Here is a 45,990-nt window from a genome sequence, read left to right as displayed (position 1 = left end):
GGTATTCCGGTCAGGGTGGACCAATCGGGTGCAATCGTTGCATTGTCCACGGCAAAAGTTGTACCTGTCAAGGTTAGCCCAGTTCCGGCGGAGTAGGTGGTATCATCGTCAATATCGTCCGCGAAGCCTGCCGGTATTCCGGTCAGGGTGGACCAATCGGGTGCAATCGTTGCATTGTCCACGGCAAAAGTTGTACCTGTCAAGGTTAGCCCAGTTCCGGCGGAGTAGGTGGTATCATCGTCAATATCGTCCGCGAAGCCTGCTGGTATATTGGTTATTGAAGTCCAATCCGGTGCTATATTTGAATTGTCTACTTGTAAGGAGCCATCGCCGGCTTGTAAGAGTCCAGTTCCGGCAACATCTAAATTTATTTTGTCGGCAGTTATACTATCATCAACCAGTTCTGCGGTACCCACCGAATTGTCCGCCATTTTTGCAATTGTAATGGCATCGTTTGCTACATCAACCTGAACATCCTCAAATAAGGAATTAGTTGGTGTCCCTGAAATTAATATGGTGCCATCATTTGAGGAAAGTGTACCATCCCCTGTAAATTGGGTTACATCCACCTGCAATGATCCGTCCACCGCTTGTATAAGCCCTGTTCCGGCTACGTTGGCATTTATCTTGTCGGCATCAACACTGTCATCAACCAATTCTGCTGTTCCAACCGAATTGTCGGCCATTTTTGCAAGGGTAATGGCATCATTCGCCACATCTTCGGTTAAAATGGTGCCGTTCAATATTTTATCGGTGGTCACGGCATCGGCAGCCAATTCGGTATTGCCAATTCCTCCATCCAATACATCCAAAGTCAATGGGTCGCTGTCCAATCCCGCACCAAAAAGTTCCAAGGAACCTCCGGCTCTTGGCCCTACCACTTCGTTGCCCACAATACTATCTTTTTCGGTGATGGTCAATGCGGTTTCATTGGTAAGGGTCCACTGGCTTCCGTTCCATCTAAAAATTTCACCGATGTTGTTACCGTCCTCAAACTTGGCCGTAGATACCGACTTGGCCGCCAAAAGGCGCCCGGTTACGGAGGCGGTCTGTATTTTCAAATCCCCGTTGATGGATGAATTCACAATATTGGCCCCGGTAATCTGGTTCACCTCAAAATTGTAGTTGGTGCTGCCATCCGGATTCAAGGATTGTAAAATGGCAATGGTATTGTCAATGGCATTAGGGTTGATCTGTCCCAGGGAATCCGCACGGGTACTCACGGTAAAGGAGTTGTCCAATGCTTCACAGATATTGATCCATTCGGTGCCGTTAAAGTAGTTGATACAGCCTTGGTCCGTGTTGTAGACCAAAGCCCCGGGTAGGGGGTTAATGGTGCTCATTTGGGCATTGGTGACCCTGGTGATCACCAGTACGCGATTGTTGCTCTCCAGTTCCAAAACCGATGCGGCATTCAAGTTTTGAGGGTTGTCGCCAATCTTTACCTGCCCGACAAGGGTGTTGATCATGAGTAGGCCGATGACCAAGGTTGCAATATAAGTTCTCACAGTGTTTGTTATTTGAGGATTTCCAAACGTAAACCGCAAATCTAAGGTTATGCTTCCATATTTATATGAATTTCCGTCAAAACACGAAATTCAGGGGTGAACGGAAAAATCCCTTTGGGTATATTTGCAGGTAGAATTAACAAAAGTTTAGAACCCCTTCACTTTTATATATCCGCACCAAGGGTTTTCTTTAACGTGTGCTAAACACTCTCTTATGAAAAAAATTGTCTTGATCTTGTTCTCGTTACTGGTCTCGGGTTGGTCCCTGGCACAGGATAGCCGCCAACTGCTCAGGGGCAAGGTGCTGTACCGTAGCTCCAATGTGCCCAATGAGAACGTGATCAACTCCACCTCTGGCGAGGCTACCATTACCAATGATAATGGGGAATTTGCCATTGAGGTGAAGGCGGGCGATAAAGTGGTGTTCACGGCAGTAAACTACCAATTGGAAGTGGTGACCATTACCCCCGAAATCTTGCAGAACAACCGCTTGGTGGTAGAAGTGAACGAGAAGGTAAGGGAGTTGGACGAGGTAGTGGTAACGCCAGAAAACCAAGCCAAATTTTTGGAGGTGAAGAACGAGGATTTTAAGGAATTCAACTACGAGATAGACAGGAATACCGAGGTGGTGAACGTAGCGGAATCCAGAACGGTACGCGGCATGCAGGATGGACTCAATTTCGTGAATATTTTTAAAGCACTCTTCAAATCCCGACAAGAGGAAAGTGGTGAAGAAAGGGAACCCCTAAAAGTGAGCGAAGTCCTCCGCCATGTGTATGACGACGAGTTCTTTGTGGTGGATCTAAAATTGCCACAGGATAAAATAGATGCCTTTTTACTGTATTGTGATGATAAGATTCCATCGCAGACCCTACTCAAAAAAGAGAACGAATTTCAATTGATCGATTTTCTGGTGACCCAAAGTAAATCCTATTTGGAAACTCTTGAAGAATGAGAAACCTTTGGGTATGCACGGCTTTCTTTATGACGTTTTTGGCCAGCGCCCAAGATGGGGATGGCAAAACATTGTATGGCAAGGTGGTGAGCGAAGATGAGGATGTAGTGGGCGTAGTGGTCCAGAACATTACCTCTAAACAGGCCGTGATCACCGATTTTGAGGGGAAGTTTGCCATAGATGTACAGGTGAACGATACCTTGGTGTTCTCCGCAATCCAGTTTGTGAAAAAAGTCTTGCCGATGACCGATGTGCTCTACCATGCGAGCTATATTGAAGTGCCCATGGAGGCGTTCGTGAACCAACTTAAGGAGGTGGTGGTAAGTCCGTATAACCTTTCTGGGGATTTGACACAAGATTTGGGTAAATTAAAGTTAGAAAAGGACGTAAGTGCAGAAGCTTTGAAACTACCCAATGCGCACCAACGGATTCCTACCCAAAGTGAACGGATGTTAGATCAGGCTACCATGGGGAAATTCAATATGGGAATGATCTTGAGCCCGCCCTTGGATCCCCTGATCAATGCCATTACAGGCCGTACCAAGATGTTAAAAAATCGGGTTAAGGTAGACAAAGCGTACGCCAGGACACAGAGAGTCCAGGAATTTTATGTAGATTCCCTTTTTGTGGCCACATTGAAGATCCCGATGGAAAAAATTGATGATTTTATGTATTTCTGTGAGGTGGATGAGGCTTTTCAGTCCACCGTGGATACCCATGACAAACTCAAGATCTGGGATTTTATGTTGGAGAAGAGTAGGGCCTATAGGAAAAACAACAACCTGGACTGATGTTTTTGGCAAGCAAATTGCTAAATACTGGGTAAAACTGTAACATTGCCCTAGCAAATGGAGTCTAAAAACAATATGATGGGAATGAAAAAAGCACGAATGATTTGGTTGCCTCTGGCAATGGTTCTCTTTCTGTCCTTCACCTCCGTCCATAAATTTTATGTAAGCGTAACCAATATGGTCTATTCTGAAAAGGATAAGGCCTTCCAGATCACGAGCCGTATCTTTATTGACGATCTTGATGATCTGATGGAGGAACGCTATGGCATCCGATCCCAATTGGCCACCCCGAATGAATCCAAGTTGGCAGATGAATATTTGGAGAAATATTTCCGGGCCAAATTTGTGGTAGAGGTCAACGGAAAGCCTATGAACTATAGTTTTTTGGGCAAGCGGTACGATAAGGATGTGGCCATTTGTTACCTCGAGATTCCCAACCTTAACCTAAATGATGTCAAATCCATTTCGGTACAGAATGAGATATTGACCGACCTTTTTGATGAACAGCAAAACGTGGTGCATGTAAAATGGGCCGGCCACAAGAAAAGTTTTGTGCTCATCAAAGGGAATAATAAAGGAATGTTAAACTTATAACGTAACGTTAACAATTGGTTAAAATGCGTTATTTTTCACCGTTTTAAAATCAAATAGAAAATGAACAAAGTCAAGTATTGCATTGCTTCTGTGTTGTTCCTAATGGGAGCCATGGTAATGGCACAGGAAGAAGGCGACGTAAAAACCGAAAGGGAACCTGGACACTATAACCAAAGCAGGTTTAAACAATTGTACGAGGAGTTTTCTACTCCAAACACCTATCGCTCCGCTTCTGGGGCACCGGGGCCTGATTACTATCAACAACAGGCAGACTACGTGATCAATGTACAGTTGGACGATAAAAATGCCAAGATCTATGGTGAGGAAACCATCACCTATCACAATAATTCACCGGACGATCTAGAGTTTCTTTGGGTGCAATTGGACCAGAATGTCCGTGCCAAGGATTCCAAATCCCCATTGCGTGATGGTAACGGAGTGAACATTGCTTACACAGCAGGCAATTTCGCCGAAACATTCATCAGCGAACCTTTTGATGGTGGTTTCAATATTGAATGGGTGAAAGATGTCAGTGGAAAGCCATTGTCCTATACCATTAATCAAACCATGATGCGCGTGAACATTCCACAGCCGTTGAAAAGCGGTGAAAAATTGTCCTTCTCCGTAAAATGGTGGTACAACATTCCCGATCATACCGTGAACAGGGCCCGATCAGGATACGAATATTTTGAAAAAGACGGCAACCGTGCCTATGTGATCGCACAGTTCTTCCCAAGAATGGCCGTGTACAGTGATGTGGAAGGATGGCAAAACCATCAGTTCTGGGGAAGCGGCGAGTTTGCCCTCCCATTCGGTAACTATGACGTGAGCATAACCGTTCCTGCCGACCACGTTTTGGACGGAACAGGTGTTTTGCAGAACAGGGAGGAAGTATTCTCCAAGGATATGATGAAGCGTTACAAGGAAGCACTGAAGTCTTATGACAAACCCGTGATCATAGTAACCCAACAAGAAGCCGAAGCTGCGGAAAAAGGATTTGCTACCAACACCAAAACGTGGAAGTTCAAGGCTACCAACGTAAGGGATTATGCTTTTGCTACTTCCCGTAAGTTTATCTGGGACATGCAGGCCGTTAAAATCGGTGGTAAAGATGTAATGGCAGTGTCCTTGTATCCAAAGGAAGGAAACCCACTTTGGGAAGATTTGTCCACCAAAGCAGTGGCACAGACCTTAAAAACCTATTCTGAGCATACTTTTGATTACCCATACCACAAGGCCATTTCGGTGCATGCCAAAAACCAAGGTATGGAGTATCCCATGATTTGTTGGAACTATGGTCGTCCTAACGAGGATGGTACCTATTCCGATAGGGTTAAATACGGAATGATAAGTGTGATCATCCATGAGGTAGGCCACAACTTCTTCCCGATGATCGTAAACTCTGATGAGCGTCAATGGGGATGGATGGATGAAGGTCTAGATACCTTTATGCAATATTTGGCCGAACAGGCTTTCGGAGCCAACAATCCAAGTGTAATTGCTCCAAATGAGAAATATCCTTCGCAAAGAGGTAATCCTGCAGCTATTGTACCTTACATGGCCGGAGATCAAAAATATATTTCTCCAATCATGTCCAACCCGGAAAACGTGTACCAATTGGGGCCCAATGCCTATGCCAAACCGGCAACTGCACTTAATATCCTTAGGGAAACCGTTATGGGTAAGGAACTATTTGATCATGCTTTCAAAACGTATGCCCAGCGTTGGATGTTTAAACACCCAACCCCTGAGGATTTCTTCCGTACCATGGAAGATGCCTCTGCCGTGGATCTGGACTGGTTCTGGAGAGCTTGGTTCTACACTACGGATTATGTGGATATCGGGGTGAAGGGTGTTAAAAAATACTATGTGTCCAGCAAGCCAACCAAGGAAATGGAAAAATACATGGCCGATAGGAACATTACCGAGGCCGATCTTCCACCATTGGTATATTTAGCGGAAGAAGATAGCGAGGATTTTATGCCAGAGTTGAAAGGAAAATCCCCAACGGAGACTTCCCAAAATTTGAAGGAATTCATGATGGATAACATGACCGAGGCCGAAAGGTCTAAAGTGAAGGAGCCGAAATTCTTCTATGAGATCACTTTTGATAAACCAGGAGGTGTTCCCATGCCATTGATCGTAGAGTATACCTATGCCGATGGTACCAAAGAAAATGTGACCTACCCACCAGAAATCTGGAGAAAGAACGATGCCGAGGTAAAAAGGGTCATTTCTTCCCAAAAGGAATTGGTGGGCATTGTGGTAGATCCAAAATTGGAAACTGCCGATATAGACACCACCAACAACTCTTGGCCTAAAAAAGAGGAGAAATCAGACTTTGATAAGTTCAAGGAGAACATCAAAGGAAAATAATCAAAAAAAGACTGTTAAAGAGCCCCGTGATTTCGCGGGGCTTTTTTTATTTTGCTGATAAGTTCTGATTATATTTGTTGTATGCATTTTCTATTCATTAGCGGAGCGGAGATATTTTTCATCCTATTTATTGTGGTGATGGTGTTCGGGGCGGATAAGATACCTGGTATTGCCAAAGGTTTGGGCAAGGGTATGCGCCAGCTGAAGGATGCCACGGATGATATTAAGCGCGAAATCCAAAAAAGCGCGGATATCGACACGGACTTCACCAAGGAGATTCGTAAGGAACTCAATGAGGTGAAGAAAAATGTGGACGAGGTTACCGGCTCCATCAAAAGGGACATCAAGTAATACATGTGGGAAGATTTGCTCAAATGGGACCGGGATACGTTTGTGTATCTCAACAGTTTGGGCATAGAACGGTATGATGGATTTTGGTCCACAGTTACCAACATAACCACTTGGATTCCCCTCTTTTTGCTTTTCCTTTACCTGTTGTTCCAAAAGTTTGACAGAAAGGAAGCCCTGTATAAGTTTTTCACGATTATGGGATTGGTGGTATTCATCACCCTGATTACCCATTGGACCAAGATTTCCGTGGCCCGACTTCGTCCCAACAATACGGAAGAAATCAATACGATTATAAGAATTTTAAAAAGCCCGACGGATTATAGTTTCTTTTCGGGACATGCCTCCAGTTCGTTTTCCATAACCACCTTGGTGTTCCTATTTTTAAGGAGGAAGATAAAATGGGCTTCCCTTTTCTTTCTTTGGCCCCTTTTGTTTTGTATGAGCCGGATTTATGTAGGGGTACATTTTCCTATTGACATTATAGTGGGATCACTAGTTGGTGTCTTTTCAGGAATATTGTTCCACGGATTGTATAACCGTTTTATAGCACCCGGCTTAACGTCAGCCCATCCCTAATCGGTAGAAGAACCGTTTCCACTCTAGGGTCGGTTTTCAATTTTTCATTGTAGGCCAGTAATGCTTCCGTGGCTTTGTCACCTTTTTGCAGGGGCTCCACCACTTTTCCGGACCATAATACATTGTCCGACAAAATGATGCTTCCCGATTTTGCTTTAGTCATCACAACTTCAAAATAGGCGTCGTAATTCACTTTTTGGGCATCGATAAAAACCAGGTCAAAGGTCTTTTCCAAAGCGGGGACCAGATCCAAAGCATCACCTGTATGTTGGAAAATCTGGTCTCCAAAACCGCTTTTATCAAAATATTTTCGTTGGAGTTGATGCAGTTCCTCGTTCACCTCAATGGTGTGCAGTTCCCCATTTTTTTGTAGCCCTTCTGCCAAACAAAGGGCAGAATAGCCCGTATAGGTCCCAATTTCCAAAATATATTTAGGATTGATGATTTTGGAGAGCATGCTCAAGACCCTTCCCTGAAAATGACCGGTGATCATGCGCGCTTGTACTACCTTTAAATGGGTCTCTCGGGTCAGATCGGTTAACAACTGCGGTTCCGGTTCCGAGTGGTTGGCAATATAATTTTCCAATAAAGGTGATAGGAAATGCATGTACAAGTTTTCGCAAAAATATAGAAAAGAACTACATTGGAATATCAAATCAACCTGGTACATGATGTCCTCCTCTAAAATACAAATACGCCGTGCCACTTTGCAAGACCTACCTGTTCTATTGAACTTTGAACAAGGTATCGTTGAAGCTGAACGACCCTTCGATGTGACCATAAGGCAAGGTAAGGTGAGTTACTACGACCTGGAAAAAATGGTTCAGGATCCAAATTCATGCGTGGTGGTTGCCGAAGCGGATGGCAAAATTGTGTCCTCTGGCTATGCCATTGCCAAACCGGCGAGGCAATACTTGGACCATGAGTTCTATGCTTATTTGGGTTTTATGTTCACAGATGAAGATTATCGGGGGCAAGGTATCAACGCCTTAGTGGTGGATGCCCTCAAAAAATGGTCCCAAGAGCAGGGTTTCAAGGAAATAAGGTTAACGGTGTACAATGACAATGTGGGCGCCATAAAAGCGTATGAAAAAGTAGGATTTAAAAAGCATATCATCGAAATGCGCCTAGAGTAATAAATACCATCACAAATTGTATTTTTGATGCAAACCTTAACATATGACCTTTCAAAATACGCTTGAATTTGCACAACAATTGGATGCTACCGATGCCCTTGCCCAATACCGGAATGAGTTTCATTATCCTCAGGTAAACGCAAAGGATGTCATCTATTTTACGGGTAATTCCCTAGGATTGCAGCCCAAGCGTGCCCAACGGTTTGTGGACGAGGTAATGAAGGATTGGCGGGATTTGGCCGTAGAGGGTCACTTTTATGCCGATAAACCGTGGTGGGACTATCATGAGCGTTTGGCTGCCGGACTCGGTAAGTTGGTAGGTGCAAAACCCAAGGAAATTTCTGTGATGAACACCTTGACGGTAAACCTTCATTTGTTGATGGTTTCCTTTTACAAGCCTACCGCAAAACGGTTTAAGATCCTTTGCGAGGAAAAGGCCTTTCCATCCGATCAATATATGTTGCAGAGCCAAGTAAGGTTTCATGGTTTTGATCCCAAGGATGCCATTGTCGAAGCAAAAAAACGGGAAGGGGAACATGCCTGGCGTACCGAGGATATTCTTCAGAAAATCAATGAAGTGGGCGATGAGTTGGCCTTGGTGTTGATGGGTGGTGTCAACTATTACAATGGGCAGGTTTTGGATATGAAAGCCATTACCAAAGCAGGTAAATCCGTTGGTGCCTTTGTAGGATGGGATTTGGCCCATGCCGTGGGTAATGTGGAATTGTCCCTGCACGATTGGGGTGCCGATTTTGCGGCTTGGTGCAGTTACAAATACATGAACAGCGGTCCTGGGAACGCCTCTGGAATCTTTGTTCACGAAAAACATTTGGGCAAGTCGGATATTCCCCGATTTGAAGGTTGGTGGGGAACCAAAAAAGAAACCCGTTTTTTGATGAAGCCCGAGTTTGACCCTACTGAAACGGCAGATGCCTGGCAATTGAGCAATCCACCTATACTTTCGTTGGCACCTTACTTGGCCTCGTTGGAACTTTTTGATGAGGTGGGTATGGAGGCACTCATCAAAAAACAGAAGCAAATAGTGGCCTATCTGGAGTTTATCCTACAGGATATTGATGCGCAAGTGGATAGCACTTTTGAAATTATCACCCCTCAGGATAGGGGCTGCCAATTATCGGTTCTTTTGCATGGGGAAGGAAGGTCGCTGTTTGATTATTTGATGAAACAGGGAGTCATCACCGATTGGCGCGAACCTAACGTAATTCGTTTGGCCCCGGCACCTTTTTATTGTTCCTATGAGGATATGTACCATTTTGGACAGATTTTGAAAAAAGGAATTCTTCAAAAATAATTGGTCATCAGCCTCGAAATAACGTTCTCATTCCACACACGCCAATGAAATCACTCCGACTTATTTTGTCCAATCCAAGGTATTTTGCCCCGGCATGGGTATTCACCAGTCTTAACATTTGGTTCGGGACCTGGGCGATCTACATCCCTCTGGTAAAGGAAAAGCTAGGCATCAATAAGGCCGATTTGGGTATTGCCTTGTTCTGTTTGTCGTTGGGAGTGTTCACCATATTTCCGGTAGCCTCCAAAGTCGTGAACCGATTGGGGGTGGGCAAAGCAACCTGGATCGGGGTTTGCTGTAATTCTGTGGCCGCACTGCTTCCCTTAATGGCACCTAATTATTACACTTTAATGGCAAGCCTATTTTTGATGGGGGTCTGCAACGGGCTAACTGATATAGCCATGAACACTTTGGTCACCGAAATTGAAAAAGAAGACAAGCAGAACTTTATGTCCGCTGCCCATGGGTTTTTCAGTTTGGGCGGTATTTTGGTGGGGTTCAGTAGTTTTCTGATTCCCATAATTGGTAATCCACCATTGCATATGGCTTTGGTGGTGGTTTTGGTACTGATCGTCAATTTGATGTTGAGGAAACATTATTATCATATTGTTGCTGCTCCGGTAGAAAAGGATTCCTTCAGTTTTAAACTGTTCAAACCCTTACTTCTATTGGGTATTATTGGTTTTGTGTCCATGGGGAGCGAAGGGGCCATCATTGATTGGAGTGGATTGTACTTAAAAGAAGTGGTCTTGGCCCCAGAAGTTTTGATTGGTTCCGGATTTTTGGCTTTTTCTACCACCATGACTTTGGGCCGATTTTTGGGTGATGGGATCAGTGCCAGGATCGGGTCCATCAAAATTGTGGCACTGGGCGCCTTGATTGCAATTTTAGGGTATGCCATGGTGCTTTCACAGCACACCGTATTGGCCATTGCGGGTTTTGCCTTTTGTGGACTAGGCTTTTCTGTCATGGTGCCAGAGCTGTTCCGTATCGGAGGCAATGTGAAAGGAGTGGATTCTTCCCAAGGTGTTGCCTTTATTGCGGGAACGGGGTATTCAGGGTTTTTGTTGGGCCCTGTGATCTTGGGTTTTTTGGCCGAACGGGCCTCTTTGACCTACAGTTTTGTGTTGCTGCTGAGTTGTGCTGCGTTAGTTTTTGGGATTACCTTTTTTTTGGGGAGGAGGGGTAAATGATCAACAGTTGATTTAAGCTTTGGCTACGTTTTGATTTTGGGCCTTTTTAATTAGTTATAATGTTTTCTTGAGACCGTTTTATTTGTTAAGGTTCCGGTATGGGCTCAACAATTAATTTTTGCCCTTTTTTATCCAAATAGGTAACGTTCATTTCAATCATGTGAACGATCCATTTTTCAACACCTGCATCTGCTGCCTGTTTGCAAAATGTCGGATAATCTGTTTGGCCTTTTTGATGAATTGAAATAGCATATTTGAGGCTATCCGATGAACTGGTTTCATTTACTTTCATCTCAGGATATTTTGGGTTTCCTTCAAGCATAAAATCATTTGACCCATAATATTTTGTTCGCCCATCCGAGACAAAATTGTCGTAGTGGGTTACCCCGATCTCTTTCAGATCTTGAACAAATTGTGGAAAGTCAGCACCACTTTTGACTTTGGAAAATGCTTCATGAATCTGATCTGTTGTAAACATAGATTTATTGCTATTTCAATCTTTGATGACTTTGTTTGTTCTGCTTGTGGGTGACCATTCGTGAAGATAGTCTTACGGTTCCTTTAATTGCTCGATCAATTCCAATCTTTTTACAATTGATCCCCTTTCCAAAATAGTTCCAGGGGATAAGACTGCATTGGCCCCAATTTTGGAACCATCCCCAACAAGGGCTCCGAATTTTTCCGTTCCAGTATCTATTATTTCATTTTTGAAAATTACCCGTATTTTTTTATTGAACCGCTCATTATAATGGTTGGCCGCAATGGATCCCCCTTCAAAATTCACATTTCGACCTATGATACTATTTCCGATGTAGTTTAAATGCGCTATTGCGGAACCGGAAAATATCATGCTGCTTTTGATTTCGGAGCTAGGGCCAATTTTTACCGAGCTATCCAAAAATACACCTTCCCTCAGGTAGGCATTTACACTAATACGGCAATTGTCCATAATAATTATGGGGCCTTTCAGGGTTATGCCATGCTCCAAAATTGCAGATTTATGAATGGCTACTCCGTTTTCTATTTTGAAATCCTCCCCAAGGTTTGGTATAATTCCTTCGATGATATCCTTCAGGTTCGATGTTATTTGCCAGGGCAACTTAGAACTGTCTTTTTGAGGAAAAAAGGGGAAGTTTGAAATGAAATGGTCAATATCAATCACCAACTTATTTTTGGGTATATGTTATTCTGTGTTCTTAGAATGTGATAAAATGTAAAATACGCCCATTGCACATCATTTATGGAATACAATGCATAAAGCCTATTCCGTCTTCACACTCAAACCCGTAAAGTAAAGATTTACATTGCTATCTGGCCTGCTACGTTGTGCCGCTAACTGTAAACCTCCCATGGTGGAGTAATCTTCCCAAGTTGACGACAAAGAAGGTTCAGGCTGGTTAGATTTTCTATAGGTCCATTCCCGAATGATGTGGTCATCCTTAAAATAGAAATCGTAGGCATCGCCAGGGGTATAGCCACCTTCATTTTTATAAACAATGGTCAGCTTTTGCATGGTTTCGTTACTAATGGGGGCCGTGGCTTCTGCTGCATGTTCAAATGTATAGTTGTTGGCGTCCCACATCAAGTTAAAAGGGGCCAATAGCCAATACCGATCGTTAATGAACCCTGAGTTGGTCTTAAAGGCCACACTGTCCATATCCGCCTTGTTGTAGGTAAGGGAATCGGTCCCGGATTTAAAAGTAATCTCGTTCAACTTGGGTTTCCAGTCCCAATGTCTTTCAAAATGCATGGAATCACGGTCCACATTAAAGGTAAAGGTTATCTCCTCCACGTTTTTCCAATTTTGGTATCCATGGGCATCTGCGATCATTTCAGGTACAGTTTTTTCGGGTTCGGCTTGCACTTCGGCTGCCTTGGGTTCGGTTTTGCAACTGGCCAAAACGAAAAGGGTGCACATTCCAACGAGGTAAAAGGTCTTCATATCTGGTTTTTAACCAAATATACCACGAAATTGACTTATTTTGCGCCCCATTTTGGAAAAGCCTCCAAATTAATTTGGCATATAAGTGACTTTTTTTAAAAAACTGTTTCTAATCCTGATAAGTAACCCCGACCAAAAGTTTTTGGAAACAGAAGACCTTCATGCCCATCTGTCGGATGAGGAATTAGTGGAACAGATAGTAGCGAGCAACGATCCCCTTTTGTTCGGGAAGTTGTATGATCGGTATGCCAAAATGGTCTATAACAAGTGTTTTGGCTTTGCCAAATCCGAGGATGAGGCCGAGGATTTGACCCAGGATGTCTTTCTTCAACTGTTCATCAAGCTGAGAACGTTCAAAGGACGTTCCAAGTTTTCAACCTGGCTCTATTCTTTTACATATAATTTTTGTGTTAACTATGTTAACAGGAACAAGCAGCTCAAAATACGGGACCAATCCGTTCAAGTTGATGAAAGCGATCAAAAGCTTACCGAAGAGGTGCCCGATGAAAGCCTCTTTGAGATGAAGGCCGATAAACTTAAAAAATCCTTGGAGCTCCTTTCGGCCGAAGACAAGTCCCTTTTATTGTTGAAATACCAGGACGGGGCAAGTATCAAAGAACTGGTGGAGCTTTTGGAACTGGGGGACAGTGCCGTAAAAATGAGACTCAAGAGAGCCAAAGAAAGATTGGTCGAAATCTATAACACCCTACCATAGATGGCAAAGCAACACAAAAACCCGTTCAAAGAATTAGAGGCGTCACTTCTGGAGGCCCCGCCCGGTATGAAGAAAAAGGTGATGAACGACATAGCGGCCGCAAAGTTGATCTTGGATATGGCCTCCCTTTTTTCCATCAATATGGGAAGTGCTTTGCGCAGACTTTTTAGAACCTTGGGAAATCATTAAATAAACAGCAACACTATAAATAAACAACAATGGAAACAATCAACAATTGGAAGGATATCACCATGGATTCCTTTTCGGGTATGGGCAAGGAAATTGCACAGATAATCCCAAAGATCATAGGTGCCTTATTGGTACTGGCCGTAGGCTGGCTTTTCATTAAGATCATCTTGTTCTTGCTTGGAAAGATCTTAAAATTGGCCAAAGTAGATATGCTGAACAATAAAATCAATGGTATGGTCGTCACAAGTAAGGGTGATTTTACGATTGATGTGGTCAAGATAATTCTAGGATTTGTAAAATGGCTCTTGATATTGGCCTTTTTGATCGTGGCCGCGGATATTCTCAATTGGCAGATCATTTCTGTGGAAATAGGGAACTTACTCCATTATCTACCCCGTTTCTTCAGTGCCCTTGCCTTGTTGATAATCGGTTTTTATATCGGTAATTTTGTGAAGAACACGGTAAAACGACTTTTCGAGTCCTTTGAATTTGGAGGCTCAAATTTGGTAAGTAATCTGTTGTTCTATGTAATAGTGGTGTTCATGTCCATTACGGCCTTAAACCAAGCAGGGGTAGACACTACCATCATTACCAATAACATCACCATGATCATGGGTTCCTTTCTTTTGGCTTTTTCCTTGGGCATTGGTTTAGGCTCAAGGGAAATGGTAGCCGATCTGTTACGGTCGTTCTATATACGAAAAAACTATGCCATAGGGGATAAGATCGTCATAGGAGAAGATATTGGGGTGGTAGAGGCTATAGAAAACAATAGTTTGACCCTTACCACCAAAACTGGAAAATTCATCATTCCGATCAAGGATGTGGTGTCCCAAAAAGTGGAAGTAATCTCCCAATCAAGGTAAAGTAGGGAAGTAGTGCAAAAACTTCCTTGGATTTTGATTATTTTTGATGCTCACAACAAATAAAAAATGAGTTCAAAAAAAGGAAAGGTTCAGGATTTGATCCAAGAAAAATTGCTCGAAGAGCGAAAAGTGTTTTTATGGGGCATGGTCGATGACGATTCTGCCAAGCATGTCATAGACCGCTTGTTCTATCTGGATTCCCTGAACCATAAAGAGATTCAATTAATAATCAATAGTCCGGGAGGTTACGTTACCTCTGGTTTTGCGATTTACGATACCATTAAGCAGATCAAGAGCCCGGTTTCTACGGTTTGTTCAGGATTGGCGGCCTCTATGGGATCCATTCTGTTGTCCGTAGGGGAGAAGGGGAGAAGGTTCATCCAGCCCCATGCCAGGGTTATGATCCATCAGCCCAGCGGCGGTGCCAGGGGGCAGGCTTCCAATATCGAGATCCAGGCCAAGGAAATCATCAAGACCAAAGAGTTGGGTGCCCAAATTTTGGCGGACAACTGTGGTCAGTCCTTTGAAAAGGTAATGAAGGATTTTGATAGGGATTATTGGATGGGTGCCGAAGAATCTGTGGAATACGGTATTGTTGACGGTATTATTAAGTAAAAGGAAAACCCCTAGAAAGGGAAAAAGTCCTTCTCAAGATTTTGGGAAGGACTTTTTGCATATATATGGACGCCGAAGCGGAATATTTTATTTATTAGATATACGGCAAGTTCGGTGCCGATAGACCTTAACGGATTGTTAAAATTAAAAGTGGTCTGGATTACCTATGATATCCTGTGCTCTTGCCCTTAAATTTTGAAGTTCCCCATCATCCTTTTTTTCAAGCAATTGGAGCATCATGCCCATTCTGGGATTGTTCTTGAAGTATTCTTTCTTTTCAAATAGAAAATTCCAGTAGAGGGCGTTGAAAGGGCAGGCTTTGTCCCCAACTTTAAGATTAGATGTATAATGGCAACTTGTACAATAGTTGCCCATTTTGTTGATGTAATTGGCACTGCTCACATAAGGTTTGGTGGCCACCAGGCCTCCGTCGGCAAACTGGCTCATGCCACGAGTATTCGTAATTTCAACCCATTCCAAAGCATCAATATAGACTCCTAGGTACCAAGCATCGACTTCGTTGGGATGGATTTGGGAGAGAAGGGCATAATTGCCTATGATCATGAGTCTTTGAATGTGATGTGCATAGGCATAGTCCAAGCTTTGACCTATGGCATGTTTCAAACAATTCATTTTGGTATTGGCTGTCCAGAAAAATTCTGGCAACCGGTTGTGATTATCAAGAACATTACATTCCTTATATTTGGGCATTTCTTTCCAGTAAATGCCCCGCATATATTCCCGCCAACCAATGATCTGACGGATGAAACCTTCTACCTGGGAAATATGGATTTCGTTGGTATTTATCCTGAATTCCTCTAGAATGGCATCCACCACTTCTTTTGGTGATATCATTTTGGAATTCATGGCAAACGATAATCGGGAGTGAAACAGGAATTTTTCTTCAGTATGCAAGGCATCCTGATAATCCCCGAAATGGATCAACAGGTTCTCGCGGAAATAATCCAAAAGGGCTAGGCACTCTTTTCGGGAAGTAGGCCAGGGAAAATGCTGGGGGTCAATATTCCCGAAAGTTTCTACTTCAGCGTCTCTGAGCTCCTTCAGGAGTTCGGAAACATCTTTATCAAAGTTCAACTCATTGAGGACCTTGGGCGTACCATCCCACTTTTTTCGATTGCTGTGGTCATAATTCCATTTTCCTCCTTCAGGGTGACCATTAGCCATCAAAATGTCATGTTTCTTTCGCATCATACGATAAAAACTTTCCATCAATAATTGCTTTTTACCCTTGAAAAAATCCCTTAACTCATAACGCGTGGTATAAAAATGTTCCGTGTCAAACGCCTCAGAGACAATATCCAGTTCAGCGCATATTTTTTTTAATTGCTCATCCAATCGATATTCATCCGGTAGTTGGTATTCAAATTTTTCAATCTGACTTTTACTGACCAGTTCCTTGATGATAGTTTTCAGATCTTGTGGATTTTGGGAATCGCTGATTTCAAGGTAGATCACTTGGTGACCGTTGAATTCCAAATTTTTGGAGAACTGGCGCATTGCCATAAAAAAGCCGACCACCTTTTGAATATGGTGTTTTACATAATCGGTTTCTTGACGCATTTCTGCCATTACATAAATGACATTGTTATCAACTTTATTAAACCAACTATGATTATTGTTGAGCTGATCGCCCAAAATGAGTCGTAGGGTTTTCATGTAATTAAAAAAGGGAGGGTTGCAACCAAAGCTTTTGGAACTTTTTGTCAGGATCGTAAAGTGCTACTTGGCGTTTGGTATTAAAGGTTCGGTTGCGAGGGTCGTTGCCCACGCCACTGTTGTACATCCAATTGCCCCAATTGCTGTGCGCGTCGTAGTCTAGGAGCATGGATTCAAAGTAAGCCGCACCTATCCGCCAATCTTGTTTGAGGTGTTTGGACCAAAAACTGGCCACATTTTGCCGTCCACGATTGCTCATCCAACCGGTATTTTTCAATTCCAGCATGTTAGCGTTCACAAAGGCATCCTTGGTTTCCCCATGTATCCATTGACGAAGTGTATCTGGGTTCCTATCCCAGGAATAGGATCGGTCTTTTATCCCTTTTGAATGAAAAATTTTATTGCCGTGTTTTAAGGAAATATACTTGAAGTAATCCCTCCAGAGCAGTTCAAAAATCAACCAATAGGAGTCTTCCGTGCTTCCAAATCTTGTTTCAAATTGTTTTACTTCCCAAAATATGTTCCGTGCAGAGATACTTCCATTGGCAAGCCAGGGAGAAAGCTTGGAGCTATAATCCGTGCCGATCAGTCCATTACGAGTCCGCTTGTAATATGCCAATTTTTTAGATTGCCAAAAGTACTGTTGTATTCTTTCCTGCGCATTTTTCTCACCACCAGCAAAGGGAAATGCAGATCTTGGATCAGGCTCTATTTCTTCCAAAAACAACTCAGGCAAAGTGGGTAAGGGAGTATTTTCTGAAATCAAATTGCTTATTGGCATTTGTGTAGGAATGTCCGCAATAGGGCGAACCTTTACCAAGTGCTCACATTGTTTCCGAAATTGGGTGAATACCTCGGGAATGTCAATAAAAGATGCATAAGGAATGTCGTCAGGGTGCAATAGAAACTGGTCGAATACTTCAACGAATCGGACAGAGGGTGGCAGGTTCGCTTTTACACATTTGGTGGCATGCACTTCTTCCGAAGTCCATTCCTTTTGCATGAAAATAGCATCGATTTTATAATTTTTCACCAATTCTGGCACCCTGTTTTCCGGCCGATCAATGAAAGTCAATAAAGTAATATTGAGTTCTTCAAGTTCCCTTTTTAATTGGGCCACGCTCTCCAATAAGAATTTGGCACGGAAACTTTCTGTTTTTCGAAAGCCATAGGTACCTATCGCAAATTGCCGGGGATCAAAAAAATACACTGCGATTAGCTTTGTGCTTTTCATGGCACTTTTCAAGGTCTGATTGTCCATCACCCTTAGATTGTTCCCGAACCAAAGTAAATGGTTTTGCATGTTTTATTTGTTTCTCCGGCAGCGTTCGCTACAATATTTCACTTCTTCCCAAGAGGATGACCACTTTTTTCGCCATTGAAATGGCCTATTGCATACAGGACAGATTTTTTCAGGAAGATGCGTTTTTTTGTGAGCCACTTACCGATAAAATGTCTAATAAAAATACAAAAAAATTAAACATAATTACTTTGGACAGTGTATTTGAAAACCCTTCAATGAATTTCAAAATCCGTATTTTAGCCAATTAACAGCAAAAGGCCCATTAGGCATATATGAAACAGACCCCAAAAAATATTGCCATCATCGGTTCTGGATTGGTGGGCTCCCTATTAGCAATTTATCTCAGGAAATTTGGGCACAACGTTACGGTTTTTGATAGAAGACCTGATATCCGTACCATCCAATTCTCAGGCCGGTCCATCAACTTGGCCATGAGCAACAGGGGTTGGCGCTCTTTAGAGAAGGTAGGCTTGGCAGAAAAGATCAGGGAAATTGCGATTCCTTTGGACAAACGGGCCATGCATGTGAACGATACACCGGTCTATTATCAAAAATATGGAAAGGAAGGGGAGGCCATTTGGTCCATTTCCAGGGGGATTCTGAACAAGCGGATGATCGATTTGGCCGAAGCCGAAGGAACTGAATTTCGCTTTGATGAAAAAGTTTGGGACGTAGATCTTCCCGGGGCAAAAATATATACAGGCGAATCAGAGAAAAGTGAGTGGAAGGAATATCAATACGACATTATTTTTGGTTGCGATGGGGCTTTTTCCAGGGTCCGGCACAAAATGCAACGCCGCAGTAGGTTCGATTACTCCCAAGATTTCATAGATGTGGGTTATAAGGAACTTACCATTCCGCCCAATGATGACGGAACGCATAAGCTCGATAAGAATTCATTTCACATTTGGCCCAGGGGTGCGTTCATGCTCATTGCCATGCCCAATATTGATGGTAGTTTTACCTGCACCCTGTTTTTGCCTTTCGAGGGTGAAGTATCTTTTGAAAACATCACAACGGAGAGCCAAGCCAAGGTATTTTTTGAAAAGTATTTTCCCAATGTCCGCAAGGAAATTGAGAACCTGACCAAGGATTTCTTCCAGAACCCGACCAGTGCCATGGTCACCATGAAATGCTACCCGTGGACCTATTGGGATAAGGTAGCCTTGGTGGGCGACTCTGCCCATGCCATCGTTCCGTTTTACGGACAAGGGATGAATGCTGGTTTTGAGGATATTTATGTGCTCCATGAGCTGATGGAGAAGTACGGTGATGATTGGGAATCCATATTCTCTGAGTACCAAAAGGAACGTAAACCGAATGCGGATGCCATTGCGGAGCTGAGCTACCGTAACTTTGTTGAAATGAGCAGCAAAACGGCCGACCCCAATTTCTTGCTGCAAAAGAAGATTGAAAAACATTTTGCAGCCAAACACCCGGATAAGTGGATACCTATTTACAGTAGAGTCACATTTTCGGATAGACCCTATGCCGAAGCACTTGCCATTGGAGATCAACAGGAAGCCATCATGAAGAAGATCATGAAACTTCCCAATATTGCCCATAAGTGGGATTCCAAGGAGGTGGAGGGTCAGATGTTAAAGTTGTTGAAGGCAAGCAAACATTAAAGAAACAAAAAAAGCCACCTTTAAGGCGGCTTTTTTAATTTTATGGGAAGCGAATTAGATTTTGGCAAAAAGCTCTTGCATTTTGTCATGCTCCTCCTCGGCCAATAGTGGATCTACCAAAATACGACCACTATGTTCGTCGGTAATGATTTTTTTGCGGGAAGCAATCTCTACCTGAACCTGTGGAGGAATGGTAAAGAAAGACCCTCCAGAAGCACCACGTTCCACAGCAACAACGGCCAAACCGTTCTTCACGTTGGTACGGATCCTTTTGTAGGCTTGTATCAATCGATCTTCGATTTTCTCTTCAAACTCCTCTGATTTTTTCAAAAGGGCCTTTTCCTCTTTTTCGGTTTCGGCTAGGATGGCATCCAATTCCCCTTTTTTGTGCTTTAGGTGACCTTCACGTTCAGTCAATTTTTCTTTGGTCTGGGTAATGACCTCTTTTTTCTGCTCGATCTGTGCCTTGAACTCCTTAATGTTCTTTTCGGCCAATTGAATCTCTAATTCTTGGAACTCAACTTCCTTGGTCAAGGAGTTGAACTCACGGCTGTTCCTTACGTTTTTCTGCTGCTCCGTATATTTTTTAATGAGCGCCTTGGATTCGTCGATAAGGTTTTTCTTGGCTGCGATTTCAAAATTGACGGTTTCAACATCCGTTTTCAATTTATCCAACCTGGTTTTTAGTCCAAGTACCTCGTCTTCCAAATCCTGTACCTCCAAAGGCAGTTCGCCTCTAACGTTGCGGATTTCATCCACCCTGGAATCGATAAGCTGTAGATCGTATAGTGCTCTCAATTTTTCTTCCACGGTGCTTTCTTTCTTGTTCGCCATATATGTTATAAATACTTGATGGGATTCGTTATACTCTCCGATAAAGAGACTGCAAAATTAGGAATTTTTTTTGTAAGATGATCAACCAATAAATCTTTTGTAAACTGCTCAGTTTCAAAGTGCCCGATGTCGGCGATGACCAATTGGTTTTCGGCCTCGTAAAACTGGTGGTATTTTACGTCCGAAGTAATGAAAACATCTGCATCCGCCCCTCTGGCAGCGGAAATGGCAAAAGCACCGCTTCCACCCAAAACGGCCACTTTTTTTACTTTTTTGTTCAAGAGTTGTGAGTGGCGTACCACACTGGCATTCATTTTGGTCTTTACATGGAGCAAAAAGTCGCTTTCGTCCATTTCCGTTTGCAAGGTTCCTACCATGCCCATGCCAATGTCTTGATTGGTGTTTTCCAGCGTGACCACCTCGTAGGCCACTTCCTCATAAGGATGTGCCTTGAACAATGCCTGAAGAATATTTTTTTCCTTTTCAAAAGTAAAGATAACATTGATCTGGGCCTCTTTTTCAAAATGGAGCTGACCAATTTCTCCTTTGGTAGGGTTGGCAAGGTTTCCGGCCTTGAAACTTCCAACGCCCTCCATACTATAGCTGCAATCGCTATAATTGCCAATGTCTCCGGCACCTGCCTCAAAAAGTGCTGCCTTTACTTTATCTGCGTCTGCCACCGGGGCGTAGGTGACCAATTTCTTGATAGTACCCTTTTTGGGTATCAATATTTCAGGATTTTTAATCCCCAAAACCTCACATATTTTGGCGTTAACCCCTATTTTACTGTTATCCAAAGCGGTGTGCATGCTATAAATGGCGATGCTATGCCGGATGGCCTTAAGTACCACACGTTCCACATAGGTACTGCCCGTGATTTTTTTCAAACCCTTAAAAATGATTGGGTGAAAACTCACGATAAGGTTGCATTTTTTTGCAATGGCTTCGTCCACTACATTTTCCAGGGTGTCCAAGGTTACCAGTAAACCAGTGACTGTCATGTTGGGGTCGCCAATTAATAAACCTACGTTGTCAAAATCTTCGGCATGCGCCAGAGGGGCCAATGTTTCCAAAGTTTTTGTGATGTCCTTTACCGTCATTCTTAAAATGTTAATGGCCTAAAGATAAAATATTATATTTTCGTCCCATGCTGCAATTGCTCCGCAAAATAGCGTTTCCTTTTTCTTTGATCTATGGTCTGGTGGTCCATGTTCGCAATTATTTGTACGATAAGGGAGTTTTTACGTCCAAAACCTATGGCACACCTACCATTTGTGTAGGCAATCTTAGTGTTGGGGGAACAGGTAAGACCCCTATGACCGAATATTTATTGCGAATATTACAGGGCCATAAGGTGGCTGTATTGAGTAGGGGATACAAAAGAAAATCAAGGGGTTTCGTTTTGGCCTCCCATACAAGTACGGTATTGGATTTAGGTGATGAACCTTATCAATTGCATAGAAAATTCCCCGATGTTGCCATTGCCGTGGATACCGATAGAAGAAATGGCATGGAACAACTTGAAATCAACATTAAGCCGGATGTGGTTGTTTTGGATGATGCTTTTCAGCATAGAAAGGTAAAACCAACTTTTTCTTTATTATTGACGGCTTACGGCCAATTATATATTGATGATTGGTACTTGCCCACAGGAAGTTTGCGTGATGCCAAAAAAGAGGCCGATCGTGCCGATGTGATCATAGTAACCAAATGTCCGGCAGGGTTGGCCACTTCGGATCGGAAAGCTATGGAGACCAAACTGCAACCACAATCCCATCAAAAAATATTGTTTGCCAGTTTGAGCTATGCGGATCAAGTCATTGATGGAAAAGGGAACACTTTGCCTTTGGGAGCCTTGAAAAATAATGAAATTACGCTGGTAACGGGCATTGCTTCACCAAAACCCTTATTGCAGTTTTTGAATGCAGCTGGCATCAAGTACAAACACTACAAGTTTGGAGACCATCATCATTTTACCGAAAAGGACATTCAAAGTTTTAAAGGAAATCAATTGGTGTTGACTACGGAAAAGGACTTTGTGCGGTTGGAGGATAAAGTTGATGGACTTTATTATTTAGAAGTGGCACACCATTTTTCGGAAGTGGACCATACTATTTTGAAAGAATGCATTGAAAGGTTGTTCTAAACAGACCCCTGCATTTTGCTTCTGAGAACGTTCTCCCCAATTTTTTGGTAAAAAACTTCAGGTTTGAAGGGTTTGGTTACCACATCGTTACAGCCTGCGGCAAAGAAACTATCCAAACTATCATCCAAGGAAATGGCGGTCAAGGCAATGATAGGGACGTCTTGATTGAACTTTCGGATCTGCCTGGTGGCCTCTTCCCCGCTGATGCCGGGCATGTGGATGTCCATTAAAATGGCATCATATGTATTGGTCTTGGCAAGATCAATGGCTTCATTTCCATTATTGGCGATATCGCAAGTTATCTCTTTTTTGGTAAGCATTTTTTTGGTGATCACTTGATTGATCTTGTTGTCTTCCACGATCAAAATATGCAAGCCCTTAAATTGGAACTCTTCGGGATCTAACTGGAAAGAGATTTCATCCAGGGCTTTGGTATCACATTTAAGGTCCATTTCAAAATAGAAAGAACTTCCATGATCCAGTTCACTTTCCAAATGAATGGTACTTCCGAACAATCCCAACAGACTCTTCACAATGGTGAGTCCCAGACCAGTGCCACCGTATTCACGGTTGATCTGTATGGAGCCCTGTTCAAAACTATCAAATATGTGTTTTTGTTGCTCCTCTGAAATACCGATACCGGTATCCCGGACTTCAAAGTACAGTTTTGCCTGATCTTCTTCTTTCTTCAATAATTTGGCAATGACCTCCACTTTTCCATTTTTGGTAAACTTAAGGGCGTTGCCCACAAGGTTCATGAAAATTTGGGAAAGTTTTATCGGGTCTCCCAATAGTTGTTGGGGGATGTTGGAATCGTAGTCCAAGATCAGTTTGGTCTTGTTTTCCTTGGCATTCGGTTGAAGGGAATCCACAACATCGTTCAGGATCTTGTGCAATTTGAATTCAATGCTCAAAGGCTCCAATTTGTCCGCGTCAATTTTATTGATCTGAAGGATGTCGTTGATAAAATTTAAAAGGTATTCCCCTGAAAATTTCAACGACTTCAAATGCTCCTTTTGGTGTTCCGATGGGTTTTCCTCCAAAAGTAAATGGGTAAGTCCGGTTACTGCATACAAAGGCGTTCGCAACTCATGGGTAACGGTGGACAAGAAATTGGTCTTGGCCTCCATGGCCGATACTGCAGCATCCCTGGCCAGCTCCAACTCTTTGTTCTTGGTGTACAATAGATCGTTGGTCTTGAGCTTTATCTGGTTGTTCCTAAAAAGGGACACTGCCAAGAGTGAAATGATGGTCAGGAAAGCCGAAGTCAAGATGGCAGTGATTTCCGATCGGTTTTTTGATTCACTCAATTCCTCTATTTTGGCCTGTTGCTTGTTCAATTCATTGGCCATGTGCTCAGAACGAATGTCGTCCGCTGTTTTTGATTCCAATTTTGCTTTTTCAACGTTGAAAATGGAATCCTTTATGTTGGCCAGCCCTTTGTTGAAAATCAAGGCTTGCTGATAGTTTCCCGTTTTTTCGTAAATATTGGACAACTCCTCGTTGGCATCTTTGATTATTTTGGCGAACCCATGCTTTTGGGAAAGCTCTAGCGCTGCCTTGGAGTGGATGATGCCTTCTTCATAATCGTTGAGCTTTACGCTTATGACGGCTAGTTGTAGATTGGCTTTGGCCGCCAAGTAGGCCCGTTCCTTGTCATCAGAATTTACAATGAGGGCATGTAGGTTCTTGATCGCATCATCATATTTTTCAATATTGGTGAAAATGGAGGCTTCCAACAATAGGATGTTGTTACTGAGGTTCCTATTGTTACTGATCTTTCTGGATTCGTCCAATAACTTCAGGGCTTGGAAATTGTTTCCCTCATCGTATCTAAGTGCCGCATCCAAATATAATTGAAAGGCCTGTCCGTAAGAATAGGATATGTCCTTAAGATAGATGCTGGCCCTGTCCCAATACCGAAGGGCCGTTTCCCTGTCACCTTCTTCCAGGAAAATGCGGGCGTATTGTTGGTAGGTGTCCAGTAATAGCTTGGTATCCTCGTTGCTCTCTGCAATGTCGGATGCCTCATCAAGGGTTTCCATGGCTTGGGCTATCTTGTTCTGGTGCCTATATTCCATAAATTGATCGAATATGGCCTGGACTTTTGTTGTAGAGCTTGCATCATTTTGGGCAATAACTGCCTGGGTGCATAGGAAAATGCACAATAGAAATAGCGTTTTTACGCCTATCCATCTGTTTATCAAGTGCAAGATCAAACGTAGTTTTTCTTTATAAGCAAAGCTATTAAATCAACAATTCTGGAACAATACCCAGTTTCATTGTCGTACCATCCAATAATTTTCACCATTTTTCCAATTACGGAGGTCATCAATGAATCAAACGTACAAGAATGACAACTATTGTTTATATCGATGGAAACTATTGGATCTTCTGTGTAATGAAGAATTTGCTTCAATTCCTTATCGGCATACCTCTTAAAGGTAGCATTTATTTCTTCAATAGATGTTTCGCGTGCTACATTGAAAGTAATGTCGGTCAAAGACCCATTCGGAACCGGAACACGAATGCCACATCCACCGATAACATTGGACAATTCTGGAAAAATCCGCGTCAGTGCCTTAGCTGCCCCAGTGGTAGTCGGAATGATGGATTGGCCAGCTGCCCTTGACCTTCGTAAGTCCCGATGAGGGGCATCATGAAGGTTTTGATCTGACGTATAGGAATGGATCGTGGTAATATAGGCCTGTTCTATACCGCAAAGTTCGTTTATGACTTTGATCATAGGAGCGGCGTTGTTCGTAGTGCAGGATGCATTGGAGATGATTTCGTCATCTGCCTGGATGATATCCTCGTTCACGCCCAAAACCACCATTTTAATGGAGTCGTCATCAGGAGGAACCGAAAGAATCACCTTTTTCGCACCATTTTGTATATGATGTTGAAGCTGCTCTTCTTTTTTGAATTTTCCTGTGGCCTCCACCACAAGGTCTACTTGATAGTCAGCCCAATCAATATCCTTGGGGTGGTTGTGGTTGAGGATGGATATGCTGTTGCCATTTATCACCAAAGCATTGGCGTTGGAATGAATATCAGCATCCAAGGTGCCGTGGATGCTGTCGTACTTGAGTAAGTGCGCCAGCGTTTTGGCATCTGCCAAATCATTGATGGCCACCACCTTTATGTTGGGGTGCTTTTGTAATAGCCTGAAAAGAGTCCTGCCGATACGACCAAAGCCGTTTATGCCTATTCTGATGTCTTTCATGACGGTTGGGGGGAACTACTTGATATGCTTGTGGGCTTTGTAGGATGAACGTACCAAGGCACCGCTTTCCACATGTCTGAAGCCCATTTCTAGTCCTATTTCCTCATATTTTTTGAACTGTTCCGGTAGAATGAACTGTTTTACAGGAAGGTGCTTTTTAGAGGGTTGTAGGTATTGACCAATGGTAACTACATCTACATCGGCCTTTCTCAAGTCTTCCATGGTGGCGATGACCTCATGTTCTTCCTCTCCCAAACCAAGCATAATTCCGGATTTGGTGCGATTGGCACCATTTTTCTTCAAGTAGTCCAAAACTTCAAGGCTACGCTCATATTTGGCTTGTATACGGACTTCTCGCGTCAATCTTTTAACGGTTTCCATATTATGGGAAATCACTTCGGGAGCCACGGCCAGAATCCTATCCAAATGAGTTGAAATACCTTGAAAATCAGGTATCAGGGTTTCTAGGGTGGTTTCTGGGTTCATCCTCCGGACGGCTTTGACCGTTTCGGCCCAAATGATGGATCCCATGTCCTTTAAATCGTCCCTGTCCACGGAAGTGAGCACGGCATGTTTAATGTTCATGATCTTGATGGATCTTGCCACTTTTTCGGGTTCTGCCCAATCAACACTTTCTGGTCTTCCTGTCTTTACTCCACAAAATCCACAGGAACGCGTACAAATATTACCCAATATCATAAATGTGGCGGTACCTTCGCCCCAACATTCACCCATATTTGGGCAACTTCCCGAGGTGCAAATGGTGTGGAGGTCATATTTGTCCACAAGACCTCTCAACTGGGTATATTTTTGGCCAGTAGGGAGTTTTACCCGCAGCCATTTTGGTTTTCCTTTGGGAGGTATTACGCTTTCTGCCACGTTTGTGCTCATACAACGGAATTTGATTTACAAAGATACGAAACTGGTAAGGAAAGTTTACCCAAGGAAATGGGTCACTTTTTTTTGATGATTTCTGCCAACAATTTTCTTGCCCGGAGCAATTTTACCTTGATGTTGTTCACGGGTTCATTGAGCTCATTGGCAATGTCGGCATAGCTCATTTCGTTAAAATACCGAAGGTTGATGACCTTTTGGTAATGGGGTTTCAATTTTTTGATGTCCTGCAGCAGATTGGCCAGGTTTTGTTCAATAATCAACCGGTCTTCCACTGATGGGGATTCGTCCAACACTTTTTTTACCTCGTCGCCACGTGGGTCCACACCGTCCAACAAAGTTCTTTTTCTTTTGCGGATGAGGTCTACATGCAGGTTTTTGGAAATAGCGATTAACCAAGTCTTGAACTCGTAGGCATCGTCATAGGTGTCAATACGGTCAAACGCACGGGAAAAGGTCCTGATGGTAATGTCCTCCGCGTCATTTTCGTTCTTGGTGCGTTGTAGCTGAAAACCATAGACATCGTTCCAAAAAGTATCCAAGAGGGTGCTGAATGCAATTTGGTTTCCGGCTTTTGCCCTGCGTATGGTCTCTTGTATGGAATTATCGGTTTTCTCCAAAAATGGGGTGTGTCCTTAGTGGTTATAGTGGATCAGTTCAACTCGGGCAACGAGTCTTTTTTGCATTCCTGCTCATGTGGCAATTTGCCACAGAATCCACAGGCTTCGCCATCCTTGTTTAAAAATGGGCTTTGGCTTGCGCAGGTTCCGGCAAACTTTCCATCCTTTTTGCTCCAAATTTTAATTGCAATGCCAGCAAATGCAAGTGCTAACAGACCAATGGTCAATAGTGCTAACTTCATAGTCCAACTTTTGAGCAAAGGTACAAAATACCCTTGTAAAGCAAGGGTGGGTTTAAGTTTACTTTAGGTTTGTGACCTAATAGGCAATGTTGGCAACAATGTTGTCCACGGATGGAGCGGCATTGCCACCTTCTGGTTCAATGGTGATGTAACCCACGGCGTTGTCGGCATAGGGTAGGGCCAATAGTTTGCCCTTGTCGTCAAATTGCTTGATGACACCCAAGTTGACCAATTCCCCATTTACTTCGGCCCACATTTGGAAGCATTTGTTCTCGGGTAGTTGGGGAACATTGCTCACATTGATGTAAGACAATTTTTTAACAGGGTTGATGTAAGCGATGGCTTTCAACTCTTTTCCTTCACGTTTTCCTTTGACCTCATACTTTTTGGTGGCAGGGTTATTCAGGACGATGAATTGGTTTCTCATATCTTCCAATTGGTCCTTCATGTTGTCCTCCAAATACTTGATCTTATTGGAAACCAAAGTATTCTCCTCTTGTAGGTTCTTGTTTTGGTTCCAAAAGAATAGGGACGATCCCGCGAATACCAAAACGGCGACACTGGCCGCGACAGCATAACGGTAGAACCTTTTGCTTACCATTTTTTCCTTTTTTGCACTGGAAAGGATGATCTCTTTCAGACCTTCAGGGGTGTTCTTGGCGTACATTTTGGCAAAGGTCTCCAAGTTTTTTTGGAGTTCGTCATATGTTTCCCTTACCTCGGGATACATGGCGATATACCTTTCGGCTTGTTGGGATTCTTCCTTTGAAGCATCTCCAATAAGATATTTTTCCAATATGTCGGATTCCAGAAATATTTTTACTTTTTCCTTCATGACAGTAAGTTTAATATTAAGAGTAAGGACATTGTTGTGCCATATATTTTTCCAAGTTCCCGAAGCCCAATTTTTAGTCTTGACTTGATTGTTCCAAGTGGAATGTCCAGTTCTTCACTTGCCTCTTGCTGCGTCATTCCATCAAAAAACAGGGCCTCCAATACAATACGGTACTTCGGGTCGATTTTATCCAAATTGTCTTGGATGTCGATATGGTCGGGCACAATACCCTTAACTCCAACTTTATATACGTTGGAAACATCGATTTGGACTTCCTTATCCGCTTTATTATTTACACTCCTTAATTTATCGATTGCGGTGTTTCTTGTAATACGGAACAACCATGTAAAAAGTTTGGCTTTGGAGGCGTCATAGGAATCTGCCTTTTTCCAAATTTTAATGAAGCTTTCCTGAAGGACGTCCTGGGCCAGATCTTCGTCTTTTACCACCTTAAAAGCCACACCGTAGAGCGTTTCACTATAATTTTCATATAGCAGGGAAATGGCCCTATCGTCCTTTTCTGCTAGTAGTGAAACAATATGTCTTTCAATCAGTGTGCTCATGTATGACGCTTTTGGTAAAATTTTTTTGGGACAAAAATCTAAAATAGGGTTTATCTCGTATATAGAACAAAGCTAAGACAGAAAATGCATTCCCCGTTTGGGCTTTTGAAAAGATTTTATAGGGTTTAAACGCCCTCACAGTATACATAATTTTGGTTAGTTTGGTTTGGTATAACCCTCGTTTCTGTTAAAAGTGCGGGGGTTATTTTATGATGTTCACTTCGGCCTGGATCTCAATCCCGAAGGTATCTTTAACCGTTTTCATTATTTTTTCGGATAGTGCAAGAATCTCCGCGCCTGTGGCATTGCCATAATTGACCAATACCAACGCCTGCTTATCATGTACGCCGGCATCACCAAATCTTTTTCCTTTGAATCCACATTGCTCAATAAGCCAACCGGCAGGAATTTTGAATTGATCGTCCTCGGTTTCATAATGGGGGGCTTCCGGATTTTTTTTGATGAACTTGTCAAATGCTTTCCTCGAAATGACAGGGTTCTTAAAAAAGCTACCGCTGTTGCCCAATTCCTTGGGATCGGGTAGTTTGCCCCTTCGGATTGCAATCACAGCATTGGAAATATCCTGAATGGAAGGATAAACTACACCATTTTTCTGTAATTCCGCCTCAATGGCACCATAACCGGTATGAATATGATGGTCGTGCTTGGTGAGCCTTAGATTAACAGAAGTGATGATGTATTTTCCTTTGGCCTCGTTCTTAAAAATGGATTCCCGATAACCGAATTGGCATTGCTCCTTGTTGAAGGATACCAATTCGCCGGTTGCCATTTCCATGACGGTACAGCTCACAAAAACATCCTTCAGTTCCACGCCATAGGCCCCAATGTTCTGAATGGGTGCCGTGCCTACATTGCCTGGGATCAGTGAAAGATTTTCTATGCCACCATAACCTTTTTCAAGACACCACACAACCAATCCATGCCAATTTTCGCCGGCCATGGCCTTGATTTCCACCGTATCTTCATTTTCTTCAACAATGTGGATACCTTCCAACTTGATATGCATCACAAGGGCATCGATGTCTTTGGTAAGCAACATGTTGCTCCCGCCACTGATGATGAATTTTTTGGGATATGCCTTTAATTCCAATACTTTTTGAAGCTGTGCCAATCCGGTGATATCAACAAAAAATCGCGCCTTGGCATCAATACCAAAGGTATTGTACGGTTTTAAGGATATGTTTTCCAGAATGTTCACCGGGCGTTGTACTTGGTTAAGGCCTTGCCCAAAATTTGGACGGCCTTTACAAGTTGCTCTTTTTCGAGCACATAGGCAATTCTTATCTGATTTTTTCCAAGTCCCGGGGTGGCATAAAAACCTGCTGCAGGAGCAACCATCACGGTATTGCCATCCAATTCAAAATCTTCGAGCAACCATTGGGCAAAATCGTCGGCATCTTCCACCGGGAGCTCCACCACACAATAAAAGGCGCCTTGTGGAACCGCTACTTTTACCCCTTCCAATTTCTGTAGTTCCGAAATCAGCACATTTCTTCTGGATACATATTCCTCGATCACGGCATCAAAATATTCCTGAGGGGTTTCCAAGGCGGCTTCGCTTGCAATCTGTGCAAAGGTGGGAGGTGACAATCGAGCCTGCGCAAATTTTAAGGCTGTTTGGATCACTTCCCTGTTCTTCGAGACCAAACACCCGATTCGGGCACCGCACATGCTATATCGTTTGGAAACCGAATCCACCACAATGGCATGTTCTTCCAAACCTTCCACTTGCAGAATGGAATAATGGGTCCTTCCTTCATAGGTGAACTCACGGTACACTTCATCTGCGATCAAGAACAAATTGTGTTTTTTCACCATTTCGGCCAATTGCAAAATTTCCTCTTTGCTATAAAGGTATCCGGTTGGGTTACCAGGGTTGCAAATGAGAATGGCCTTGGTTTTTGAGGTGATGAGTTTTTCAAATTCCGCTATTGGGGGCAATGCAAAATTGGTTTCGATGCTTGAAGGGATGGGGACCACATTTACACCTGCGGCGGTGGCAAAACCATTATAATTGGCATAAAAAGGTTCTGGGATGATGATTTCATCCTCGGCATCCATGATAGTGCCCATGGCAAAGCTCAACGCCTCCGAACCACCCGTGGTAACGATTATTTCCTTGGCACTGACCTGTATATCCTTTTTTGCATAATATGCAGCAATTTTTTCCCGATATTGTTCAGAGCCCTCCGTCATACTATAGGCCAAGACCTCAATATTGTGGTTTCGAACGGCATCCAATGCAACCTTTGGGGTCTTGATGTCTGGTTGTCCAATGTTGAGGTGGATTACGTGGGTACCACGTTTTTTAGCTGCCTCGGCATAGGGCACCAATTTTCGTATGGGAGAAGCAGGCATGTGCCTCCCTTTGTTAGAGATACTGGGCATTTCCAAAATTTTACGCAAAAATGGGAAAACCAACACATGAAAACAACATATTCTGGAATATTTGTTCACCGATCAAAATGTTAAATTCAGTGGGACCATTCTATGGATTTTGTATATTTAGTATACATAACCTTATAAAAGTGAGTATGTTAAAAAAAATGCTGTGTTTTTTTGTACTTCTTTTAATCGTGCCAACAACTATTTTGGCGCAAGGATATGGTTTGCCAAGAGGGCAGAAGTTTGAAAAAATCAGGTTTGAACTTATCAACAACCTCATGGTTATCCCTATCCAGATCAATGGGGCTGAACTGTCCTTTATCTTGGATTCCGGGGTAAGCAAACCGATTTTGTTCAATCTTTCCGAATCGGATTCCGTGCCCATCAACAATGTTTCTGAAGTGACCATTAGGGGCTTAGGCGATGGCGAACCTATGAAAGCCTTGAGTTCCAAAGGGAATGTCTTCAAGTTGGGAAATGTCAGGAATTTTTCACAGGATCTTTATGTGGTATTGGATCGGGACATCAATTTATCAACTTCATTGGGGATTCCCGTGCATGGAATAATTGGGTATGATTTGTTCCGAGATTTTGTAGTGGAAGTCAATTATGCCTCCAAGAGCATAAAACTTCATGACACGGAACTATACGACTTTAAGCAAAAGAAGAACGATCAGACCATTCCGTTGATTGTGGAGAAGAAAAAGGCCTATGTTGAGGGGACCGTTTTAATGCGGGATACGGCAAACATAAAAGTGAAATTGTTGGTAGATACAGGAAGTAGTGATGCCCTCTGGCTATTTCGCGAGCCTGAACGCGGATTGGAGGTGCCCGATAAAAATTATGAGGACCATTTGGGCAGAGGATTGAGTGGTGATATTTTCGGAAAACGTTCCAAGATCAAGGGGGTCCGTATCGGGGATTTTGAACTGAAGGATGCCAAAGTGGCCTTTCCTTACCGTGAATTCTTTGGAGGATTTGAAAACTTGGGCGATCGAAACGGTAGTGTGGGTGGCGAAGTGCTAAAACGCTTCAACATGGTGTTCGATTACTCCCGTGGTCAGGTGACTCTTCGTAAAAACAGCAACTTCAAGGAGCCTTTTCAATACAATCTTGCAGGTATTGAGCTTCAGCATAATGGTCTTCGCTACATTGCAGAAAGTATCGCGGATAGCAACGGTATTGTAAAGGACGACGATTCCTCCTTCGGAAATGTTAAGATTTTGATAGAGAATCGCACCAAACTGAGCTTGGTCCCCGAAATAGTGGTGTCCAGCATAAGGGCGGGTAGCCCTGCCGCCGAAGCTGGTCTGCGTGAAGGGGATGTGATCTTGGCCATTAACGGAAAAGGAGTGCACCGTTACAAAATCCAGGAAATCCTTAAAATGTTGAATGAAAAAGAAGGAAAACGCGTTAAAGTACTCATTGAACGGTATAATAAAGACCTGCTGTTTTCTTTCGTATTGAAAAAGGTATTCGACGATTAGAAATAAAAAACCCTGGAAACAAAGTTTCCAGGGCTTCTTCTAAAATAATTTCCTTTTTACTTGCTGGCACCAGGTCCTTTAACCTCTCCTTTGATCTTCAAAACCTTTGTAGGGGTATCGGCATTGGAGGTAACGGTAATGGCCTTTCTGATCGGGCCGACCCTGTTGGTGTCGTATTTCACTTCAATCTTTCCGGTTTTACCTGGCATGATCGGTTCTTCTGGTTTTTTGGGGATGGTACATCCACAGCTAGATCTAACATCACTGATTACCAAAGGGGCGGTTCCGGTGTTGGTGAATTCGAATACACGAACACCATCACTTCCTTTGTCAATTTCACCATAGTCGATGGTCTCACTCTTAAATTCAATTTTAGCCGTAGCTTCTTGCGCATAAATCCCTAGGGAAATAAGCCCTAAAAACAGCACGAGTACAGTTTTTTTCATCATTTTTGGTTTTTGGGTGAATTTCAAAAGTAAATGTTTTCACACCTGCTTCCAAAATTCTTTTGTTATGTAATAACGTTACTTATTTTTGTTTCGTATTTCTGAATCGGAATCTATCCGAAGAATAGTTTTTATGTAACGTAGTGCTTCCCCTTCAAAAATCCGATTCAAACCCATATTTAACAAAAACTGTACCGAAAAATGGAAATCCCATCAAAATATGAGCCCAAAAAGGTTGAAGAACGTTGGTATAACTACTGGATGGAGCATGATTATTTTAGCTCAATCCCTGATAAAAGGGAGCCTTACACCATTGTAATCCCCCCGCCAAACGTAACAGGGGTGCTCCACATGGGCCATATGCTCAACAATACCATCCAAGATGTACTCATACGTCGCGCAAGACTTTTAGGGAAAAATGCCTGTTGGGTACCCGGTACGGATCACGCCTCCATTGCTACGGAAGCCAAGGTGGTCGCCAAATTAAAGGAACAAGGGATTGATAAGGCCAATTTGTCCAGAGAGGATTTTTTAAAGCATGCTTGGGACTGGACCCATGAATATGGTGGTGTAATCCTTCAACAATTGAAAAAATTGGGCTGCTCCTGTGATTGGAACCGAACCAAGTTCACCATGGATGACGATATGTCCGCCTCGGTAATCAAGGTTTTTGTGGATTTGTATAAAAAAGGATTGATTTACAGGGGATACCGGATGGTAAACTGGGATCCTGAAGCCAAGACAACCTTATCCGACGAGGAGGTAATCTATGAAGAAAGGCAGGGTAATCTGTATTATTTGGCGTATAATATTGAAGGTTCCGATGAAAAAGTGACCATTGCAACCACTCGTCCCGAAACCATTTTGGGCGATACCGCTATCTGTATCAATCCAAATGATGAAAGATACCGTCATCTTCGAGGTAAAAAGGCCATTGTGCCCATTTGTGGTAGGGTTATCCCGATCATTGAAGATGAATATGTAGATATGGAGTTCGGTACCGGTTGTTTAAAAGTAACCCCGGCGCATGACGAGAACGATAAGAATCTGGGCGAAAAACATAATTTGGAGGTCATCGACATCTTCAATGAGGATGCTACCCTAAATTCTTTTGGATTGCATTACCAAGGTAAAGATCGTTTTGTGGTCCGCAAGGAAATTAGTAAGGAACTTGAAGAAAAAGGATTTTTGGTAAAAACGGAACAACACATCAACAAGGTGGGGACTTCCGAAAGGACCAAGGCCGTTATTGAACCCAGATTGTCCGATCAATGGTTCTTGAAAATGGAAACCTTCGCCAAGCCTGCTCTGGATGCTGTTCTAAAAACCGAAGATATCAAGTTTTACCCCAAAAAATTCGAAAATATCTATAGTCATTGGATGGAAGGTATCCGTGATTGGAACATATCCCGCCAATTGTGGTGGGGACAGCAGATCCCAGCATATTATTATGGCGATGGGAAAGAAGATTTTGTAGTGGCGGAAACCCCGGAGCAAGCTTTGGAATTGGCTAAATCCAAAAATCCGTCAATCCAACAATCCGATTTACGCCAAGATTCCGATGTTTTGGATACTTGGTTCTCTTCGTGGTTATGGCCCATAAGTGTTTTTGGAGGCATCTTGGACCCTGATAACGAAGAGGTCAACTATTATTATCCGACCAGTGATCTGGTCACCGCACCCGACATCATCTTTTTTTGGGTGGCCCGCATGATCATGTGCGGATATGAATATCGAGGTAAACGACCTTTTGAAAATGTGTACTTTACCGGATTGGTGCGTGATAAGCAACGTAGAAAAATGTCCAAACAATTGGGTAATTCTCCCGATGCATTGAAATTGATCGAGGATTTTGGTGCGGATGGTGTAAGAGTGGGGCTTTTGTTGAGTTCTTCAGCGGGAAATGATATTATGTTCGATGAAGCCCTTTGTCAACAAGGGTCCAATTTTGCCAATAAGATCTGGAATGCCTTCCGATTGGTAAAAGGGTGGGAGGTTGCCGATATTCCCCAACCCGAGGCGGCCAAAATAGGAATCGATTGGTACAGGGCCAAGTTGAGCCAGACTTTGGTTGAAATCGAGGATCATTTTTCAAAATATCGAATTTCCGATGCCTTGATGGCCATCTATAAATTGGTTTGGGACGATTTCTGTTCGTGGTTATTGGAAATTGTGAAACCGGCCTATCAACAGCCGATTGACAGCGCCACATTTGGTTCGGTGATCCAATTGTTCGAGGAAAACTTAAAACTATTGCATCCTTTCATGCCATTCTTAACGGAGGAGGTTTGGCAACACATGGCAGAGCGCACTCCAGAAGAAGCTTTGATCGTTGCGCAATGGCCCAAATCCCAAAAAGTGGATTCCAAATTGATAGCCGACTTTGATTTTGCCGCTGAGGTCATTTCAAGTATTCGAACCATTAGGAAAGAAAAGAACATCCCGCAAAAGGATGCCTTGGAACTTTTTATGCTCAATGCCGAAGGAGTTGGTAAAAATATGGATACCATCATCAGGAAGGTGGCCAATGTATCAAAACTGGAAGCCATTGATACTGGAATGGACGGGGCATTAAGCTTTAGGGTAAAGAGCAACGAATATTTTATCCCGATTAGTGGTGCCGTCGACCTAGATGAGGAAATCAAAAAAATAAAGGAGGAACTTCAATATACCAAAGGCTTTTTAAAATCTGTACAGGGTAAATTGAGCAATGAACGTTTCGTGAACAATGCACCGGAGCAAGTTGTGGCCATAGAGCGGAAAAAAGCGGCAGATGCCGAAGCCAAGATTGAAACCTTGGAAAAAAGTCTTGCAAGTTTGCAATAACCTTTGGTCATGAAGACGAATGATTTTTGAAAAAGGAAGAATACTCTCCTTGGCACAAGGCATATATATAGGATGTTTAACAATGCGGGTTTTCCATTTAAAGGAACGTTGCGTGGATATGGGAGAGTGGCACTGGTATTCCCGGGTTTTACCCATGGGCAATCGAAAAGATAGTACGGTTCTTGATTTTATAAGCTAATCCACCAATGATTAAAATACAAGTTCCTGCCCGAATCTGTTTTTATGGAGACCATCAAGATTATTTGGACCTTCCGGTGATTGCTGGGGCCATTGACCGTTTCATCCATTTATGGGCTATACCAAACCCCAAAAAAGAATTTGTTCTTGAATTAAAAGATTTGGGTCAAGAGTTTTCCATTGTTTTGAATGATGACTTAGCTGTTGTCGAACCCGGTGATTTTTTCCGATCGGGTATGGCTGTGCTAAAGCAACATGGATATGTTTTTGAAGAAGGGTATTTCATTGAAATTTCAGGAAATATACCTGTTAACGCCGGTCTTTCCAGCTCTTCGGCCTTGCTGGTGGCCTGGATTCGTTTTTTGGTGACCATCAATGGAAAAGCAGATGAAGTCAGCGATTTTCAGATCGGGCGTTGGGCGTATGACGCGGAGGTAAAATTCTTTAATTCGCCAGGCGGTTTGATGGATCAATATACCATAGCCCAAAAAGGTCTGCTCTTTATCGATACCAAAAGTGGGAAAAGCGAGCGGTTAGTTGGTAATATGGGTAAATTGCTGGTAGCGGAATCAGGCTTGGCGAAAAAAACTTTGTTGGTCCTCAAAAACGCGAATGTTTTTGCCAAGAAGGCAGTAGCTTCTGTAAAGCAGGCCCATCCTGAATTCAATTTAGCAGAAGCTGTTTTGGGGGATTATCAAAGGTATGGGCAATTTGTGCCCGCTGACTTTCAGGATCACTGGTATGCCACCATCCACAATTATCATATTACCCTGCAAGCAAAAGCAGAATTGGAAAAGGAAAGGCCAGATCTTCAAAAATTGGGAAATCTGATGAACCAACATCAACAAATCTTGCAAGAAAGAATTCAGAATACTCCAATGGAAATGGCTAAGATGATGGATGCCGCCAGAATGGCTGGGGCCATAGGGGCCAAGACAATTGGGTCAGGAGGCGGGGGATGCATGGTGGCCATGGTGCCTGAAAATAAAATAACAGCAGTTAAAAAGGCATTTTTGGCCACTGGTGCCAAAAAAGTTTATGAAGTAGAAATCATATCATAAAAATGGAGAACAAGAATTTGATAATCATGGTAGGAGGTGCGTCTTCCCGAATGAAAAGAAGTTTGGAATCCCATTCCGATCATGGGGGCATTATGGACAATATTCCGCATAAAAGTCTCATCCCTGTGGGCAAGAACAACAGGCCATTTCTCTATTATTTGGTGATGAATGCCCAGACCGCAGGTTATGAAAATTTATATTTGATCACCAGTCCGGGTAATGATGCCTTTAAAAAGTTGGTGGATTCACATGGATTGCCTACTGGGTTGAACATTTTTATTGCCGTACAGTATGTTCCCGAAGGAAGGGAGAAGCCGTTGGGAACGGCAGATGCACTTCAACAATGCATGGATCAATTCCCCGTCTTGAAGCAGTCCGCTTTTACAGTCTGTAATGGCGATAACCTTTACTCCGTTGGTGCACTTCAGGATTTGAGAGCAGATCGCATTGCACCCCATGCCCTCATTAGCTACGCCAGTTCGGGATTTGAGTTCACCGATGACCGTATTTCTAAATTTGCCTTAATGGACATATCGGAGGAAGGATTTTTACAGGGCATTGTTGAAAAGCCGGCTTTGGAAGATGTTCCTAAATATAAGGATGAGTCTGGGGAACTTCGGGTAAGTATGAATATTTTTAGTTTTTCTGGTAAAGAAGTCTATTCCTATTTGGCCAATTGCCCCCTTGATCCTGTTCGGAATGAGAAGGAACTGCCCAAAGCTGTAGGGATTCTGGCCACTGAAGAACCACAAAGTATGTTTTGTATACCCAGATCTGAACATATTCCGGATCTGACGGACGCAAACGATATCGCATTATTCAAAAATTTAGAGTAAATTCATGACGCATTACCCTGTGCCTGCGTTGGATAAACTTTAAATTTATACAGATGGAATCGTATGCAACGGCCTTGCTTTATGCCACTCCCTTCTTTATCGGGTTGGTCCTGATAGAAGTGCTCTATGGTCAGTTTGTTAAAAATCAGAAGCATAATTTGATGGATACCATAAGCAGTTTGAGCTCAGGGCTTACCAATGTGGTGAAGGACTCGCTTGGACTTGGCGTTATTTTGATCAGCTATCCCTTTTTATTGGAGCATTTGGCCCTTGTTGAGATCAAATCCACTTGGTTGGTTTGGGTGGTGGCGTTTATAGCCCTTGATTTTGCTGGGTATTGGAACCATCGATTGAGCCATCATATCAATTTCTTTTGGAACCAACATGTGATCCATCATAGCAGTGAGGAATTTAATCTGGCTTGCGCCCTACGGCAGCCTATCTCCAATCTATTAGGATATTATGCCTTGTTGTTGATTCCTGCTGCGCTTTTGGGAGTTCCTAATACGGTAATCGCAGTTTTGGCCCCGATTCATTTGTTTGCGCAGTTTTGGTACCATACCCAACATATAGGTAAAATGGGGTGGTTGGAGTATGTAATCGTAACCCCTTCGCAACATCGTGTACATCATGCAATAAACCAACAATATATTGATAAAAATCTTGGACAGATTTTTTGTGTTTGGGACCGCATGTTCGGAACCTTCCAAGAAGAACTGGATGAGGTGCCGCCTCAATATGGTGTATTGAAACCTGCCCATACATGGAATCCCATTGTCATCAATTTTCAACATTTATGGCGATTGATTCAGGATGCATGGCGTACCAACAATTATTGGGACAAATTTCGTATTTGGTTCATGCCAACAGGTTGGCGGCCTAAAGATGTCAAAGACCGGTATCCTGTAGAAATTATTGAGGACGTGTACCATTTTAAAAAGTACCAACCGGAATCTTCAGTAGCGTTAAAGGGCTACTCCCTTTTTCAATTGTTGGTGACGACGGTCCTGATGCTCTTTATGTTCTACAACTATTCCGAAATTGGCTTTAGGGGGCTGCTATTGTTCGGTTCCTTTGTTTTTCTGGGGGTATATGGATACACCACTTTAATGGACCGCACCTCTTATGCGATTTGGATAGAGTTGTTTAGGGGAATAGCCGGCTTGGCCCTGATTTATTGGACCAATGATTGGTTCGGTATCAATGAATATTTGCCGATGGGTAATTATCTAGTGGGACTATATTTTGTGACTACCATATTTGGGGCCGTTTATTTCACTTATTTTGAAAAGACCTTAGCTACCCCTGATTTGGTTTCTTAATGGAAGTTCAAATCTTTTTTTACTAGCTCAATATATTTTTCCATGGCTTCTTTTGGGCTAATATTCTGTGCTTGAAAAAGGGCATTCGCCTTAAAGGCATTAATCAATGGTGTTCTACTGCCAGGGTTATCATAGTTTCTTTTGGCTATCTTGAAATAGGCGTACAGTCTAAGCAAAAGATCTGCAGGCAGTGGCTCGGTATAGCTATTGACAAAGGCCACGGCCTCATTGAACTTATTATGTAGCTCTTCTTCATTCATCATCCTCAGGTCTGAAGGAAGCGATACAGGTTTTGGCACCGACCACTTTTTGGTTCAACTTAACGGTAATATTACAGTTTAAGGGCAATAACAGGTCTACCCTTGATCCAAATTTGATGAATCCCGCATCTTGGCCTTGCGTAACCTGTTCCCCTTCTTCGGCATAGTTTACAATGCGACGGGCCAAGGCTCCGGCAATCTGTCTATATCCAATTTCCCCAAACTTGGGAGTGTGCAACACTACTGTAGTGCGCTCGTTTTCAGTACTCGATTTAGGATGCCATGCCACCAAATATTTTCCTGGGTGGTATTTTGAATAGGTGACCGTTCCACTGGCCGGGTAGCGCGTAACGTGAACATTCACCGGTGACATGAATATGGAAACCTGTCTTCTTCGTTCCTTAAAATATTCGGTTTCTTCCACTTCTTCAATGACCACTACCTTACCGTCAACTGGGGCCAAAATTTCATTGAAATTGGGGGTAACGGGACGTTTGGGATTCCTGAAAAACTGAAGGATAAGAATCAAAAAAATCAGGGCCGTCATCTGTATCGCATATCTGGCCCATTCCAATTGCATATAGAATTCAGCAGCTAGAATGGCGGCGACCACTATAAAAAATGTAGTAATAATTATTTTTTGACCCTCTTTATGAAACATAGGAGAATAAGTTTAGTATCAAATAGGCGAAAGGAGCGGCGAACACCAAGCTATCCAATCGGTCCCAAATTCCTCCATGGCCGGGCAGTATGGCTCCACTGTCCTTAACACCCGCCATTCGCTTGAACTTGGATTCCAAAAGATCACCCAAACTGCCGGCAACCACAATCAGGGTAGCCATGGCCATCCATTGCGACACGGTAAGTTTTGTTTCGTACCAAGACAGAATGTAGGCGGCTACCAGTGCAAAAATAAGACCTCCAACAGAACCTTCAATGGTTTTTTTGGGAGAAACTGAAGGAAAAAGTTTGGTGCGCCCCAAAGCCCTTCCTACCAGATAGGCAAAAGTGTCGTTCACCCAAATCAATATAAAGATGCCCATAATCAAAAATTGGGCAAAATCTTCTTCTTTATAAGGAATCATGGTCAGAAAAATGCATCCTCCACCGATGTAGAATACAGCAATCACGAATTTATGAAAATCGCTGAATTTCAATGGCTTATCCGAAAAAAGGAACATCAACAACGCCAAATCTACCGTTATGGTCAAAAGCATGAGGACGGTAATGGCCGCACTATCCTTAATTAGGTAAATGTAAGTCCACCAAAGGGCCAAATAGACCAAAAAAATGAAGTACCCCTTTAAGCGCACTATTTTTTTGAACTCGTACAAGCAGGTAAGCCCAAAGGCCATGAAAAGAAAGTCAAAGGCATCCGAACTCAAAAAAACAGTCCCTAAGAGAAGCACAACATAGATGACCCCGGTAATGGAGCGTCGTAAAATTTCCCTCATGTAATCAGTAGTCTTCTAGGAGTAAAAGATAGACATTTTTTGAGGCACTCCCATAAGAAAGGAAATCGTCTTTGTTTTCCTGGGTAAGTTGAAAGTGCTTTAAAGTGGTAATGTTATTGGGAATATTCTTTTGGTAGCGTTCCTTGATGATCTTTAATCCCTCGCTGATGGAGTCCACCAATTGACTGGTGGTGGCAAATACGATCAGGTTGGACGGAAGTTCATCCAATTTTTTCTCTTTGATCTGGTTGGAGCACACCAAGATGGAACCGTTATGGGCCACCAAATGTTCACAGGTGGTAAAAAAGATATCGCTTTCTTGCCTATTACCTGTAAATTCCAGGTTTTCAGAAGAGAAACGAGCTTCCAATCTGGGATCAAGGGAATAGAGAAGCTGATTTTGCCAATCGTTCTCCGAGATAATATTTTTCAAGGCATCGGAAACCTCCGCAAAATCTTCACAATAGATGAATTTGCCTCCGTTTTTCTTGAAATAGATAGTGAATTTTTCATCCACGGGAATTTTTAGATCGGGCATATGTTCTCCACGCGTTTCCGAAGTTTCCTTGGAAACCTTCTTTCCTCCTCCAAAAAGTTTTTTAAAAACTCCCATCTATAGTATGCCGTGCATATTCAATTTAAAATCCGATCAACCGTTATAGGTTATTTGGCCGGTTCCAGCTCTTCGTGTTTTTCAAAGGGTCTTCTGCCAAAGATTTTTTCCAAATCATCCTTAAAGATAACCTCTTTTTCCAATAGACGCTCTGCCAGTTCGGTCAGTTTATCCTTGTTGTCGGCCAATAATTTAATGGCCCTTTGGTACTGTTCTTCGATCATTTTGGAAATTTCCTGATCTATTTTTTGCGCGGTTTCCTCACTGTAGGGTTTCGTAAAACCATATTCGGTTTGCCCTGTTGAATCGTAATAGGTGATGTTGCCCAATTTATCGTTAAGACCGTAAATGGTTACCATGGCCCTTGCCTGTTTGGTTACCTTTTCCAGATCGCTCAAAGCCCCTGTGGAAATTTTGTTGAATATTACCTTTTCTGCAGCGCGGCCTCCCATGGTGGCACACATTTCATCCAACATTTGTTCCGGGCGAACAATAAGGCGCTCTTCGGGCAAATACCATGCAGCTCCCAAAGATTGCCCTCTAGGAACGATGGTTACCTTCACCAAGGGTGCGGCGTGTTCCAACATCCAACTAACAGTGGCATGGCCAGCCTCATGGAAAGCAATGGTCTTTTTCTCTTCAGGCGTAATGATTTTATTCTTCTTCTCCAGACCACCAACGATTCTGTCCACAGCGTCTAGGAAATCCTGCTTGGTCACCGCTTTTTTCTCTTTACGGGCAGCAATAAGGGCGGCTTCGTTACATACGTTGGCGATATCCGCACCTGAGAATCCTGGGGTTTGTTTGGCTAAAAAGTCAAGATCCAAGGTCTCGGCTGTCTTAATAGGTCGTAAGTGCACCTCAAAGATCTCTTTTCTTTCATTCAAATCGGGAAGATCTACATAGATCTGGCGGTCAAAACGACCGGCACGCATCAACGCTTTATCCAGTACATCTGCGCGGTTGGTTGCCGCCAATACGATTACATTGGTATTGGTTCCGAAACCATCCATCTCGGTCAACAATTGGTTGAGGGTGTTTTCCCTTTCATCATTGGAACCCGTAAAATTGTTCTTGCCCCTGGCACGACCAATGGCATCGATCTCATCAATAAAGATGATGGCAGGTGACTTGTCCTTTGCCTGTTTGAAGAGGTCGCGTACCCTAGAGGCACCAACCCCAACGAACATTTCAACAAAATCAGATCCGGAAAGAGAAAAGAAAGGAACTTTTGCTTCCCCTGCAACGGCCTTGGCCAAAAGGGTCTTACCCGTTCCAGGAGGGCCTACCAAAAGGGCTCCTTTCGGTATTTTTCCTCCAAGTGAAGTATATTTGTCCGGGTTTTTAAGGAATTCCACAATCTCTTGTACTTCTTCCTTTGCACCTTCCAAACCTGCTACATCTTTGAAAGAGGTACGGGTATCGGTTTTCTCGTCGAACAATTTGGCCTTGGATTTTCCTATGTTGAAAATCTGGCCTCCGGCTCCGCCTCCTGCTCCACCGGACATTCTTCGCATCAGGTAGATCCATATGCCGATGATCAATACAAACGGCAATAGGGAAAGTAACAATTCTCCGATTACGTTGGATTCCGTATCGAACTCAACTATAGTATCAAGATTGTTTTCTTTTTTGATTTCGGAGATTTCATTCTGAAAAATCTGAAGGTCCCCGTAATCCAGTACATATTGTGGCATTAAACTACTGGATGGGAAAAGGGGTTTTTTGGCCACACCTTTGTGTACATCCTTCTTTAGGGCTTCTTCGGTAAGGTAAACCTTTGCCTGTCTGGTATTGGTAATGATGACGATTTTGGAAATATCGCCGTTACGCAAAAACTCCTGCAACTCTGAAGTTGTGGTCTTTTCGGTACTTGAAAAACTACTACCGCCAAAAAACTGGAAACCAATGATCAACGCGATCACTACGCCATATATCCACCACGAACTAAAACGCGGCCTCTTTGGGGGGGTATTTGAATTGTTCTCTTTTGCCATTTTGTTTTAAGAATTGTAGCTGCTCTCCACCATGGTTACTTTGGCGTCACCCCAAAGTCCCTCAATGTCGTAGAATTCCCTAATGTGTTTTTGAAATACATGTACCACTACATTTACATAGTCCATCAATACCCATTCAGCGTTCTCAGAACCTTCAATGTGCCAAGGTTTGTCGTGTAGTGCCTTGCTCACTGTTTTCTGGATCGAGGATACAATTGCGTTTACATGTGTGTTGGAAGTACCATTGCAGATGATGAAGTAGTCGCAAACGGTATTTTCGATTTCCCTCAGGTCCAGTAGATTAATGTCGACTCCTTTAACGTCTTCTATCCCTTCTAAGATCAAGGCAATCAGTTCATCTGCGCTAGCTTTTGTTTTCTGCATTCAAAAAATTTAGTTTCTACAAATTTAGGTATTTTTTGTTTTCTTAGCCTTAGTTTTTAACAAATCGATAAGGCGCACCACTTTGGGAGAACAAACTCAAATAATCAAACTTGATGCCACGGATTCCACAAATCTATATTTGAAGGAACTTCTGCAGGCAACACAGCTAACGGATTACACGGTTGTGGTTACAAAAAAACAGCTCAATGGCAGAGGCCAAATGGGAACTATTTGGCAATCGGAAGAAGGTAAAAACTTAACGTTCAGTGTATTGAAAAGCTTTGAGGTATTGCATGTGGAGCATCAATTTTTATTGAACATCGGTGTTTCCATGGCTGTGGCCGACGTGTTGAAAGACCTTTCCGTACCAGATGTCAGCATAAAATGGCCCAACGACATTATGTCAGGTTCTTATAAGATTTGTGGTATTTTGATAGAGAATGTTCTGAAGGGTGTGCTTATCGGTCAAGCCATTATTGGTATTGGTCTGAATGTAAACCAGGCCCATTTTGAAAATTTGGATAAGGCATCTTCCCTAAAATTGGTTACCGGTAGTTTTTTTGACCTTGATGAACTTTTACAACGTATCTTGGATAGATTGCAATATCATTTGGAGTTTCTGGAAAGCAAAACAGTGTCCCAACTGCTTCCTTCCTATGAAAAATTATTGTTCAGAAAGGACAAACCTTCCACATTTACCAATGCCCGAGGGGAGTTGTTCATGGGATTTATAAGGAACGTATCTCCTTCGGGAAAACTGATCCTTGAACTTGAGGACCACATTTTTAAGGAGTTCGATCTAAAAGAAGTGACCTTGCTTTATTGACCTATTTTGTCCATATTTTGGGACAAGGTCTCCATGAAATTGGTGATCGGGGATTTGATCATCATGGCCATCATGGCGTTGAACTGGCCTTCAAAACTCAAATCTACCTCACTTTCATTTTCGCCCAAAGAGACAATTTTCGCAGTCAAGGTAAATGGTAATTTATCACTAGCAGCTCCTAAAACTACTTTATCATTTGGGTTTTGCTCCTTCAGCCTCAGGACTATCTCTGGCATGCCCTTTAAGGCAAATTTGAAGGTATTCTCATCCAACACCTCAAATTTATCAATATTATCAGGCATCAGGGTTTCAAAGTTCTTGATGTCGGTCAAAAAATCAAAAACCTCTTTGTCGCTCTTGGCGATTTTCTTTTTGGAAGCTTCTATGTGCATTGTTGCTATTTATTTCCATTCCTGCGGATTGGATTTCCATTCCAACAGGGTTTTTAGTTGCGATTCTTTAATGTAGTGTGTTTCCGAAGCCTGTTCGATCAAGTGTTCATAATCGGAAAGGGTATGCAGTTCCACCTCTTCCGATTCAAAATTGGCACTGGCCACAGGAAAACCGTAAGTAAAAATGGCGACCATGCCTTTAACCTTGGCATTTTGGTCTTTCAAAGCGCGAACGGCATTTAAGCTGCTCTTACCGGTACTGATCAGGTCCTCAATGACCACAACGGTCTGTCCGGGTTCAAAATACCCTTCAATTTGGTTCTGCCTTCCGTGTGATTTTGGTTCGGGCCTTACATAAACAAACGGGAGGCCAAGAGCTTCGGCTACCAGAATAC

48 protein-coding genes and 1 pseudogene (1 of these 49 cut by a window edge) are annotated in these 45,990 nt (G+C 42.9%); 21 read left to right on the top strand and 28 right to left on the bottom strand.

Features of this window, described 5'->3' with window-relative positions; genetic code table 11:
* A pseudogene (locus GTK07_RS14910) lies at positions 1-1,508 on the bottom strand (hypothetical protein); the annotation flags it as partial.
* 214 nt (positions 1,509-1,722) lie between these two features.
* Between GTK07_RS14910 and GTK07_RS14905 the strand changes: the two are divergent.
* The 6 genes from GTK07_RS14905 (at position 1,723) to GTK07_RS14880 (ending at position 7,151) form a co-directional block, all read left to right on the top strand.
* Positions 1,723-2,463, top strand: a complete 741-nt coding sequence (locus tag GTK07_RS14905; RefSeq protein WP_163636044.1) for a carboxypeptidase-like regulatory domain-containing protein — start codon at positions 1,723-1,725, stop codon at positions 2,461-2,463.
* On the top strand, positions 2,460-3,254 hold the full coding sequence (locus GTK07_RS14900) for a hypothetical protein (RefSeq protein WP_163636043.1): 795 nt from the start codon (positions 2,460-2,462) through the stop codon (positions 3,252-3,254). Before GTK07_RS14905 ends, GTK07_RS14900 begins: the two co-directional genes overlap by 4 nt.
* A gap of 84 nt (positions 3,255-3,338) precedes the next feature.
* Positions 3,339-3,848 carry a DUF6702 family protein gene (locus GTK07_RS14895; RefSeq protein WP_235932882.1) on the top strand — a complete coding sequence of 170 codons (510 nt, stop codon included), beginning with the start codon at positions 3,339-3,341 and terminating at the stop codon, positions 3,846-3,848.
* A gap of 60 nt (positions 3,849-3,908) precedes the next feature.
* Entirely contained in the window at positions 3,909-6,224 is a 2,316-nt protein-coding gene (locus GTK07_RS14890; protein ID WP_163636042.1) for a M1 family metallopeptidase, read from the top strand.
* Positions 6,225-6,305: 81 nt separating this feature from the next.
* Entirely contained in the window at positions 6,306-6,575 is a 270-nt protein-coding gene (locus tag GTK07_RS14885) for a Sec-independent protein translocase subunit TatA/TatB (RefSeq protein ID WP_119641969.1), read from the top strand.
* A 3-nt stretch (positions 6,576-6,578) separates the two neighbouring features.
* Positions 6,579-7,151 carry a phosphatase PAP2 family protein gene (locus GTK07_RS14880; RefSeq protein ID WP_163636041.1) on the top strand — a complete coding sequence of 191 codons (573 nt, stop codon included), beginning with the start codon at positions 6,579-6,581 and terminating at the stop codon, positions 7,149-7,151.
* Here GTK07_RS14880 and GTK07_RS14875 read toward each other — a convergent pair.
* Entirely contained in the window at positions 7,117-7,758 is a 642-nt protein-coding gene (locus GTK07_RS14875) for an O-methyltransferase (RefSeq protein WP_163636040.1), read from the bottom strand. The two genes, GTK07_RS14880 and GTK07_RS14875, sit on opposite strands and share 35 nt — an antisense overlap.
* A 61-nt stretch (positions 7,759-7,819) precedes the next feature.
* Between GTK07_RS14875 and GTK07_RS14870 the strand changes: the two genes are divergently transcribed.
* From GTK07_RS14870 to GTK07_RS14860, 3 genes are read left to right on the top strand one after another with little or no spacing between them, the layout of a single operon-like run.
* Positions 7,820-8,287: a GNAT family N-acetyltransferase gene (locus GTK07_RS14870; protein WP_313790818.1), complete on the top strand. Its 468-nt coding sequence runs from the start codon at positions 7,820-7,822 to the stop codon at positions 8,285-8,287.
* Positions 8,288-8,330: 43 nt separating this feature from the next.
* On the top strand, positions 8,331-9,599 hold the full coding sequence (gene kynU, locus GTK07_RS14865) for a kynureninase (protein ID WP_163636039.1): 1,269 nt from the start codon (positions 8,331-8,333) through the stop codon (positions 9,597-9,599).
* A gap of 44 nt (positions 9,600-9,643) precedes the next feature.
* A complete protein-coding gene (locus GTK07_RS14860) occupies positions 9,644-10,792 on the top strand; it encodes an MFS transporter (protein WP_163636038.1) in 1,149 nt (382 codons plus the stop codon).
* Positions 10,793-10,877: 85 nt separating this feature from the next.
* On the opposite strand, the gene GTK07_RS14855 is transcribed toward GTK07_RS14860, so the two are convergent.
* From GTK07_RS14855 to GTK07_RS14845, 3 genes are all read right to left on the bottom strand, one after another.
* A complete protein-coding gene (locus tag GTK07_RS14855) occupies positions 10,878-11,270 on the bottom strand; it encodes a DUF1398 domain-containing protein (RefSeq protein WP_163636037.1) in 393 nt (130 codons plus the stop codon).
* 72 nt (positions 11,271-11,342) lie between these two features.
* Entirely contained in the window at positions 11,343-11,891 is a 549-nt protein-coding gene (locus tag GTK07_RS14850; RefSeq protein ID WP_235932881.1) for an LbetaH domain-containing protein, read from the bottom strand.
* Positions 11,892-12,053: 162 nt separating this feature from the next.
* On the bottom strand, positions 12,054-12,734 hold the full coding sequence (locus GTK07_RS14845) for a hypothetical protein (protein WP_163636035.1): 681 nt from the start codon (positions 12,732-12,734) through the stop codon (positions 12,054-12,056).
* Between the two features lie 142 nt (positions 12,735-12,876).
* Here GTK07_RS14845 and GTK07_RS14840 point away from each other — a divergent pair, with 142 nt between their 5' ends.
* The 4 genes from GTK07_RS14840 (at position 12,877) to GTK07_RS14825 (ending at position 15,119) form a co-directional block, all read left to right on the top strand.
* The gene (locus GTK07_RS14840) at positions 12,877-13,449 is read left to right on the top strand and encodes an RNA polymerase sigma factor (protein ID WP_203583811.1); all 573 of its coding nucleotides are present in this window, start codon (positions 12,877-12,879) and stop codon (positions 13,447-13,449) included.
* The gene (locus GTK07_RS14835) at positions 13,450-13,638 is read left to right on the top strand and encodes a hypothetical protein (RefSeq protein WP_163636033.1); all 189 of its coding nucleotides are present in this window, start codon (positions 13,450-13,452) and stop codon (positions 13,636-13,638) included.
* Between the two features lie 29 nt (positions 13,639-13,667).
* Entirely contained in the window at positions 13,668-14,504 is an 837-nt protein-coding gene (locus GTK07_RS14830) for a mechanosensitive ion channel family protein (protein ID WP_163636032.1), read from the top strand.
* A 66-nt stretch (positions 14,505-14,570) separates the two neighbouring features.
* Positions 14,571-15,119, top strand: coding sequence for a ClpP family protease (locus tag GTK07_RS14825; RefSeq protein ID WP_163636031.1), 549 nt, complete (start codon positions 14,571-14,573; stop codon positions 15,117-15,119).
* A gap of 144 nt (positions 15,120-15,263) precedes the next feature.
* On the opposite strand, the gene GTK07_RS14820 is transcribed toward GTK07_RS14825, so the two are convergent.
* From GTK07_RS14820 to GTK07_RS14810, 3 genes are read right to left on the bottom strand one after another with little or no spacing between them, the layout of a single operon-like run.
* Positions 15,264-16,796 (bottom strand): cryptochrome/photolyase family protein, encoded by a 1,533-nt coding sequence (locus tag GTK07_RS14820; RefSeq protein ID WP_163636030.1) that lies wholly within the window; start codon positions 16,794-16,796, stop codon positions 15,264-15,266.
* 4 nt (positions 16,797-16,800) lie between these two features.
* The gene (locus tag GTK07_RS14815; protein ID WP_163636029.1) at positions 16,801-18,099 is read right to left on the bottom strand and encodes a DASH family cryptochrome; all 1,299 of its coding nucleotides are present in this window, start codon (positions 18,097-18,099) and stop codon (positions 16,801-16,803) included.
* A gap of 3 nt (positions 18,100-18,102) precedes the next feature.
* Positions 18,103-18,237: a DUF2256 domain-containing protein gene (locus GTK07_RS14810; protein ID WP_163636028.1), complete on the bottom strand. Its 135-nt coding sequence runs from the start codon at positions 18,235-18,237 to the stop codon at positions 18,103-18,105.
* Between the two features lie 134 nt (positions 18,238-18,371).
* On the opposite strand from GTK07_RS14810, the gene GTK07_RS14805 reads away from it, so the two are divergent.
* A complete protein-coding gene (locus tag GTK07_RS14805) occupies positions 18,372-19,727 on the top strand; it encodes an FAD-dependent oxidoreductase (protein WP_163636027.1) in 1,356 nt (451 codons plus the stop codon).
* Between the two features lie 54 nt (positions 19,728-19,781).
* Here the strand turns inward: GTK07_RS14805 and GTK07_RS14800 are convergent, their stop codons facing one another.
* Together GTK07_RS14800 and GTK07_RS14795 are read right to left on the bottom strand one after the other, a co-directional pair.
* The gene (locus GTK07_RS14800; RefSeq protein WP_163636026.1) at positions 19,782-20,561 is read right to left on the bottom strand and encodes a zinc ribbon domain-containing protein; all 780 of its coding nucleotides are present in this window, start codon (positions 20,559-20,561) and stop codon (positions 19,782-19,784) included.
* 5 nt (positions 20,562-20,566) lie between these two features.
* Positions 20,567-21,661, bottom strand: a complete 1,095-nt coding sequence (locus GTK07_RS14795) for a Nif3-like dinuclear metal center hexameric protein (RefSeq protein WP_163636025.1) — start codon at positions 21,659-21,661, stop codon at positions 20,567-20,569.
* A gap of 47 nt (positions 21,662-21,708) precedes the next feature.
* Here GTK07_RS14795 and lpxK point away from each other — a divergent pair, with 47 nt between their 5' ends.
* Entirely contained in the window at positions 21,709-22,707 is a 999-nt protein-coding gene (gene lpxK, locus GTK07_RS14790; RefSeq protein ID WP_163636024.1) for a tetraacyldisaccharide 4'-kinase, read from the top strand.
* On the opposite strand, the gene GTK07_RS14785 is transcribed toward lpxK, so the two are convergent.
* From GTK07_RS14785 to GTK07_RS14745, 9 genes are all read right to left on the bottom strand, one after another.
* Positions 22,704-24,788: a tetratricopeptide repeat-containing hybrid sensor histidine kinase/response regulator gene (locus tag GTK07_RS14785; RefSeq protein WP_235932880.1), complete on the bottom strand. Its 2,085-nt coding sequence runs from the start codon at positions 24,786-24,788 to the stop codon at positions 22,704-22,706. The two genes, lpxK and GTK07_RS14785, sit on opposite strands and share 4 nt — an antisense overlap.
* A gap of 134 nt (positions 24,789-24,922) precedes the next feature.
* Positions 24,923-25,933: a type I glyceraldehyde-3-phosphate dehydrogenase gene (gene gap, locus GTK07_RS14780; RefSeq protein WP_163636022.1), complete on the bottom strand. Its 1,011-nt coding sequence runs from the start codon at positions 25,931-25,933 to the stop codon at positions 24,923-24,925.
* 15 nt (positions 25,934-25,948) lie between these two features.
* Positions 25,949-26,824, bottom strand: a complete 876-nt coding sequence (gene lipA, locus GTK07_RS14775; RefSeq protein WP_163636021.1) for a lipoyl synthase — start codon at positions 26,822-26,824, stop codon at positions 25,949-25,951.
* A 62-nt stretch (positions 26,825-26,886) separates the two neighbouring features.
* Positions 26,887-27,447 (bottom strand): RNA polymerase sigma factor, encoded by a 561-nt coding sequence (locus GTK07_RS14770; protein WP_163636020.1) that lies wholly within the window; start codon positions 27,445-27,447, stop codon positions 26,887-26,889.
* Positions 27,448-27,479: 32 nt separating this feature from the next.
* Complete coding sequence (locus tag GTK07_RS14765; protein WP_163636019.1) at positions 27,480-27,689, bottom strand: membrane or secreted protein; 210 nt, start codon at positions 27,687-27,689, stop codon at positions 27,480-27,482.
* Between the two features lie 76 nt (positions 27,690-27,765).
* Positions 27,766-28,524 (bottom strand): anti-sigma factor, encoded by a 759-nt coding sequence (locus GTK07_RS14760; protein WP_163636018.1) that lies wholly within the window; start codon positions 28,522-28,524, stop codon positions 27,766-27,768.
* Positions 28,521-29,087, bottom strand: a complete 567-nt coding sequence (locus GTK07_RS14755; RefSeq protein ID WP_163636017.1) for an RNA polymerase sigma factor — start codon at positions 29,085-29,087, stop codon at positions 28,521-28,523. The genes GTK07_RS14760 and GTK07_RS14755 overlap by 4 nt, the downstream gene beginning before the upstream one ends.
* Positions 29,088-29,289: 202 nt before the next feature.
* A complete protein-coding gene (gene murB, locus GTK07_RS14750; protein WP_163636016.1) occupies positions 29,290-30,306 on the bottom strand; it encodes a UDP-N-acetylmuramate dehydrogenase in 1,017 nt (338 codons plus the stop codon).
* Positions 30,303-31,496, bottom strand: coding sequence for a pyridoxal phosphate-dependent aminotransferase (locus GTK07_RS14745; RefSeq protein WP_163636015.1), 1,194 nt, complete (start codon positions 31,494-31,496; stop codon positions 30,303-30,305). The genes murB and GTK07_RS14745 overlap by 4 nt, the downstream gene beginning before the upstream one ends.
* A 158-nt stretch (positions 31,497-31,654) precedes the next feature.
* On the opposite strand from GTK07_RS14745, the gene GTK07_RS14740 reads away from it, so the two are divergent.
* Complete coding sequence (locus tag GTK07_RS14740; RefSeq protein ID WP_235932879.1) at positions 31,655-32,980, top strand: PDZ domain-containing protein; 1,326 nt, start codon at positions 31,655-31,657, stop codon at positions 32,978-32,980.
* 56 nt (positions 32,981-33,036) lie between these two features.
* Here the strand turns inward: GTK07_RS14740 and GTK07_RS14735 are convergent, their stop codons facing one another.
* On the bottom strand, positions 33,037-33,429 hold the full coding sequence (locus GTK07_RS14735; protein ID WP_163636013.1) for a DUF1573 domain-containing protein: 393 nt from the start codon (positions 33,427-33,429) through the stop codon (positions 33,037-33,039).
* 198 nt (positions 33,430-33,627) lie between these two features.
* On the opposite strand from GTK07_RS14735, the gene GTK07_RS14730 reads away from it, so the two are divergent.
* From GTK07_RS14730 to GTK07_RS14715, 4 genes are all read left to right on the top strand, one after another.
* The gene (locus tag GTK07_RS14730) at positions 33,628-36,252 is read left to right on the top strand and encodes a valine--tRNA ligase (RefSeq protein ID WP_163636012.1); all 2,625 of its coding nucleotides are present in this window, start codon (positions 33,628-33,630) and stop codon (positions 36,250-36,252) included.
* A 206-nt stretch (positions 36,253-36,458) separates the two neighbouring features.
* Entirely contained in the window at positions 36,459-37,511 is a 1,053-nt protein-coding gene (locus tag GTK07_RS14725) for a GHMP family kinase ATP-binding protein (RefSeq protein WP_163636011.1), read from the top strand.
* A gap of 2 nt (positions 37,512-37,513) precedes the next feature.
* Complete coding sequence (locus tag GTK07_RS14720) at positions 37,514-38,347, top strand: sugar phosphate nucleotidyltransferase (protein WP_203583810.1); 834 nt, start codon at positions 37,514-37,516, stop codon at positions 38,345-38,347.
* A gap of 53 nt (positions 38,348-38,400) precedes the next feature.
* Entirely contained in the window at positions 38,401-39,669 is a 1,269-nt protein-coding gene (locus GTK07_RS14715; protein WP_163636010.1) for a sterol desaturase family protein, read from the top strand.
* On the opposite strand, the gene GTK07_RS14710 is transcribed toward GTK07_RS14715, so the two are convergent.
* From GTK07_RS14710 to rsfS, 6 genes are read right to left on the bottom strand one after another with little or no spacing between them, the layout of a single operon-like run.
* Positions 39,666-39,929 (bottom strand): acyl-CoA-binding protein, encoded by a 264-nt coding sequence (locus tag GTK07_RS14710; RefSeq protein ID WP_163636116.1) that lies wholly within the window; start codon positions 39,927-39,929, stop codon positions 39,666-39,668. The two genes, GTK07_RS14715 and GTK07_RS14710, sit on opposite strands and share 4 nt — an antisense overlap.
* Positions 39,922-40,590 carry a phosphatidylserine decarboxylase family protein gene (locus GTK07_RS14705; RefSeq protein WP_163636009.1) on the bottom strand — a complete coding sequence of 223 codons (669 nt, stop codon included), beginning with the start codon at positions 40,588-40,590 and terminating at the stop codon, positions 39,922-39,924. Before GTK07_RS14705 ends, GTK07_RS14710 begins: the two co-directional genes overlap by 8 nt.
* Positions 40,580-41,383, bottom strand: coding sequence for a phosphatidate cytidylyltransferase (locus GTK07_RS14700; protein ID WP_163636008.1), 804 nt, complete (start codon positions 41,381-41,383; stop codon positions 40,580-40,582). Before GTK07_RS14700 ends, GTK07_RS14705 begins: the two co-directional genes overlap by 11 nt.
* Before the next feature lie 4 nt (positions 41,384-41,387).
* Positions 41,388-41,996 (bottom strand): LUD domain-containing protein, encoded by a 609-nt coding sequence (locus tag GTK07_RS14695; protein WP_163636007.1) that lies wholly within the window; start codon positions 41,994-41,996, stop codon positions 41,388-41,390.
* Positions 41,997-42,046: 50 nt separating this feature from the next.
* Positions 42,047-43,993: an ATP-dependent zinc metalloprotease FtsH gene (gene ftsH / locus GTK07_RS14690; protein WP_163636006.1), complete on the bottom strand. Its 1,947-nt coding sequence runs from the start codon at positions 43,991-43,993 to the stop codon at positions 42,047-42,049.
* A 6-nt stretch (positions 43,994-43,999) separates the two neighbouring features.
* A complete protein-coding gene (gene rsfS, locus GTK07_RS14685) occupies positions 44,000-44,377 on the bottom strand; it encodes a ribosome silencing factor (RefSeq protein ID WP_119642004.1) in 378 nt (125 codons plus the stop codon).
* 139 nt (positions 44,378-44,516) lie between these two features.
* Here rsfS and GTK07_RS14680 point away from each other — a divergent pair, with 139 nt between their 5' ends.
* A complete protein-coding gene (locus GTK07_RS14680) occupies positions 44,517-45,203 on the top strand; it encodes a biotin--[acetyl-CoA-carboxylase] ligase (protein WP_235932878.1) in 687 nt (228 codons plus the stop codon).
* Here the strand turns inward: GTK07_RS14680 and GTK07_RS14675 are convergent.
* On the bottom strand, positions 45,197-45,595 hold the full coding sequence (locus GTK07_RS14675) for an SRPBCC family protein (protein WP_163636004.1): 399 nt from the start codon (positions 45,593-45,595) through the stop codon (positions 45,197-45,199). The two genes, GTK07_RS14680 and GTK07_RS14675, sit on opposite strands and share 7 nt — an antisense overlap.
* Before the next feature lie 9 nt (positions 45,596-45,604).
* Positions 45,605-45,990, bottom strand: partial view of an orotate phosphoribosyltransferase gene (gene pyrE / locus GTK07_RS14670; protein WP_163636003.1) — the 3' portion only. 253 nt of this gene lie beyond the right edge of the window; only the last 386 of its 639 coding nucleotides appear in the window; its start codon lies beyond the right edge, outside the window — the gene reads right to left on this strand; the stop codon is at positions 45,605-45,607.

The organism is Flagellimonas sediminis (assembly GCF_010500845.1).
GTDB lineage: Bacteria > Bacteroidota > Bacteroidia > Flavobacteriales > Flavobacteriaceae > Flagellimonas > Flagellimonas sediminis.
Note: the sequence above shows the minus strand (reverse complement) of the source record. Positions and strands in the feature narration are given on the sequence as shown.

Excerpts from the sequence above, each read along its gene's own strand:
- GTK07_RS14860 (WP_163636038.1), top strand. The coding sequence starts at position 9,644 with ATGAAATCACTCCGACTTATTTTGTCCAATCCAAGGTATTTTGCCCCG.
- lipA (WP_163636021.1), bottom strand. The coding sequence starts at position 26,824 with ATGAGCACAAACGTGGCAGAAAGCGTAATACCTCCCAAAGGAAAACCA.
- GTK07_RS14795 (WP_163636025.1), bottom strand. The coding sequence starts at position 21,661 with ATGACGGTAAAGGACATCACAAAAACTTTGGAAACATTGGCCCCTCTG.
- GTK07_RS14700 (WP_163636008.1), bottom strand. The coding sequence starts at position 41,383 with ATGAGGGAAATTTTACGACGCTCCATTACCGGGGTCATCTATGTTGTG.
- GTK07_RS14835 (WP_163636033.1), top strand. The coding sequence starts at position 13,450 with ATGGCAAAGCAACACAAAAACCCGTTCAAAGAATTAGAGGCGTCACTT.
- GTK07_RS14725 (WP_163636011.1), top strand. The coding sequence starts at position 36,459 with ATGATTAAAATACAAGTTCCTGCCCGAATCTGTTTTTATGGAGACCAT.
- GTK07_RS14905 (WP_163636044.1), top strand. The coding sequence starts at position 1,723 with ATGAAAAAAATTGTCTTGATCTTGTTCTCGTTACTGGTCTCGGGTTGG.
- GTK07_RS14755 (WP_163636017.1), bottom strand. The coding sequence starts at position 29,087 with ATGAGCACACTGATTGAAAGACATATTGTTTCACTACTAGCAGAAAAG.
- GTK07_RS14830 (WP_163636032.1), top strand. The coding sequence starts at position 13,668 with ATGGAAACAATCAACAATTGGAAGGATATCACCATGGATTCCTTTTCG.
- rsfS (WP_119642004.1), bottom strand. The coding sequence starts at position 44,377 with ATGCAGAAAACAAAAGCTAGCGCAGATGAACTGATTGCCTTGATCTTA.
- ftsH (WP_163636006.1), bottom strand. The coding sequence starts at position 43,993 with ATGGCAAAAGAGAACAATTCAAATACCCCCCCAAAGAGGCCGCGTTTT.
- GTK07_RS14720 (WP_203583810.1), top strand. The coding sequence starts at position 37,514 with ATGGAGAACAAGAATTTGATAATCATGGTAGGAGGTGCGTCTTCCCGA.
- GTK07_RS14900 (WP_163636043.1), top strand. The coding sequence starts at position 2,460 with ATGAGAAACCTTTGGGTATGCACGGCTTTCTTTATGACGTTTTTGGCC.
- gap (WP_163636022.1), bottom strand. The coding sequence starts at position 25,933 with ATGAAAGACATCAGAATAGGCATAAACGGCTTTGGTCGTATCGGCAGG.
- GTK07_RS14855 (WP_163636037.1), bottom strand. The coding sequence starts at position 11,270 with ATGTTTACAACAGATCAGATTCATGAAGCATTTTCCAAAGTCAAAAGT.
- GTK07_RS14875 (WP_163636040.1), bottom strand. The coding sequence starts at position 7,758 with ATGCATTTCCTATCACCTTTATTGGAAAATTATATTGCCAACCACTCG.
- GTK07_RS14675 (WP_163636004.1), bottom strand. The coding sequence starts at position 45,595 with ATGCACATAGAAGCTTCCAAAAAGAAAATCGCCAAGAGCGACAAAGAG.
- GTK07_RS14745 (WP_163636015.1), bottom strand. The coding sequence starts at position 31,496 with ATGCCCAGTATCTCTAACAAAGGGAGGCACATGCCTGCTTCTCCCATA.
- GTK07_RS14785 (WP_235932880.1), bottom strand. The coding sequence starts at position 24,788 with ATGGAATATAGGCACCAGAACAAGATAGCCCAAGCCATGGAAACCCTT.
- GTK07_RS14695 (WP_163636007.1), bottom strand. The coding sequence starts at position 41,996 with ATGGGAGTTTTTAAAAAACTTTTTGGAGGAGGAAAGAAGGTTTCCAAG.
- GTK07_RS14870 (WP_313790818.1), top strand. The coding sequence starts at position 7,820 with ATGATGTCCTCCTCTAAAATACAAATACGCCGTGCCACTTTGCAAGAC.
- GTK07_RS14760 (WP_163636018.1), bottom strand. The coding sequence starts at position 28,524 with ATGAAGGAAAAAGTAAAAATATTTCTGGAATCCGACATATTGGAAAAA.
- kynU (WP_163636039.1), top strand. The coding sequence starts at position 8,331 with ATGACCTTTCAAAATACGCTTGAATTTGCACAACAATTGGATGCTACC.
- GTK07_RS14890 (WP_163636042.1), top strand. The coding sequence starts at position 3,909 with ATGAACAAAGTCAAGTATTGCATTGCTTCTGTGTTGTTCCTAATGGGA.
- GTK07_RS14885 (WP_119641969.1), top strand. The coding sequence starts at position 6,306 with ATGCATTTTCTATTCATTAGCGGAGCGGAGATATTTTTCATCCTATTT.
- lpxK (WP_163636024.1), top strand. The coding sequence starts at position 21,709 with ATGCTGCAATTGCTCCGCAAAATAGCGTTTCCTTTTTCTTTGATCTAT.
- GTK07_RS14895 (WP_235932882.1), top strand. The coding sequence starts at position 3,339 with ATGAAAAAAGCACGAATGATTTGGTTGCCTCTGGCAATGGTTCTCTTT.
- GTK07_RS14710 (WP_163636116.1), bottom strand. The coding sequence starts at position 39,929 with ATGAATGAAGAAGAGCTACATAATAAGTTCAATGAGGCCGTGGCCTTT.
- GTK07_RS14765 (WP_163636019.1), bottom strand. The coding sequence starts at position 27,689 with ATGAAGTTAGCACTATTGACCATTGGTCTGTTAGCACTTGCATTTGCT.
- GTK07_RS14715 (WP_163636010.1), top strand. The coding sequence starts at position 38,401 with ATGGAATCGTATGCAACGGCCTTGCTTTATGCCACTCCCTTCTTTATC.
- GTK07_RS14880 (WP_163636041.1), top strand. The coding sequence starts at position 6,579 with ATGTGGGAAGATTTGCTCAAATGGGACCGGGATACGTTTGTGTATCTC.
- GTK07_RS14800 (WP_163636026.1), bottom strand. The coding sequence starts at position 20,561 with ATGGCGAACAAGAAAGAAAGCACCGTGGAAGAAAAATTGAGAGCACTA.
- GTK07_RS14820 (WP_163636030.1), bottom strand. The coding sequence starts at position 16,796 with ATGAAAACCCTACGACTCATTTTGGGCGATCAGCTCAACAATAATCAT.
- GTK07_RS14805 (WP_163636027.1), top strand. The coding sequence starts at position 18,372 with ATGAAACAGACCCCAAAAAATATTGCCATCATCGGTTCTGGATTGGTG.
- GTK07_RS14740 (WP_235932879.1), top strand. The coding sequence starts at position 31,655 with ATGCTGTGTTTTTTTGTACTTCTTTTAATCGTGCCAACAACTATTTTG.
- GTK07_RS14845 (WP_163636035.1), bottom strand. The coding sequence starts at position 12,734 with ATGAAGACCTTTTACCTCGTTGGAATGTGCACCCTTTTCGTTTTGGCC.
- GTK07_RS14730 (WP_163636012.1), top strand. The coding sequence starts at position 33,628 with ATGGAAATCCCATCAAAATATGAGCCCAAAAAGGTTGAAGAACGTTGG.
- GTK07_RS14815 (WP_163636029.1), bottom strand. The coding sequence starts at position 18,099 with ATGCAAAACCATTTACTTTGGTTCGGGAACAATCTAAGGGTGATGGAC.
- GTK07_RS14705 (WP_163636009.1), bottom strand. The coding sequence starts at position 40,590 with ATGTTTCATAAAGAGGGTCAAAAAATAATTATTACTACATTTTTTATA.
- GTK07_RS14825 (WP_163636031.1), top strand. The coding sequence starts at position 14,571 with ATGAGTTCAAAAAAAGGAAAGGTTCAGGATTTGATCCAAGAAAAATTG.
- GTK07_RS14735 (WP_163636013.1), bottom strand. The coding sequence starts at position 33,429 with ATGATGAAAAAAACTGTACTCGTGCTGTTTTTAGGGCTTATTTCCCTA.